Below are 54,231 nucleotides of genomic sequence, written 5' to 3'. Positions count from 1 at the left end.
TCAACATCGTCTATCGCCGGCCGGACGGAAACATCGGCTGGATCGACCCGTCCACGACCAAGGTCGCACAGGGATAAAGAGCCGGCCGCGCGAGGGGGCGAGGACTGGCGACGGCAGGGGCGAACAAGGGATTTTCAAGCATGGATCTGAGCGATCTTATCAACGTTCCGGCGATCATGCCGGCGTTGAAGGCGAACTCCAAGAAGCAGCTGCTGCAATTGCTGTCCGAGAGGGCGGCGGCAATTTCCGGCATTCCGGAGCGGGAGGTGTTCGATACTATCCTACAGCGCGAGCGGCTTGGTTCCACCGGTGTCGGCAACGGCATCGCCATTCCGCACGGCAAGCTGGCCGGGGTCAAGCGTATCGCCGGTGTCTTTGCCCGGCTGGAGACGCCGGTCGATTTCGAGGCGCTGGACGACCAGCCGGTCGATCTGGTGTTCCTGCTTTTGGCTCCGGAAGGCGCCGGCGCCGATCACCTCAAGGCATTGTCACGCATCGCGCGGGTGTTGCGCGATGCCGATACGGTGGCCAAGATCAGGGGCACGCGCGACGCAGTGGCAATCCACGCGCTGCTGTCGGACACGCAGGCCTCGCACGCAGCCTGAAGCTTTTGGATTAATTCCTTGAGGGGCCGCCGCGGGCGGCCCTGTTCATATCCAGTTAGACAGCCGCCCGCCTTTTTCCGGCCTTTTTAATGAATGGAGACGGGAGTCAGGTCATTTTCCAAGGCGCCGGCCAGCGCCCGATCGCGAGCGTCCGAAAGCAGGATCGGCTGGCCACTGGCGGCAAAAAGTGCCCACAGTTCCAGGCCAGGCGCGATTTCGCCGAGACCCGGGAAGCGCTCGCGCAACTCGTCGCTCGACATTTTCCGGAGATAGGCGACCGTGCCTTCGCCGAGATGGGCGAATTCACCGCTGGTCAGGGCAAGATTTTCGTCAGTTCTGGTCATTTCAAGCCTCCTTGCAGCGAGGACGCCGCTCAAGGCCGCCTCGCGTGAGAGCCATCGGTAAAGATCAGTCTTTCACCGATATGTTTATTTTCCGTACCAGCCGCTCGGACTCTGGCCGGTCGAGATCGATCGACAACAGCCCGTTCTTCAGCTCCGCCGCGATCACCCGCATGCCGTCGGCCAGCACGAAACAGCGCTGGAATTGGCGCGCGGCGATGCCGCGGTGAAGGAATTCGCGCTCGGTGTCGTCGTTCTGACGGCCGCGCACGATCAACTGGTTCTCCTCCGTAGTGACATCGAGATCGCTTTCCGCGAAGCCGGCGACAGCGAGCGTGATGCGCAGCCTTTCGGCCTTGCCGTCGACACCGCTGAGGCGCTCGATGTTGTAGGGAGGATAGCCGTCGCCCGACTTTGCCAGACGTTCCAAGGTCTTTTCCATGGCGTCAAAGCCCAAGAGAAGCGGGCTGGAAAAGGGCGTCATTCGGCTCATGTTACACTGTCCTCTCAAGAGCGACATAAACTGGAAAAACCCGGATGGCATTTTTCCCGATGGTGTTGATATGGTCCGCGCCGCGGCCAAGTTCAAGCCGTCAAAAAGACCCGCCCAAAAAGACTCCCCAGACAAGGAATTGAAATGCCCCAATCCCGCAAGATCATCATCGACACGGATCCCGGCCAGGATGACGCCGTCGCCATATTGCTGGCGCTCGGCAGCGCCGAACTGGAGATCGTCGGCATCACCGCCGTTGCCGGCAATGTGCCGCTGACGCTCACCGAAAAGAACGCGCGCAAGATCTGCGAGTTGGCCGGCAGGCCAGACATCAAAGTCTATGCCGGCGCCATCCGGCCGCTGGCGCGTGAACTCGTCACCGCCGAGGAAGTGCATGGCAAGACCGGCCTCAACGGACCGCAACTGCCCGAACCGACGATGCCCTTGCAGGATCAGTACGCGGTCGATTTCATCGTCGAGACGCTGATGCGGGAGGAGAGCGGCACGATCACGCTCTGTCCGCTCGGGCCGCTTACCAACATCGCCCTGGCGCTGATCCGCGAGCCGAGGATCGCGCCGCGCATCAAGGAAATCGTGCTGATGGGCGGTGGTTTCTTCGAGGGCGGCAACGTCACGCCGACGGCCGAATTCAACATCTATGTCGACCCGCATGCCGCCGACGTCGTGTTCAAGTCCGGCATTCCGATCGTCATGATGCCGCTTGACGTCACCCACAAAGCGCTGACCACGGCCATGCGCACGCGGGCCTTTCGCAAGCTTGGTACCAGGGTCGGCACTGCCACGGCGGAGATGCTGGAATTCTTCGAGCGCTTCGACGAGGAGAAATACGGCACCGACGGCGGGCCGCTGCACGACCCTTGCGTCATCGCTTATCTGTTGAAGCCGGAGCTGTTCAAGGGCCGCAACTGTAACGTCAGCGTTGAAGCCGCCTCGGAGCTCACCATGGGCATGACGGTGATTGACTGGTGGGGCGTGACCAAGCGGCCGAAGAACGCCATGGTGATGCGCGACGTCGACCATGACGCGTTTTTCGCACTGCTGCTGGAAAGACTGGGGCGACTTTAGGGACGCCTTTCCTGCTCCCCTTCTTGTGCCTTCTTGTGGGAGAAGGTGGCCGAGCGAAGCGAGGTCGGATGATGGGTGCTCCAGCCTGGCGAATACCCCTCATCCGGCTTGGCACTACGCGCTAATCCACCTTCTCCCACAACGAGCAGGGCTGTCCGGGGAAAGTCATGCATATGTGAAGCACATCTGGTTTGGCGATACGGTGGGCTTTCTGTTGCTTGGATTGACGGGCGGCGGTCGTTGGATGGCTGCGATTTGGCGGCGCTCGAAGAGGCATCGCTTGACGAGATCGGTGAAGCGCAGGATCGGCATTGTGATGGGGTGGCCGCGAGCGGCGATACGCAGCAGCGCATAGGCGATCATGGCGGCGAAGAGCTGCAGGCGGATGGCATTGTCGTTGGTGGCGAGGAACTTGCGGATCTTGAGGTGTTGCTTGATCCGACGGAACAAAAGTTCGATCTGCCAGCGGCCCTTGTAGAGGGCGGCGATCTCGACGGCGGGACGTTCGAGATCGTTGGTCAGCAGCGTGATGGTATCGCCGTCTTGGCGTTTGACGGTCAGGTGACGCAGTGCGATCGGCAGCTTGCAGTTGGTTTTGCTGGCAAGGCTTACTTCGGCATCTTCAAGAACCGAGAAGCCGTCGCCCTGTGTGTCGATGAGGCGGCGCCTGCGCCCGACCTTGAGGCCCATGTTGGATTTGGGTCGCGTGACGAAGAAGGCTTTGGCAGAGGCGACCGCCGTCCCCCAGCCGTAATGGCAATAGCCCTTGTCGAACACATAGGTGGCGCCGGTCTCGATGGTGATCGTGCGGCCGATCTGGGCATCGTTGACGTTGGCATCGGTGATGTCGAGGACACGCGGGCAGTCGCTGTCGGGGTCGTAGACGACATGCATTTTCATGCCACGAATGCGACCGTTCGACTTGGCCCAGGCGCACGCCTTGCCGAGCGGAATGGGAGTGGAATCGATCAGCCGCAGCATGGCCGTGCCCTCACGGCGCGTCTGCCGGTCGAGTTGACCGGCAAGCAGGCCGAAGACATCGGCAAAGACGGCGACGGGACGGCGCCGGCCGGCATCCGACAAGGTCGAGCGCCGCAACACGTCGCTGCCAAGATGATAATGGTGCTGGCTGTTGGCGTTCCAGCCGGCTTCCAGGCTGCGCAGGCTGTCGGCGCCACTGAGCTGCGCGTAAATCAGCACCATAAGGTGGTCCCAACTCTTGAACGACTTGTCGTAGGCATCCCCGTCATGGCTATCCACAACCGCCTGGAAGCCACGCCGATTGATCGGTTCAACCAGCTTTCCAAGGATGCTAGACGTGAAGCGCATGCCCCGTTCCCTTTCTGAGTCTCGACAACCAGAAGGTAGACGGAAAACCGCCGTCTTACGGGGCATGCGCATGCGGCATTTCGATTCATCAGAGGCTTTCCCCGGACAGTCCTGCATAACGAGGGGAAAGGGAAGATGGCCGTCACTTCGCCTTTGAAAAAGCCAACCACAGGCCGCCGCCGACCAGGAAACTGCCGCTGATCCTCGACAACAGCTTGACGCGGCCGGCCGACAGCAAACGACCGGCGCGGCCAGCGGCCAGCGCGTAGGTCGAATCCGACATGGCGGCGAAGATCATGGCGGTGAGGCCCATGACCACGATCTGCAGTGTGTAATTGCCTTCAGGAGCGATGAACTGCGGAAAGAAGGCGCCGAAGAACACCAGCGTCTTTGGGTTGCTGATTGCCACCAGGAAGCCTTGCAGGAAGAAACCGCCGCGTGGTTTCTTCGCCGATCCGTCGGCGTTCAGCTTGCCTTTCGAGCGAAACATCTGCACGCCCATCCAGATCAGGTAGGCCGCGCCGATCAGCCTGACCCATTCGAACCAGTGGCCCATGCCTGCGATCAGCGAGGTCAGCCCAATGCCGACGATGGCGATCATGATCGCCAGCCCTGCCTGCGTGCCGGCGACATTGGCGAGGCCGGCGCGGGAGCCATGGCGGATGCTGTTGGCGATGATCAGCGTGACCGTCGGTCCGGGCACCAGGATGATGACGAGGCAGGCGAGGAGATAGGTGGCGTAGAGTTCTAGTGACATGGGTTCCCCTCGGAAGTGCGCTTGAGCGGCTGGTGACGATCAATGCATGACGGCGAAGCCGGCGCAAGCCGTCGGCGGATGGGAGTCAGGCCTCAGGACGCTCCGGCCTGCCACGGCAGCGTCGCCTCATAGGCCGCTCCGGCCCTCAGAACGGCAAGATCGCCGCGCGGCCGCCCGATCAATTGCATGCCCATCGGCCTGCCCCTGTCATCGAAGCCGACCGGCACGTTCACGGCGGGGCAGCCGCCGAGCGTGGCGAAGGCGGAAACCTGCATCCAGCGGTGGTAGCTGTCCATGGCGCGCCCGGCGACTTCGCTCGGCCAGTGCGTGGCGACCTCAAAGGGAAAGACTTGCGCGGTGGGCAGCGCGATGAGGTCGAAGCGATCGAAGATCGACAGCAGTGTCCGATGCCATGAGGAGCGCCGCACGGTGGCAGCATGAACCTCAGGCGCGGTGAGACGCATCGCCTGTTCCACCTCCCATACGGCTTCAGGCTTCAGCAGCCGGCGTTTGACGGGATCGTCGTAATGCACCTTTAGGGCGCAGCCGCTGCTTGCCTGGCGCAGCGTCATGAAGGCCTGCCACAGTGCCTCGAAGTCGAAATCCGGCACCAGTGCTTCGCTTTGGAAAGATGCATCCGCCAAGCGGCCGAGCGCGGCCTCGCAAAGCGGCAAAATGCCTGCTTCGACCGGCAGATGGCCGCCAAGATCGCCAAACCAGGCGATGCGGCCGCCAGACGCCGGCGTTTGCAGCCCTTCGAGGAACGAGCCGTGCTTGTGATGTGAAAGCGGCGCGCGCGGATGGTAGCCGGCCTGCTCGTCGAGCAGCAGGGCGATGTCGCGCAGGCTGCGGCCTATCGGCCCTTCGACGCCCATCTGCGCATGGAAGACATCGATGTCTGGACCGGCCGGGACAAGCCCCTGTGAGGGGCGGAAGCCATAGACGTTGTTGTAGGCGGCGGGGTTGCGCAGCGAGCCGCCAAAGTCGCTGCCGTCGGCGACAGGAAGCATGTCGAGCGCCAGCGCGACGGCTGCACCACCGCTCGAGCCGCCAGCGGTCAGGGCCGGATCGAAAGCGTTCAGCGTCGGGCCGAACACGGTGTTGTAGGTGTTGGAGCCGAGCCCGAATTCGGGAACGTTGGTCTTGCCGATGATGATGGCGCCGGCCTTGCGGACGCGCTCGACGAAGAAATCATCCTCTTGCGGCACGAAATCGGCAAAGATCGGCGAGCCGAAAGTGGTCCGCAGCCCCTTGGTCAGGGCGAGGTCCTTGATGGCGATCGGCAGGCCGAACAGGGCTCCGGCGTCTCCCGCACGCGCCAGATGGGTGTCTGCCCTGTCGGCCTCGTCCAGGATGTCGGCACGCTCGCGCAATGAGACGATAGCGTTGACCAGTGGGTTCACCGCTTCGATACGGTCGAGAAATGCCGCCACCACTTCGCGCACGGATAGGCGGCGGCGCCTGATCGCGTCGGCAAGCTCGACGGCGGAGGGGCGGCAGATGTCGCCGGCCGGAGGCACGGCATATTTTGTGGCAGGACGCACGGTCATCGCGCTAGCCGGCGGATTTCTGCAAGGCGGCATCGACGTCTTTCGCCAGCGGGATCGCCGGCTGGGCGCCGGGCTTCAGGCAGGCGAGCGACCCGGCAGCGGCGGCGCGGGCGAGCGCCTTGTCGAGCGAAAGGCCCAACGACAGTCCAGCGGCGAAATAGCCGCAAAACGTATCGCCGGCGCCGACCGTGTCGACCGGCGTGATCCTCAGCGCCGGCACCGTCAGGAAATCGTTCGGCGTCGCGGCCAGCACGCCTTCGCCGCCGAGCGTGACGACGATGGCGCGGCCGGTTTTTCCGGCATAGTCGCGCATCCGCGCCGGGCGGCCGCGGCCGTTCAACGACAGCGCCTCGCCGTAGAGGTCGAATTCGGTTTCGTTGGCGACGACATAGTCGGCCTTGCCGAGGAAAGCGGCCGCCTCCGCACGGAATGGTGCAGTGTTGAGCACGGTGACCGCGCCTGCCGCCCGTGCCGCGTCCAGCGCGGCATCGACGGTCGGCAGCGGGATCTCGAGCTGTAGCAGCACGACGTCGTCTTTTCCGAGGAGCGCCTTGGCAAGATCGCCCGGCACAACCGAATCGTTGGCGCCAGGCACCACGGCGATGACGTTCTCGCCGTCGGCGCCGACCAGGATCAGCGCCGTGCCGGTTGAGGCGAAGGTCTCAGTGATGCCTGACAGGTCGACCTTGCCGTCCCGCAGCAGTGCCAGTGCTTCGGCGGCGAAGTTATCCTTGCCAACCGCGCCGACCATGCGCACCTTGGCGCCGGCACGTGCGGCGGCCAACGCCTGGTTGGCGCCCTTACCGCCGGGAGCGGTGGCGAAACCGGAGCCGCGAACCGTCTCGCCCGGTCCGGGCAAGCGGTCGACATTGGCGATGAGGTCGAGGTTGATCGAGCCGACAACGATAATCAAGAAGTGCCTCCTGCTGATTAAGCGGGAGGCTAACCCGTTAGGCCGCTGCTTGCCAGTCCACGGCGTTCATCACATGCTTTGCAGCGGACTCGTCATCACTCGCAGCGCACGATGATCATGCCTTGATGGCTGCCGGAGGAAAGATATCGGGCGGGTTGGTGGCGGTGAGGTCGACCTGCACGGTATGGTTCTATTGCCGATCCTCAGCGACAGGGCCGAGCCCTGAGAAATCGGCGTTTCAGGACCCGACCTGGCCAGCTTCCCAGCCGAGGATGGCGCGCTTGCGCGTCAGGCCCCAGTGATAGCCTGTGAGCGCACCGGATTTGCCGAGAGCCCGGTGGCACGGCACCACGAAGGACATCGGGTTGGCACCGACCGCAGCGCCCACCGCCCGGCTAGCGCTCGGTGCGCCGATGCGGGCGGCGATCGAGGAATAGGTGCAAGCCTTGCCCATCGGGATGCGCAACAGGGCTTCCCAGACGCGCACCTGGAAGTCGGTGCCGATCATCACCACGCGCAGCGGCTGGTCGGGTCGCCAGAGCGTCGGATCGAAGATCCGCGCGGCGTAGGGAGCAGTCGCCGCCATGTCCTCGACATAGGTTGCGTTCGGCCAGCGGCCGGACATGTCGGCGAAGGCTTCACGCTCGCCGCCGGGATCGCTGAAGGCGAGGCCGGCAAGTCCGCGGTCGGTGACCATGATCAAGGCAATGCCGAAAGGCGAGATATGATAGCCGTAGCGGATGGTGAGTCCGGCGCCACGGGTCTTGTAGTCGCCCGGCGACATCGCCTCGTGGGTGACGAAGAGATCGTGCAGCCGGCCCGGACCGGACATACCCAGTTCCAGCGAGGTCTCAAGCAGCGGCAAGCCGGAATCGAGCAGCTTGCGCGCATGGTCGAGGGTGACAGCCTGCAGGAACGCCTTGGGTGACAGGCCGGCCCAGCGGGTGAACAATTTCTGCAGGCCAGTCGGCGTCTCGCCGACGTCCTCGGCCAATGCCTCGAGCGAAGGCTGGTCACGGTAGTCGAGACTAATCTTCTCGATGGCGCGACGGACGATTTCGTAGTCGTCACCTTCAGGCGTGACGTCGTTCTGAAGGACTGCTGTCGTCTTGAGGGGCATTCGAGCGTTCATGGGACTATCTCCTTGACCGCGAATATCGTCCTTCCCGGCCACGATCACCACCCGAAACTTGCCTTCTTGCTGCGCATATCCAGATAGAGTTGGGCTCGGGAAAAGGAGCCGGTCATGGCCGGCGAAGATCATGGTCAAGCAAGAAGGTAGAGCCCCAATTCTATCGGGATTGATCTTGCTCCAGCCTAGCGCCCTTTCGCGGTTGCCAAAGCGCGCGAAAATGCGGTGGCAAAGCTTTCGCGGTCGTCGGGATTGAGGAAACCGCCGATCGAAACGGTTTGTCCCTGTGCCTCGACCGCCATTCTGGTGATGCCGATCTCGGCGTGGCGGGCAACCGAAAAACGCGTCCAGAATGGATTGAAGCGATGCGCAACCGATTTGCCTGATGGAGCGGTCTTGAGGATGTTCAGGCTGGTGCGCGAGACCGACACCTCTTCGCGGGCTCGGGCGGCGCGGTAGTTTACCCGGAAGGCAATGTAGACGCCGGCCACGTCGAGGCCGAAGAAACCGAACACCGGCCAGGCGCCACGCGACAGGAAAAACGCACCGGTCACCACCCAACCGAACAACAACGCGCCCATCAGGATGGCAAAGCCGGTCTTGCCTAGCGAGCGATGCGGTGTCAGTAGCGCCTGGAAGAATGGCTCGTCGGCCTGAAATGAGGCGTTTGTGTCGCTCATGACGGGATATTATAGGAAGGGAATGGCGAGCCCCAAGTCTAAAAAATCTTCCACCCCAAAAAATGAACCGTCGCCCGTCCGGGGTGACGTCTCGAACGCCAAGCCGCGCCCCAGGCCGGTGCGATCCCGTTCGCTCTACAGCCCGGCCGAAGTGCGTGAGATTTTCAGACGCTTTTCCGTTCAGCGGCCCGAGCCGAGGGGTGAACTGGAACACATCAACCCCTTTACGCTGCTGGTGGCGGTGGTGCTTTCGGCACAGGCGACCGATGCCGGCGTCAACAAGGCGACCCGTGCGCTGTTCAAGGTCGCCGACACGCCGCAAAAGATGCTGGCACTCGGCGAGGCCAAGGTCGGCGACTACATCCGCACCATCGGGCTTTGGCGCAACAAGGCCAGGAACGTCATTGCGCTGGCGCAAGCGCTGATCCGCGACCATGGCGGCGAGGTTCCTGACGACCGCGATCAACTGGTCAAGCTGCCGGGTGTCGGGCGCAAGACCGCCAATGTCGTGCTCAATATGGCCTTCGGCCAGCACACGCTAGCGGTCGACACCCATATCTTGCGCATCGGCAACAGGCTCGGCCTGGCGCCCGGCAAGACGCCGGAACAGGTCGAGCAGGGGTTCCTAGAGATCATCCCGGACGAATATATGCGCCATGCGCATCACTGGCTGATCCTGCACGGCCGCTATGTCTGCAAGGCGCGCAAGCCGGACTGTCCGGCCTGCGTCATCGCCGACCTCTGCAAGGCCGAGGAGAAAACGACTGACGTGCCGGCGCCGCTGGTCGAGATCGCGCCGCTCGGGCCAGTGGGGACGGTTTAGTAGCCGTAGCCGCGCGCCATCGCCGCCGCGAAGACCGGGATCAGCAGGAAGATGAGCGCTTCGGTGCGCACATAGCTGCGCACGGAAGCGAGTTCCGCCGCCGGCACCTGGAAGCCGGGGCTGGCGACGGCTTGCCTGTTCCAGGACAAGAAGCGGATGGTCGGGATGATCGATAGCAGGCCGACGACGGCGAAGGCTGCCATCTTTGCCCAGAACACCCAGGTGTAGACGTAAAATTCCCAGCCCTTCAGGCCATAGAGGATGCGGCCAATGCCAACGATGATGATCAGCGCGGCGATGATGCCGTAGTGGCGATCGATGCCGACAAGCCGCTTGAGCGTCGCGGCAGGCAGATCGCCGCGGATCAGGACAAACTCGGCGCCGATGATGCCTGCCAGCGAAAACACCAGCAGGTGATGGATGATGGCAAGCACAAGGTCGGTGGTGTCCATGTCTTTCCTCTTGTTCAAAGGTATTGGCAGGTGCCTGATCCGGATGGGGTCGGCTGCGCTGAATCAGTCGCCGGTGAAAGTAACATCGCTGGCCAAGGTTGGAAGATGATCTGCATGGTACTGGCATCTTGTTTGATGCCGGCGATTTGCTATGCACCGGCAATTCAACCGAGGCAGAGTCCATGGGAAGTCCACAAGCAGTCAACGCTCCGGTCATCGAAACGCCGCGAACCATCCTGCGGCCACATCGGCTGGACGATTTCGACAGCTATGTCGCCATGTGGGCCGATCCCGTCGTCACCCGCTTCATCGGCGGCAAACCGCGCACGCGGGAGGAAAGCTGGATGCGCTTCCTGCGCCATGCCGGCCTGTGGTCGCTGCTGGGCTACGGTTTCTGGGCAATCGAGGAAAAGGCGACCCGCCGCTTCATCGGCGAGGCCGGCTTCCATGACCTGAAGCGTGACATGGTGCCGTCGATCGAAGGCGTACCCGAAGCAGGCTGGGCGCTGGCTTCGCACGCACATGGCCAAGGGCTCGCCAGCGAAGTCGTCGGCCGGGTTCTCGCCTGGGGCGACGATACATTCGGGCGCGCAAGAACCGTCTGCATCATCGATCCGGAAAACACCGGTTCGCTGAACGTCGCGGCAAAGTGCGGTTACAGGGAGTTATTGCGGACAACTTACCACGACAACGCCACGATCCTGCTGGAGCGACAGCCTTGAGGGCGTGTCATCCACCGAATCCGTCGCAATGCAACGCCAACGATGCCCGGATGGCGCCCGTCGCCGGTCAGGCAGAATTGAGGCGTTTCATACTTTCCGTTTCGACACCGGCTTGGCGGGCCGCTTGCTCAAGCATCGAAGCGTCTTCGCCGAAAGCGCGCGTGGCGCGGGCTGCCGCTTCCAGCAAGGGTTGCTTCATGCGCCAGAGAAAGGCCGCGTCGACGCGCGTGCTCGGGCCGGACAGTGTCAATGCACCGAGCAGCATGCGCCCCGGTCCGAACACAGGCGCCGACACGCCTGCCGTCTCGGGGTCGCGGTCGCCGATCGATAGATTGTGGTAGGTTTCGCGGATGGTGTCGTAAGGCTCGCCCTGCTCGCCGGAAAACGCCGCAAGCACCCGTCCGCCCGAACCGGACAGCAACGGCAACACGTCGCCCTCGCGTATGGTGTAGCGGATGGGATGCTTGGACTCGACACGATAGAGACAGGTGCGGACATCGCCCGAGCGGACATAGAAGGCGACGCTTTCCCAACTTCGGTCGGCCAGGTCGCGCATGATCGGCAGCAGGATGTCGGCCGCCACCACAGAACGCTGGTAGAGCGCACCAAGCCGGAAGGTGGCTGGACCGAGGCGGTAGCGGCCATCATCGAGGCGTTCCAGCAATTGCCCGCGCAGCAAAGAGTTCGCCAGCCTCAGGATCGTGCTCTTATAGAAGCCGGTTCGCACCGCGATTTCGGCAAGGCTGAGCGACCGGCCGGCCGAGGCGAAGGCATCGAGGATGGCGATCGCGCGATCGAGTGCGGCAACGCCATCGTTCGATGCAGGCCTGGATCGCGCTTCAGTCATCCGCTCGACGATTTCATTTTGGTTTCCAGTTCGGACAGAGTCTGACAAAGTCAATTGTGCCTTAAGCGCTGCGTTCTGTCTAGCAGAATGGCGTTCCTGTTGACAGAACGCGGTGAAATCGGCATGACTTTTGAGCGGGTCTGAATTCAGGCACGTTTTTGGCAGGCACCGGAGGAGGTGTCGTGATTTGGAGGAATCCCATGCTGAACAGACGCAGATTCTTGATGAACAGCGCGGCGGCCGGCGCCGGTTTCGCGGCGTTGCATCTCACACCCGCCTTTGCGCAGGACGCACCGCAGATCCAGATCTTCGTGCCGGCGGCGCCCGGCGGCGGCTGGGACCAGACGGCGCGCGCCATGGACCAGGTGCTGCGTAGCGAGAAGCTGATCTCCGGTTCGCAGATCACCAATGTCGGTGGCGCCGGCGGCACGGTCGGCCTGCCGCAGTTCGTCAATCAGTGGAACGGCAAGGGCAATGCGCTGATGGTTGCCGGCATGGTCATGGTCGGCGCCATCATTGCCAACAAGTCCGCCAACAACCTCACGCAGGTCACGCCGATTGCCCGCCTCACCGGTGAGTTCGAAGCGCTGGTGGTGCCGGCAGCCTCGCCGTTCAAGACGGCAGCCGATTTCGTCGCCGCTCTCAAGGCCGATCCGACCCAGGTTCCGGTGGCAGGGGGCTCGGCTGGCGGCTCGGACCACATCCTGTTCGGCCTGATCGCCAAGACGGCCGGCGTTCCGGCAACCAACCTCTCTTACGTGCCGTTCGCCGGCGGCGGCGAGGCGCTGTCGGCGCTGCTCGGCAACCAGGTCGCGGCCGGTATTTCCGGCTTCGGCGAGTTCTCCGAACAGGTCAAGGCGGGAGCGCTTCGGCTGCTCGCCATTTCCGCGGACAAGCGCCAGGAGGGCATCGACGCACCGACGCTGAAGGAAGCCGGCATCGATGTCGAGCTGTTCAACTGGCGCGGCGTCTTTGCACCGCCGGGCGTGTCCGATGACGACAAGGCAGCGATGATCAAGCTGGTCGAGACAATGGCCAAGAGCGACGCCTGGGCTAAGGAATGCAAGAACCGCAACTGGACGCCGATCTTGCTCACCGGTGACGACTACGCGAAATTCGTCGCCGAGGACACCGCCCGCATCGCAACGATCCTCAAGGATCTCGGCCTTGCCTGATGCCTCCAAGGGGGCGGCCTGCGCCGCCCTCTCCCCGACATTCGTCAACGGCATGGACATACGATCGATCGCGAGTGAGAGTGCGGTCAAGGCTGGCCGTGGGAAGCCGGTCATCTCGGGAGGACGATCATGAGCACCAGCAACCAGCAGGCGACGCCCTCGCGCCTGGCCGTGCCCGAATTGTCAATCGGCATCGGGCTTCTCGCCTGTGCCGCGGCGGTGGCCTGGCAGACCCTGGCGATCCCGGTGTCGCCGCTCTATTCCAAGGTCGGCCCGACCGTCTTTCCCTACATCACCATGACCGGCATGGTGATCCTTTCCCTCCTCCTCATCGTTGCCGCCCTGCGGGGCGGCTGGCAGCCCGAGGAAGAAAAGGAAACGCCGACCGACTGGAAGGCGATGGGCTTCGTGGTCGTCGGGTTGCTCGCCAACCTGCTGCTGATCCAGCCGCTCGGCTTCACCGCCGCCTCCGTGATCATGTTCGTTCTCATTTGCTACGGCTTCGGCAGCAAGCGCCCGTTGCGTGACGCGCTGCTTGGCCTGATCCTGGCGCTTGCCGCCTATTTCGGCTTTGCCAGGGCACTCGGCGTCAACATCGGCGCCGGCTTCGTCGAAAACCAGCTGAACACGATCATCAACTCGATCATCAGCATGTTGAGGGCCTGACGCCATGGAGACGTTCGGCCATCTCGCACATGGATTTTCGGTCGCCTTTACACCGGTCAATCTCATGTGGTGCCTGGTCGGCACCACGCTGGGAACAGCGATCGGCGTGCTGCCTGGCCTCGGGCCGGCGCTGACCATCGCCCTGCTTTTGCCGATCACCTACCAGGTGGCGCCGGAGGCTTCTTTCATCCTGTTTGCCGGCATCTACTACGGCGCCATGTATGGCGGCTCGACGACATCGATTCTGCTCAACACGCCGGGCGAAAGCGCCACCATCGTCACTGCACTCGAGGGCAACAGGATGGCCCGCTCCGGTCGTGGCGGCGCGGCATTGGCCACCTCGGCGATCGGCTCCTTCGTCGCCGGCACCATCGGCACCATGGGCGTCGCCTTCCTGGCGCCGATCGTGGTCAAGTTCGCGCTGTCTTTCGGCCCGGCCGAGTATTTTTCGCTGATGGTATTGGCCTTCATTACGGTTTCGGCAGTGCTCGGCTCGTCATCGGTTCGCGGCCTGACCAGCCTGTTCGCCGGCTTCGTCATCGGCATGATCGGCGTCGACCTGCAGACCGGGCAGCCGCGCTTCACCTTCGGCACGAGCGAATTGCTCGACGGTGTCGATGTCATCATCGTCGCCGTCGGCCTCTTCGCGGTCGGCGAGACGCTGTACATGGCCTCGCGCCGCTACGCCGGCAAGGACGAGATCGTACCGCTGAAGGGGTCGCTCTACATGACTGCGGCCGAATGGGCGCGCTCGTGGAGGCCATGGCTGCGCGGCGCCCTGATCGGCTTCCCGATAGGCGCCATGCCGGCCGGCGGCGCCGAAATCCCGACCTTCCTGTCCTATGCGATCGAAAAGAAGCTCTCCCGGCACAAGGAAGAGTTCGGCACCGTCGGTGCCATCGAAGGCGTTGCCGGCCCTGAAGCCGCCAACAACGCCTCGGCTGCCGGCGTGCTGGTGCCGATGCTGACGCTCGGTCTGCCGACATCGGCGACCGCGGCGATCATGCTGTCGGCCTTCCAGAGCTACGGCATCAATCCGGGGCCGCTGCTGCTGACGACGCAGGCCGATCTGGTCTGGGGCCTGATCGCCAGCCTGTTCATCGCCAACGTCATCCTCGTCATCCTCAACCTGCCGCTGATCGGGCTGTGGGTACGGCTGCTGAAGATCCCGGCACCGCAGCTCTATGCCGGCATCCTGGTGTTCGCCACGGTCGGCACCTACGGCATCTCGCAATCGCCGATCGATCTTGTCATCCTCTATCTGCTCGGTGCGGCCGGGTTCCTGATGCGGCGCTTCGATTTCCCGACCGCGCCGGTCATCATCGGCATGATCCTCGGGCCGCTCGCCGAGACGCAGTTCCGCCGCGCGATGACCATTTCGAACGGCGACTGGACGGTGTTCTATAGGCATCCGCTGTCGCTGACGCTGTTGACGCTGGCGTTCATCGGCCTGGTCGGGCCGCACATCTGGGCCTATGTCGAGCGCCGGCGCCTGCGCGGACCGGAGCATGTGCCTGGCGATGCCTGACCTGCTTGTGACGTCATGACCGATCTGCTTTCCGGCATCCGCGTCCTCGACCTGACCAATGTTCTGGCCGGTCCTTACTGCGCCTATCAGCTAGCTCTGCTCGGCGCCGATGTGATCAAGGTCGAGGTGCCGCAAGGCGGCGATCTGGCGCGCCAGCTCGGCGCCTCGCCGGAACTCAACAAAGCCGGAATGGGCGCTTCGTTCCTGGCCCAGAACGCCGGCAAACGGTCGGTGGTGCTCGATCTCAAGATGGAGGCCGATCGCGAGCGTTTCCTCGATCTGGTCGCCTCCGCCGACGCGCTGGTCGAGAATTTCCGCCCCGGCGTGATGGACCGGCTGGGCCTCGGCTCCGCCAGGCTGAAAGAGGTCCGTCCCGGCCTTGTCTATTGCGCGATATCGGGCTTCGGCCAGACCGGGCCGATGCGCGACAATCCGGCCTACGACCAGATCATCCAGGGGCTTTCGGGCGTCATGAGCATCACCGGCACGCCGGAGACAGCGCCGCTGCGGGTCGGCTATCCCGTCGCAGATACGCTGGGTGGTCTGGTCGGTGCCTTTGCCATCACTGCTGCGCTGGTGAAGCAGAAGACAAGCGGCGAGGGCGCCTTCCTCGATGTGTCGATGCTCGAATGCACGCTCTCCGCGCTTGGCTGGCCGGTGTCCAACTATCTGACGGCGGGCGTCGAACCGCAGCCGATGGGCAACGAGAACATGACAGCGGCGCCGTCTGGCGCATTTCGCACCGGCGATGGGCTGCTCAACATTGCCGCCAACAAGCAGGAGCAGTTCGTCACGCTCTGCCAATTGATCGGGCGGCAGGACCTGGTGTCGGATCCGCGTTTTGCCGAGCGTGAGACGCGCAAGCATAACCGCACCGCTCTGAAGGTGCTGATCGAGGAGGCCCTGCACAGCGCCCCGGCCGCCATCTGGGAAGAAAGGCTGAACCGTGCCGGCGTGCCGGCGGGCCGGGTGCTGACGATCCCGCAGGTGTTGGAGGAGCAGCAAGTGACCGAGCGCGGCATGACGACCCGCTTCGAGGGTGTGCCTGGCATGGACCAGCCGCTGACCGTCGTGCGCGGCGGCTTCACGGTCGATGGCGCGGCTCCCGTGCCGACCAGGCCACCGCCGGCGCTGGGCGAACATATGGACGAGGTCTTCGCCAACCTGCAGCCGCGCGCCAAGACAAGGGCGCGGGCATGACAGGGGTACAGGCATGAGCGACGCTGGGAAAAAGAGCGGCCGCGAGCGGGGCGAGGAATGGTGGCAGACCGATATCATTGAAATGCGGCCCGGCGTCATCCGGCTGCGCGGCTATGAAATCCAGGATCTTATCGGCCGCGTCAGCTTTCCGGCGATGATCTGGCTGATGCTGCGCGGCGAATTGCCTGGTGAGGAGCAGGCGGCGCTGCTCGGCATAGCGCTCGGTGCGGCCGTCGACCATGGGCCGCAGGCGCCGTCGATCGCCATTGCGCGCATGGCGGCCACCTGCGGCGTCGGCATCAACAGCGCCATGGCCTCGGCCATCAATGTGCTTGGCGACGTGCATGGGGGTGCCGGCGAACAGGCGCTTTCCTTCTATGGCGAGATCGCCGCGGCGCTCGGTGCCGGCACGACGCTCACGGATGCCGTGGCGGCGCGGCTCCATCGGTTCTTTGCTGAGGAAAAGGGCTACGTGCCGGGGCTCGGCCACCGTTTCCATCCGGTCGATCCGCGCGCGCCGCGCCTCATCGAGCTGACCCGCGATTTCGCCGCGCGTGGCGTCGTCAGCGGGCGCTTCGCCGATATCGCCGAGGCGGTCGAGGCCGAAGTCGCGCGGCGGAAGGGCAAAAAGATCCCGCTCAACATCGACGGCGCCACTGCCGTCATCTATGGCGAGCTCGGCTTCCCGCCGCCGCTGACGCGCGGCCTGTTCGTGCTGTCGCGTTCGGTCGGCATATTGGCGCACGCCTGGGAACAGTCGCAGCAGAGCGAGCGCAACAAGGGACCGTTGCCGCGGGAATGGCTGTGGGCCTATACCGGCACGCCAGTGCGACCGGTTCCCGAATCCGACGAGAACCGGTAAGGCGTCGCCTCAGGCCGGGTTGGCGTGCGCAGGTTCGGGAACCTTCAAGCTCTTCAGCAGCGTCGAAAGATCCGGCTCGTCGATGAGCAACGCCGCGTCAGCCGGCGCCAGCCATGCCCGCTGCCGCGTTCTCGCCTCCGGCCAGTTGGCGAGTTCCTCGGCTACCTCCAGCAGGTAGACGACGACATCGACGCGGACAAAGCGGTTCGACAGCCGTTTCCAGTAGGAATAGATGCCGGCCGGCTCCTTCAACGTCTTGCCGAGAACGCCGGCTTCTTCCCGCGCCTCGATCATGGCCGCCTTGCGTCCGCCCTTGCCCTTCATCGGCCAGCCCTTGGGAACGATGAAGCGCCTCGTCGTGCGCGAGGTGACCAGCAATACCTCGATGTCGCCACGCTCGCTCACCCGAAAGGGAATGGCTGCCACCTGGCGGATCCGCTCGCCGTTCTTTGCCTTGCGTACCGCTTTCCTCTTTGTCGCTGCCATGCGGAATCCAGTCGAACTTGCCGAAGGGGTTACTCTTTTGCAAAACCCACCTTCTACGCAATGCGGCATTTCAGGCAGATAAGTCGGCTAAATAAATGGAAAGCGCCGGCTTGTCAGCGGCAAGTGCTTACAAAACTGCTGCCCGACGGCTGTAATTGGCAGCTTGGCTTGACCTGAGGCACCTCGGGTCGAGGCAGCGGCGCGATCTGGCGATCCTGGGCGCGGAACTGCTGTTGCTGCTGCTGAAATTGCTGCCTCTGCAGCCTGTTTTCCAGCATCTGCAACTCGTTTTGCTGGACCAGCAGGTTGCGATCGGCGGGATTCACGACCTGCGCTGAAGCAGACAGGCTTGCACTAGGCAACATTGCCGTTGCCAGCGTTGCCGACACAAGAACTGTCGATAGACGAAGCGCCGACATTCCTTCGCTCCCGTACGAAACACAACCCGCAGGACATATAGGGTGTTTGCCCGGCATTGCCATGGTTCGGGTGAATTGCGGCCGTGTTTCAGTCGACGTCGCGCAGGCGGTATCCGACGCCGGTCTCGGTCGTGATGTAGCGCGGCTGGTCGGGCGTTTTCTCGATCTTTTGCCTGAGCTGCCGGACATAGACCCTGAGATATTGCACGTCGGTCGAATCGCCCCAGACCTGCTTCAGCAGAAAATGGTGGGTGAGAACCTTGCCTGCATGCTGCACCAGGATGCGCAGGATGTCGTATTCTTTGGGAGAGAGCTTTACCTCCTTGCCCTCGACCTGGACGATGCGCTTCACCAGGTCGACGGACAGATCGCCGGAGCGGAACACCGGCTTCTCGCCCTGCTGCTGGAACTTGTGGCGGAGTGCAACCCGGATGCGTGCCACCAGTTCGTTCATGCCGAACGGCTTGGTGACATAGTCGTCGGCGCCGAGTTCAAGTGCCGAGACGATGCCGGCCTCATCGGTGCGGCTGGAAAGGATGACCACGGGAACATCCAGCCCGTCGTCGCGCCATTTGCGCAGGAGGTCGTGGCCGCCCATGCCGGGCAGGCCGAGATCGAGCAGGATAAGGTCCGGTCTTTCCGTCTCCACGAGTTCGATCGCGGCCTTGGCATTCGGCGCCTCGCTGACCGCATAACCCTGGCTGCCGAGCCCGACCCGAAGCAGCTTCCGGATCGGCGGTTCGTCGTCGACGACCAATATCCTGACGTTCGAATTCGTCATGCCAAGTCACCAACATCTTGGTCGTCCGTATCGGTTCCGTCGACATCGGGTTGCTCTGCCGGCACCGGCATCCTGATGGTGAAAACCGCACCCGAGCGATCGGTCCTGTTTGCCGCCGAGATCGTGCCGCCCATCGCCTCGATGAAGCCGCGGCAGATCGAGAGTCCAAGCCCGGTGCCGGCGCGGACCTGATCGCGTTTGCGCACGCGGTAAAAGGTGTCGAAAACGCGTTCCAGATCCACCGGCGGAATGCCCGGTCCCTCATCCATGATCTGCAGGCTGACGGAACCGTTGTCGGCCCAGCCCTGCATGCGGATCGTCGAACCCGACGGCGCGTATTTTGCGGCGTTGTCGAGGAGGTTGAACAGCACTTGCTCGAACAGGACAGGGTCGAGCTTCAACATCGGCAGATCCGAGGGGATGTCTATCTCGGTCTTGTGCTCGCCGATGATTTTCCTGGCCCGATCCAGGGCGGAGCCGACAATGTCGCCGACATAGTGGAACGCGTAGTTCGGCTCCATCGTGCCGGATTCTATCTTGGTCATATCGAGCAGATTGGCAATGAAGCGGTTCAGCCTTTCCGATTCATCGAGCACGGTCGACAGCAGCTCTGCCCGGTCCTGTTCGGGAAGTGCGGCCGTGAAGTCCCTGAGCGTGCCGGCGGCGCCCATGATGGCTGCGAGTGGCGTTTTCAGGTCATGGGAAATGGAGGTGAGCAGCGCCGAGCGCAGGCGGTCTGCCTCGGCCGCGAGCCTGGCGCGGTCGACGTCGGCGACGAGCTGGATGCGTTCGATGGCGACCGCGGCCTGGTCGGCGAGCGCATCGAGAAGACGCTGCTGTTCCGGCGTCAGCAGCGGCCCCTGCTTGTCGTTGTCGAGGCCGACGACACCCACGGCCGTACGCCCTGTCCGCAGAGGAAGATAGAGGCGCTTTGCCCCGGGGAGCGTGTCGGCGCCGCGCCCGGCAGCGCGGTTGTGCTCCCAGGCCCAGAGTGCCGCAGCAATGTCCGCCTCAGCCAACGTGTCGTCGGGCGGATAGCCGGCCTTGACCGCGATGGTGCCGTTCTCAGGCAGAAGCAGCACGACGCGCAGCTTCAGCATCGAGGCGATCTGGAAGGCGGTGGCCCACAGAACGTCGTCGAGCGTGCCGGTTCCGGCGAGCTTCTTCGAGAACAGATACAGGTCCTCGGTGGTGCGGGCGCGCGACCGTGCCGCCACCGCCTGGCGCTGCACCCGCGCTGTCAGATTGCTGGCGATGATCGCCACGCAGAAGAAGAAGGCGAGCGCGACAGCGCTTTCCGGGTCGCTGATGTTGAACGTGTACAGCGGGTCGAGAAAGAAGAAGTTGAAAGCCGTGGCGCTGAGAACGGAAGCGAATATCGCCGGCCACAGCCCCGCCGTTACCGCCGACGCCAGCACCGCCATGAGGAAGACTAGGGTGATGTTGCGCACGTCGAGCACGCGCGACAGCAATTCGCCAAACAGCAATGCCGCGACGACATAGCCGGTGACCATCAGATAAGGCCTGATGTCGAGGCGCGGTGGTTGGGCGGTGGTCACGCCCCGTGACGGCTGCGCCTGTTGGTGATCGTCGCCGGAGACGACATGAATGCTGATCTTGCCGGCGTCGCGTATCAGATCATAGGTAACGGAGCCGTCGAACAATTGCCGCCAGCGCGGCTTGCGTGGCTTGCCAGTGATGATGTGGGTGACGTTGTTTGCCGCCGCGTAGCGAAGGACGTCGGCGGCGACGTCCTGGCCGGGTATGGTGACGGCAACGCCGCCCAATTTTTCAGCCAGGCGAAGTGTTGCTGCAAGCCTGTCGCGATCCTGCTCGGACAGGCCGGTCGAACGCGGTGTCTCGACATAGAGCGCCAGCCAGGATGCGCGAAGCCGCTCGGCCTGGCGGCGGGCATAGCGCACGAGCGAGGCGCTGCGCGGATCCTCGTCGACCCAGACCAGGACACGCTCGCTAGCCGCCCACGGCCCGGGGATGGCGTGGGCCTGCATGTGGGTCAGCAACTGCTCGTCGACGCGCTGGGCGGTGCGGCGGAGCGCCAGTTCCCTGAGCGCAGTCAGATTGCCCGGCGAGAAATAGTTCTCGATCGCGCGCTGGGCCGTATTCGGGAGGTAGACCTTGCCTTCCTCGAGCCGCTTGATCAGATCGTCGGGGGTGAGGTCGATGATCTCGATGTCGTCGGCCTGGTCGATGATGGAATCGGGGACTGTTTCGCGAACCCTGACCCGTGTGATCTGCGCCACGACATCGTTCAGGCTCTCGACATGCTGGATGTTGAGCGTCGTGTAGACGTCGATGCCTTGCGTCAGGATTTCCTGTACGTCGAGGTAGCGCTTGGGATGGCGGCTGCCGGGGGCGTTGGTATGGGCGAGCTCGTCGACGAGGACCAGGGCAGGGCGCCGGGCGAGGATGGCGTCGAGATCCATCTCCTCGAGGATGCGTCCCTTGTAGTCGACCTTGCGGCGCGGGATCAGCTCATAGTATTCCACCAGCGCCTGGGTTTCCTGGCGGCCGTGCGTCTCGACGACGCCGATCACCACGTCCATCCCGTCGGCCAGCCTGGCGCGGCCCGACATAAGCATCTCGTAGGTCTTGCCGACGCCGGGTGCGGCGCCGAGAAATATCCTCAGGCGACCGCGCTCCTCCCGCTCGGCATGCTCGAGCAGCGCGTCGGGAGAGGGCCTGGTTTCGTTGCTTCTGTCGTCCGGCATTGCCATCGGTGTGGATCATGAACGGCGCCGGCTTCGGTGTCGATCCCGGCGCAGTCGCTCATTGCCTGGTCGCTTCGTCCAGCGCAAGGTTGAGGGCCAGCACATTGACGACCGGCTCGCCGATGAAGCCGAGCTGCCGGTCCTCGATATGACTGTCGACAAGCGATTTGATCTTCGCTTCATCGACGCCCCTGGCCTTGGCCACCCTGGCGACCTGGAAATAGGCGGCTTCGGTGCTGACATGCGGGTCGAGGCCGCTGCCTGACGTGGTGACCAGATCCATCGGCACCGGCTGGCTCGGGTTTTCAGCCTTCAATTTGCCGGCGTCGCCCTTGATGCGGTCGATCAGCTTGGCGTTGGTCGGGCCGAGATTCGAGCCGCTGGAAGCGGCGGCATTGTAGCCGTCGCCGGCTGCCGAGGGGCGGCCATGGAAATAGCGATCGCCGGCGAATGCCTGGCCGATCAGTTCGGAACCGACGACCTTGCCATCCTTCTCGATCAGGCTGCCATTGGCCTGGTGCGGAAACAGCGCCTGGGCAATACCGGTCATGCCGATCGGATAGATAAGACCGGTCAGGACGGTGAAGAAAACGATCATGACGATCGCGGGTCTGATTTGTCTGAGCATGACGTGGTTCCTTATGCGAGGCCGAGGGCGGTGATGGCCATGTCGATCGCTTTGATGCCGACGAAGGGGACGATGATGCCGCCGAGGCCGTAGACGAGAAGGTTGCGGCTGAGCAGCGCGCCGGCGCCGATCGCACGATATTTGACGCCTCTCAGCGACAGCGGGATCAGCGCTATGATGATCAGCGCGTTGAAGATGATGGCCGACAGGATGGCGCTCTGCGGCGTCGCCAGATGCATGACGTTGAGCGCCTGCAGCGGACCGGCGGTCTGCCCCGGTGCGATGTAGAAGACGGCGAACATTGCCGGGATGATAGCAAAGTACTTGGCCACGTCGTTGGCGATGGAAAAGGTCGTCAGCGAGCCGCGCGTCATCAGCAGCGCCTTGCCGATCTCGACGATCTCGATCAGCTTGGTCGGATCGCTGTCGAGATCGACCATGTTGCCGGCCTCGCGCGCGGCGACAGTGCCGGTGTTCATGGCGACGCCGACGTCAGCCTGCGCAAGGGCTGGCGCATCGTTGGTGCCGTCGCCGCACATTGCGACCAGCTTGCCTTTGGCCTGTTCGTCGCGGATGAGTTTCAGCTTGTCCTCGGGCGTCGCCTGGGCAAGGAAGTCGTCAACGCCGGCTTCCGCCGCGATTGCCGCCGCCGTCATCGGATTGTCGCCGGTGATCATCACCGTGCGGATGCCCATGCGGCGCAACTCGGCGAAACGCTCGCTGATGCCGCCCTTGACGATGTCCTTGAGGTGGACGACGCCGAGCAGGCGCCCGTCGCGCTCGACCGCCAGCGGCGTGCCGCCGGACTTGGCGATGTCGTCGGCGATCGCCTGGAGGTCGCGGACGGTGTCGCTGCCGGGGCGCGCAGCATGGGCGGCGACAGTCGATTGGTTGACATGGGCGAGAATGGAATCGACGGCGCCCTTGCGGACCGAGGAGCCTTCCAGGTCGACGCCGCTCATGCGGGTCTGCGCGGTGAAGGGCACGAAGGTCGCATGCAGCGTTGCCATGTCGCGGGCGCGGATGGCGTATTTCTCCTTCGCTAGCACGACGATCGAGCGGCCTTCCGGCGTTTCGTCGGCAAGCGAGGCAAGCTGGGCCGCATCGGCCAGCTCCTGCTCGGTGACGCCCTTGACCGGGCGGAATTCCGTCGCCTGGCGGTTGCCGAGCGTGATCGTGCCGGTCTTGTCGAGCAGCAGCGTGTCGACGTCGCCCGCAGCTTCGACCGCGCGGCCCGACATGGCCAGTACGTTGAACCGCACCAGGCGGTCCATGCCGGCGATGCCGATGGCCGAGAGCAGAGCGCCGATCGTCGTCGGGATCAAGGTCACGAACAGGGCGACCAGCACGGTCACCGAGATATAGCCGCCCGAATAGGAAGCAAAACTGGGAATCGTTGCTGTCGCCAGCACAAAGATCAGCGTCATGCCGACCAGCAGGATGTTGAGCGCGATCTCGTTCGGTGTCTTCTGGCGCTCGGCGCCTTCGACCAGCGAGATCATGCGATCAAGAAACGTATGGCCGGAAGCTGCAGTGATGCGCACGCGGATCCAGTCGGACAGAACCTGCGTGCCGCCGGTCACGGCCGAACGGTCGCCGCCGGATTCGCGGATCACAGGCGCGGATTCGCCGGTGATCGCGGCTTCATTGACCGAGGCGACGCCTTCGACCACTTCGCCGTCCGACGGGATGATGTCGCCGGCCTCGACGAGCACGATGTCGCCGACCTTCAGGCTGGTGCCGGGCACCAGCTTGAACCTGGTGCGGTCGTCGCCGGTCAGCAGCTTGGCCTGGGCTTCGGTCCGCGCCCGGCGCAGCGAGTCGGCCTGCGCCTTGCCGCGGCCCTCAGCCACCGCCTCGGCGAAGTTGGCGAAAAGCACGGTGAACCATAGCCAGATGATGATCTGCAGGGTGAAGCCCAGATCGCCGCCACCGGTGACGAGGTCCTTGACGAAGAGGACGGTGGTGAGCGCCGAGACGATGGCGACAACGAACATCACCGGATTCCTGACCAGCGTGCGCGGATTCAATTTCCTGAAGGCTCCGCCAATAGCGGGCAGCAAGATGCGGGCATCCATGATGCTCGCGGATTTGGACTGGCTCATTTGGTGGCTCCAGTGTCGATATTGTTGGATGGCACCGATCGATCGGATGCCGAAAGAAGATGCGGAAGCCCATAGGCCAGCAACCAGATCACGATCATGGCTGCCGCAATGCCGAGGAACGTGGACATGGGCGGGAACGGAGGAGGAGTTGCCTCCCCCTCACGATCGGCGCGACGCCGAACGTTGCGACGCATGATCTTCAACCAGGACATGGCTGTAACCAGGGCATGGCGGTTCAGAATGTCTGCCCGTGGGTGCCAGCCAGATGTTCGACGATCGGCCCGACCGCCAGGGCCGGGAAGAAGGTGAGGCCGCCGACGATCAGGATGACGCCGACCAGCAACCCGACGAACAACGGGCCGTCGGTGGGGAAGGTGCCGGCGGAGAGTGGGACCGTCTTCTTTGCCACCAGCGAGCCGGCGATAGCCAGGGCCGGAATGATGACCAGGAAGCGACCCATCAGCATGCCGATGCCAAGTGTGATGTTGTACCAGGGCGTGTTGCCGGTGAGGCCGCCAAAGGCCGAACCGTTGTTCGCCGCCGCCGAGGTGTAGGCATAAAGAACCTCGGAGAAGCCGTGTGGGCCAGCATTGGCCACGGAGGCGACGGCGGTCGGCAGCACCACCGCTATTGCGGTGAAGATCAGCATCGCCAGCGGCAGGCAGAGGATAGCCAGCATTGCCATCTTTACCTCCTTGGCCTCGATCTTCTTGCCGAGATATTCAGGCGTGCGGCCGACCATAAGTCCGGCGACGAACACCGCCACGACGATGAACATCAGGATGCCGTAGAAGCCAGCGCCAACTCCACCGACAATGACCTCGCCGAGCTGCATGTTGATGATCGGGATCATGCCGCCAAGCGCGGTGAAGCTGTCATGCATGGCATTGACGGCGCCGCAGGACGCGGCAGTGGTGATGACCGCAAACAGCGCCGACAACGCGATGCCGAAGCGGCTCTCCTTGCCTTCCATGTTGCCGCCGTCAATGCCAAGGGCGTGGACCAGCGGGTTGCCGGCGGCTTCCGCCCAGTAGCAGACGGCAACGCCGGCGATGAACAGAGCGCCCATGGCGGCCAGGATCGCCCAGCCCTGGCGCTGGTTGCCGACCATGCGGCCGAAGACATTGGTAAGCGCTGCGCCGAGGGCGAAGATCGTCACCATCTGGATCAGGTTCGAGATCGCATTGGGATTTTCGAAAGGATGCGTGGCATTGGCGTTGAAGAAGCCGCCGCCGTTGGTGCCGAGCATCTTGATGGCGATCTGCGAGGCAACCGGTCCAACTGCAATCGTCTGCTGCGCGCCTTCGAGCGTCGTCGCATTGACGTAGGCGCCAAGCGTCTGCGGCATGCCGAGATAGACGTAGACCAAGGTCAATACGATGCAGAGCGGCAGCAGCAGATAGAGCGTGCAGCGGGTGATATCGACCCAGAAATTGCCGATCGATTTGCCGGAGGCGCGGGCAAAGCCGCGGATCAGCGCAACGGCGATGGCGATGCCGGTCGCCGCGGACAGGAAGTTCTGCACGGTGAGGCCGGCCATCTGCATGAGATAGGACATCGTGCTTTCGCCGCCGTAATTCTGCCAGTTGGTGTTGGTCATGAAGCTGGCGGCGGTGTTGAAGGCGAGCCCGGGTTCGACGGCCGTCATGCCGGCCGGATTGTAGGGCAGGCGGCCCTGCACGCGCTGTAGAGCATAGAGCACCAGGAACCCTGCCAGATTGAAGAACAACAGGGCGGCTGCGTAGCTTGTCCAGTGCTGTTCCTCGCGCTCGCTGGTTCCCGAGATGCCATAAAGCCCGCGTTCAAGCGGGCCAAGAATCGGCGACAGAAATGTGCGATCGCCGTTGAAGATGCGATGCATGTAGCCGCCGAGCGGCTTCACCAGCAAAACGACGATCCCGCAATAGACGAGGATCTGTATCCATCCGTTGAGAGTCATGAGTGTAGCTTTCCGTGCCTTGCACCAGAAAAGATCAGAAGCGCTCTGGGCGAACGAGGGCGTAGGTGAGGTAGGCGAGGAGGAACAAGGTCACACCGCCAGCGAGGATATAGTCGACAAGCATGGTCGGATCCTTCTGCTCAAATTCTGTCGCAGGCTTTGACATAGGCGAAGGACAGGGCAAAAAACAAAACCCCAATCCCGAGAACAATGATGTCCATTGTTATATTCCTTGCTTCCGCTTGTACTTTTCACCCACAATCAGCAGGTTCGAAATTCCATGGAGACGACCCGCCGCACCTTGGTTGGCGGCGGCGTCAGGAGCGCTTTGCTCGGGATGGAATATGCACCCGACCGCCATAAAGGTTCGAGACGGGGCGGAGGGGAAAGAAATAAAAACCCTATAAAGGTTTGCCGGCCGGGGCGGTCGTCGAAACGTTGTGCTGACGCCCGGGATGCCGGCCGTATCTCGGAAAGAATGTCAGCGACTGCCTACGGGGAAGGCCGGCGGTGCTTCCAGGGCATTTCTTGTTCCAGCTGCGTCGAGATGGCGAGCACCATCGCCTCGTCGCCATAGCGGCCGATCAGCTGTACGCCGATCGGCACGCCGCCGCCGGACCAGCCGAGCGGCAGCGAGATCGCCGGCTGTCCGGAGATGTTGAAGGGGAAGGCGAAGACGGCGTCCGTCCATTTCGCATTGTAGCGGTCGATGTCGGGTTCCGACATGTCGTAATAGCCCAGAGGTCGTGGCAGTTGCGCCAGCGTCGGGGTGACGAAGAGATCGTAGGCCACGAGATCGCCGACGATGTCGCGGCCGACCTGCCGCAGTTGCTCGATATCGGAGATATGGCGGATGCCGCTCGTCGATCTGCCCCGCTCGATGATTGCCCAGGTCACCGGCTCAATGTCGTCAGGCGTGACCGGCCGGCCGATTACCGTTTCATGGTAGCCGAAGGTTGCTGCCGTCTGCACGCAGGTCATGTTAGTGTAAGTCTTCCAGACCGCCTCGGCGTCGAGCGGCATGTCGTGTTCCTCGACATCATGGCCGAGACGCTCGAGCACGGCGACGGTCGCCAGCACCGTGGCCTTGACCTCCGGGTTGATCGGCGTGCCGTTTGGCGGCGTCACGGAAAAGCCGACGCGCAGCTTTTTCGGCGTATGCGAGGACAGGTCGAGCCAGCTGCCGCTGGGAATCGGCGGTGTATAGGGATCGCCCGGCAGCGCGCCGGCGACGGCATCGAGATAGGCCGATGTGTCGCGCACCGTGCGGGAACAGCACAGGAAATAGGCGCTGCCGTACCAGTAGTCGCCAAAGGGCGCCAGGCTGACGCGCCCGCGCGACGGCTTCAGGCCGACGATGCCACAGCAGGAGGCCGGGACGCGGATCGAGCCGGCGCCATCGCTGGCCTCGGCGATCGGCACCATGCGCGAGGCGATTGCCGCTGCCGCTCCGCCGCTCGAACCGCCGGGCGTGATGCCTTCCTTCCACGGGTTCTTCGTCGTCCCATAGAGCTTTGGCTCGGTGGTGATCGACCAACCGTTTTCGGGCGCATTAGACTTGCCGACGAGCACCAGCCCCGCCGCCTTCATGCGACGGACGACTTCGGTGTCGAAGTCGGCGACGATGTCCTTCAGAAAGAAACAGGAGTTGGTGTTCGGCGCTCCGGTCCAGGACGAGGCCAGTTCCTTGAGCAGGAACGGCACGCCGGCGAACGGTGCGTTTCTGTCGACCGCTTCGGCCGAGGTGCGCGCCATGTCGTAGAGCCGGTGGATTACCGCGTTCAGGGCCGGGTTGAGCCGTTCGATCATGGTGATGGCCGCCTCGACCAACTCGGCCGGCGTGACCTCGCCGCGCTTCACCAACCCGGCCAGGTCCAGTGCGTCGGACTCGGCGTAGGTTTCGAGGAAGCTGTCGGTGATCTCAGCCATGTCTTACTCCCATGGCCTCGGCTTGTGCAGAGGACCGTTGCGGCAGCCCGCGGACCGTCGTGGCCGCCGCTTCAGTTGCGCGGCACGGTCAGGCCAACTCGATCGTCCGCCGCTCTTCGATGCTCTGCTCGGCGGCAAGCACGATGCGCAGGCTGTTGACGGCAGCATTCATCTGCTCAGTCAGATCGAGATCGTCGCGGATGGCGCGCAGGAAGAATGCCTGCTCGCGATCGCAAAGCTCCTGGTGACCGGGTTCGTCCTCCATGCTGACGATCTCGTCCGGCTTCTTGAAATTCTTGGCGTCGTCGACCTCAGCGTAGTGGATCTTCAGCGCATCGGTCTTGGTGTGGCGATCGATGTCGGCGGAATCAGACACTTCGGCGTCAGCCGCGTTGCTTGCCGTTTGCCCGGCGACAATGGAGACGGCGCCCTTGGGGCCGACGACGTCCTTCACGAAATATGCCGTCTCGCTCATCATCGGTCCCCAGCCGGCCTCATACCAGCCGACCGAACCGTCATCGAAGGTGACGTGCAGATGCCCGTAATTCTGCTTGGCTGCATCCGCCCACAATTTGGCACCGATGCCGTGGACGCGGACCGGCTTGGCGCCGGTCAACTGGCACATCACGTCGACATAGTGCACACCGCAATCGACGATCGGGATCAGCGAGTCGATCAGGTTCTTATGCCAGTGCCAGGCGCTGCCGCTGCTCTGCTGGTTGAGGTTGAGGCGCATGACCAGCGGCTTGCCCAGCGTCCTGCCGACCTCGATGAACTTGATCCACGAGGGGTGGACGCGCAAGATATAGCCGAGCACCAGCTTGCGATTCTTTGCACGCGCTGCGGCGACGACCTTTTCGGCGTCCTCGATGTTGGTGGCGAGCGGCTTTTCCATGAACACATGGCAGCTTGCGGCGATCGCCTTCAGCGCATATTCGGCATGGGTGTTGGGCCAGCTGTTGATGGAAACGGCGTCCGGCCTGGTCTCCTTCAGCGCCTGGTCGAAATCCTCGTAGAGCGGGTAGCCTGATAGTTCCGCCGGGATCTTCTTGTTGCTCTTGATTGAGCGGCTCATGAGGCCGACGATCTCGAACCCGTCGAGCCGGTGATAGGCGCTGGCATGCGATGCGCCCATGTTGCCGAGACCAATCACCAGCACTTTCACCTTGTCGGACAAAGCCACCTCCCTTGTTCTTGCTTGAGTCGCGGGCGGCGATCGGGTCGCCGCCCGTATGGTCGTTTGCCGGCGCCCTACTTGACCGCCGAGTCGAACAGATGCGCCTTGATGTTCTCGACATCGAGCGCGGCAAAGCTCTCCGACAGCTTGTAGCCGTCGGCGTCGGCCTTGACCTTGGCCTTGTCGAAGCTGTTGGCCGGGCCGATCAGTTCGTTGGTGCAGACGTCCTCGGCCTTCACCGGATTGCTGATCTGGCCGATCTTGTGGATTTCGTCGAAGAAGCCCTGCCAGCTCGCCATGTCGTGCGAGCCCCAGCCGCCGCGCCTGTCCATGTCGCCGCGGAAGACGTTGATCTGCTGCAGGATCGAGGTGGTGCCGAGCTCAGGCCCGAGATTCTTGGCCAGCGTCGGGAACTGCTCGAACACCGCTTCGACGGCCGCGCGCGGATTTTGGTACCCAAACTCAAGACCCATCGCCCAGCCGCGCAGATATTTCTCCAGGAACGCCTTGCGCTCGGGATCCTCGAGATCGGCTGCCCGAACGACGAAAGTGTTGGCCGGCAGCTTCGAGTTCTGCACGCCGAGCCAGTATTCGAAGTCCAGGCCCTTGGCGATCCACTCGGCGCGCAGCCCTTCCCACGACAGAGCCGCATCGCCCTGGCCGCCGGCAAGCGCTGTGCCCCAGGTCGGCCAGCCGGCCTCGACATACTTCACCTTCTTGATGTCGACGCCTTGCGACGCCAGCAGCGGATCGGTGATCGACTGCCATGCGGCCGAGCCGAGCAGGATGGTCTTGCCTTCGAGTGACTTCAGATCCTTCGATCCCTCTCCCTTGCGGAAGGCGAAGCTGAACGTATCGCGCGCGCCCATGTGGAACACGGATTTGAGCTTCATGCCGTTCTGGATGGCGAAGGAGAAGACGCCGGGCGAGGGGAAGCCCATGTCGGCCTGGCCGACATCGACGAACTTCACCGTGGCGGTGCCGTCCGACGGGCCAGGCTGCATATCGGTGTTGAGGTCACCGAAATAGCCTGCCTTCTTGGCTCCCCAATACGGATAGTCGTCGAGCACTTCGAGCGTGCCACGCGGCGAAATCCAGGTGAACTTGCTGTAGGGCTCGGCCTTCGCCCTGATGCCCGAGGCGCCGAGCGCCGTGGCCGTCACCAGCCCGGCGCCGCTCACCTGCAGGAAATAACGGCGGCTGATGCCTGCTTTTGGACCGATGTCGATGGAACTTTGTTTGGTCATGGCATTTCCCCTTTTTGTTGCTTGGTAATCTCTGCCTTGTCGCCCGCCTCCCGGGCGCCATCGTTCTCCGGCGCTTAGCGCATGTCGCGTCCGATAAGATTCACGCGGCGCGCTTTAAGTCTTTGCCTCCATGCACGTCGTGTCCCAAAACCGCTGCGCACTTTTGGGTGACATGCATCATGCCTCCCAGCTTGCCCACCTCTTGCCGATCAGGAAGAAGAGCACGTAGATGAGGATGCCGAGCGCCGAGAGGACCAGAACCACCGCGAAGAATTGCGGCATCTGGATCATCGACGAATAGGTGGTCAGCCGGTTGCCGAGGCCGAAGCCGCCGCCGACCATCTCTGCGCCAACCGCGGTCAGCAGTCCAAAGATCGCGCCGATCATCAGGCCGACGAGGATCATCGGCAGCGCCATCGGCGCGCGGATTTTCCAGAAGATCTGCAAGGTGCTGGCGCCATAGGAGCGCGCCAGCGCGATCTTGGCGCTGTCGACGCGGCGAAAGCCGGTCGCGGCGTTGATCATCACCATCGGCCCGGCGGCGAGCGCCACCGCAATGATGCGCGGCGTATAGCCGAAACCGAAACGCAGGATCAAAAGCGGCACCAGCGCCAGCATCGGCGTGGTGACCAGCAGCAGGATGTAAGGCGCGACGATCTTCTCGGCGAACGGAAATTGCGTGATCACGGCGGCCATGACCAAGCCGATGATGGCGCCGATCGCGAAGCCGGCGACCAACTCGACCAGCGTGTAGCCAAGATGCGGCGCGATCAGCGGGAATTCGTCGAACAGCGCGTAGGCGATCGCGCTTGGCGGCGGCATGATGTATGGCGGCACATGAAACAGCCGCAGCGCCAGCTCGATGCCGCCGATGATGACCACAGCAACGGCGGCGATGGCGGCGACCTCGGTGCCCGACTTGATGCCGGGACCACTGGCGAAGGCCGAAAGGTTGGTGAGGCTGACGTCGTGCCCGTCGCCTGCCTTGGTCTTCGAGAATTCCGGGATGGCGTCGCCTCCGCTCACGGCCTGATCCTCACGATTTCAGCTGCATGGTGATCCGGCGTCTTCGGCCGGACGCGGTCGCCGACAATGTCCATCTTGATGGTGTTGGTGAGGTCGAAGACCTCTTTCGTCGCCATGATCTCCAGCGAGCGTGGCCGTGGAAACGGCACGCGATATTCCTTGGCAACGCGCCCGGGCCGAGCGCTCAGTACCGCCACCCTGTCGGAGAGGAAAATCGCCTCCTCGATGCTGTGGGTGATGAAGACGATGGTGGTCTTGGTGTCGAGCCAGATCTCCTCGACGAGCCGGTTCATCTCCTCACGGGTGAAGCTGTCGAGCGAGCCGAACGGCTCGTCCATCAGCAGAACGGACGGCTTGAGCGACAGCGCTCGAACGATCGCGGCACGCTGCTGCATGCCGCCCGAAAGCTCGCGCGGAAACTTGCCGCCGAAGCCGTCGAGCCCGACGCGGTGAAGCAGATGCGCGATCCAGGCGCGATCCGGCTTCTCCCCCTTGATCTCGAACGGAAAACGGATGTTGGCGTCGAGATTGCGCCAAGGCAGCAGGTTTGCCTCCTGGAAGACGATGCCGATATCGGGATGCGGACCGGTGATCTCTCTGCCGTCGAGCAGGATTGCGCCGCTGGTCAGGCGATGCAGGCCGGACATCGACCACAAAAGGGTGGTCTTGCCACAGCCGGAGGGGCCGACGATCGAGACGATTTCATTGGCAGGAACGTCGAGGCTGCAGCGGTCCAGCGCCAGCAGGTCGCCGGAAGCCGTATGGTAGATCTTGGTCGCTGCCTGCACACCAAGCTTCGGGGTCGTTGCATTGCCCGCGTTCATGCGCCCCTCGGGGATATGCGCGATGATCCAGTGGCTCATCCGTCTAGAGAAATCAGTCTGTAACTATCCTACTTTCCTGTCAAGCGACGCGCAGATGCGTTCAAGCGTCAGGTGAGCAATCGCATATGTATCGTATTGTTTTCATACTGTTTTTTTGCATCTTGATAAGCTTGTTACTTTCCTACATAATCCTAAAAACTGACTGTGGTGAGAAGCCTTACGCGAGGACCTCCCCGCAAGCGCATGGAACGGCAGCGCGCAAATATGATAGAGGCTAGGTCGACAAACGGCGGAGGAAGACTGACTTCATGACCGAAGCTGACAGCCCGGCACGGCAGACCTCTGGCGACGAGCCCGACGGGCACGACCATGTCAGGCGCATCCCCGACATCATCTCGCTGGTGAAGGACTCCTACGGTGACCTTAGCCCGGCGGAGCGTCGCGTCGCCGATGTCGTGCTCGACAACGTGAAGTTCGCGGTCGACGCTTCCAATGCCGCGCTCGCCCAACGCGCTGAGGTCAGCGAGCCCACCGTGACCCGCTTCTGCCGCGCCATCGGCTGCGAAGGCGTGCGCGATTTCAAGCTGAAGCTGGCGCAGAGCCTTGTCGTCGGTGCGCTTTACCTGAGCAAGCCGCCACCTACGAGCAACGACAATGGGATGCCGTTCTGGAACGCGGTGTTCGGCGAGGCGCGCCGGGCGCTGCAGGAGGCCGAGCGGCAGCTCGATCCGGCGCAGTTGCAGAAGGCGGCGGAACTCATTGCCAAGGCGCGCCAGGTGACGGTGTTCGGGCTCGGCGGCAGCTCTTCGGCGCTGGCGCAGGAAACCCAGTACCGGCTGTTCCGCTACGGCATTACCATTAGCGCCCAATGCGATCCGTATCTGATGCGGATGACGGCCTCGACATTGAAACCCGGGGACCTGGTGATCGCCATTTCGGCGACGGGACGCACGCGCGAGGTGATCGAGGCCGTGGAACTTGCCAAGCACTACCGCGCCAACGCGATCTGCGTGACCGCGCCCGACACCGACCTTGCGCGGGCTTGCGACGTCAGGCTGACGGTGGCGGTGCCAGAATATCCCGACACGCTGAAGCCGACAGCCTCGCGGTTTGCTTTCCTGGCCGCGATCGACCTGATGGCGGTGGCGGCCGCCTACAAACTCGACGGCTCGGCGCGCGAAACGGTTCGCCGCATCAAATACAACGCCCAGATCCACCGCACCGGCAAGGAGATGGAGCCGCTCGGGGACTGAGAGATTGCGCGGCCACCCTTGTCGTCAATACGATCAGGCCGCGCATGAGAGGATTGCCGAAGAAGAGGAAGACAGATGCTCGACATGGCACCATCGAAGCAGGCGGCCACCTGGCTTGGTTCCCTGTCGCGGGCACTCGAGGCGGGCGACACAGCAGTAGCGACCAACCTGTTCGTCGACGACTGCTACTGGCGTGACCTGCTGACCTTCACCTGGAACATCAAGACCATGGAAGGTCGAGCGGCGATCCACGACATGCTCGAGGCGACGCTGGCGGCGACCAGGCCGACCGCATGGGCCTTGTCGGGCGAGGCGAGCTCCGACGAAGGCCTCGTCGAAGCCTGGTTCACCTTCGAGACGTCATCGGCGCGAGGCGAGGGTGTCGTGCGCCTGCGGGACGGCAGATGCCGAACACTGTTCACGGCGATGAGCGAACTCAAGTGCTTTGAGGAGCAGAAGGGCCCCGCGCGGCCTCTGGGTGTCCGCCACAAGGCGGACCCGGAGCGCGAGACCTGGCTGGAGGCCAGGCGACGCGAGGCGCGCGACCTCGGCACCAGCCAGCAGCCCTACTGCCTGGTCATCGGCGGTGGCCAGGGCGGCATCATGCTGGGCGCGCGGTTGAGGCAACTGGGCGTGCCGGCCATCATCATCGAGAAGAATGCGCAAGCCGGTGATTCCTGGCGCAAACGCTATCGCACGCTCGTGCTGCACGATCCGGTCTGGTACGACCATCTGCCCTACATCCCGTTCCCCGAAAACTGGCCGGTGTTCACGCCCAAGGACAAGATGGGCGACTGGCTGGAGATGTACACGCGCGTCATGGAGCTCAATTACTGGACCTCCACGAGATGCGTCAGCGCTGCCTATGACGAGATGGAGAAAGTCTGGACGGTCGAGGTCGATCGCGCCGGCGAGCGCATCACGCTGAAGCCGAAGCACATCGTCTTCGCCACCGGCGTCTATGGTCCGCCGAGGCAGATCGACCTACCGGGCGCCGATGCGTTCCAGGGTGAGCTGCTTCATTCCAGCCAGTATTCCAGCGGCGAGAAGTTTCGCGGCAAGGCCTGCGCGGTCATCGGCGCGGCAAGCTCGGGCCACGATGTCGGCGTCGACCTCTGGGAGAGCGGCGCCAAGGTCACTATGATCCAGCGATCGCCGACGACGGTCGTCAAGTCGGACACGCTGATGGAGGTGGGGTTCGAGATTTTTTCGGAGAGGGCGCTGGCGCGCGGCATCACCACCGAGAAGGCCGATATGATCGTCGCATCGACGCCGTTCGCGCTGCTGCCTGAAAGCCAGAGGGCGCTCTACGACATCATCAAGGCCCGCGACGCAGCGTTCTACGAGCGGCTGCGCAGCGCGGGCTTCGCCATCGATTTCGGCGACGACGAGACCGGGCTTCTGATGAAGGCCTACCGCACCGGCTCCGGCTACTACATCGACGTCGGTGCGTCGGACCTGATCATCGACGGTGAGATCGGCATCCGCAGCGGCGTGGAGATCAAGTCGCTGACGCCGACGGGCATACTCTTCGACGACGGCACGGAACTGGCGGCGGACGTGATCATCTCCTGCACCGGCTATCAATCCATGAACGAGACCGTGGCGGCAATCGTCTCGCGCGAGGTCGCGGACAAAGTCGGCCCGTGCTGGGGGCTGGGCTCGGGCACAAGAAACGATCCGGGACCATGGCAAGGCGAATTGCGCAACATGTGGAAGCCGACCGCGCAGGAAGCGCTGTGGTTCCACGGCGGCAACCTGGCGCTGTCGCGATTCTATTCGAAATTCGTGGCGCTGCAGCTCAAGGCGCGAATGGAAGGTATTGCAACGCCGGTCTATGGCACGCCGGGGCAGTAGATTCGGGAACGGACCAGAGCAGGGACCGCGGCTCGGCCGCATGACGTCATCGACGCGCCAAGTCCGGTCTCTTGCTATAGTCAGCGAAACCGATGCAATTGCCAAAGGGATCGACGATCTCGCAAGTGATGCCGGTGGCGGTTTCAATGGGCGATGAAGTCAGTCCTTTGGTGAGAAGCTTCTGACGGACCTCGTCGGCATTTCGCACTTCGACCCAAAGCCTGCCGGCTGGCGAGCCTTCGTCGGTCCGGATCACAAGACCGGGCCCCTCGGGACCGATATCAAAAAGCGCCATCTGCTTTTCATCGACGCGGAACTTCAGGACGAAGCCGCAGCTCTCGTAGAATGGGATGGCGGTTTCGAGATCGCCAACATGGAACATGACATTATCGATCCCCAGCAATTCGATCATTCTCGCTCCACTTCACTGTTTCAATGGTGTGGAATTGTACCTCCGGATATCGCGTTCGATATTGATCCACATCATCCGACTGGCAGCTTGAGTCCAGTCGCCAGGGACCGCTAGCAGCCCTCGCCGGCACACCCTCACTCGTGATTGTGCCCGAAGTGCTTACCCGCGACGTCGACATGCGTGTGGCGGGCATGGCCTTCGAAACGCTCGATAGCGCGGTCATCCACTGCCTCGTTTGGCCACCAGGCACCGCCGATGACGATGCCGTCCGCAACCAGCCTCTGCTCGGCGACCAACGACGCGCCAACCGCATCGACGAAGGTGAAGCGGCCCGAACGCTGCCGCAGCACGGAGACGTCGCCGACGGCGCCAACCCTGAGCGTGCCGAGATCGGGCCTTGCAATCGCCTCGGCCGGCCGCTGCGTTGCGGCGCGCAGAACCTCGATGAGCGGCATGCCGAGGGCGAGCAGTTTCGACATGCAGACCAGAATGTCGAAGGCGGGACCGTCGACGCAGTAGAGGTGCACGTCGCTGCTGATGACATCGGGCGCCAGCCCGTCCTCGAGCATCGCCCTGGCCACCTCGAAGTCGAACGAGCCCATGCCGTGGCCGATGTCGAAGATGACGCCGCGCTCGCGCGCCAGCCGCATGTCCGGCCGCACCGCGCCCGATGCGAAAATCGGCGCGTTGGGAAACGGCCGGAAGCAGTGGGTGAGAATGTCGCCCCTGCGCAAGCGCGGCAGCACTTCCGAGCGGCCGGGCGGTGGCTCGTCGATATGCGCCATCAGCGGCAGGCCGGCCTTGTCGGCCGCCTCCAGCGCGAGATCGACGGGCGCAATGCCGCTGGTGCCGCTGGCAAAGCGCCCGGAGCGGACCTTGACGCCGACGATCACGTCGGCGTGCTCGCGCACCGATGCGACGACCTCGCGCGGATCGCAAAGCCTGAGATCGCTGCATTCGCCGACCATGACGGTCTGCGAGAAGCCGAAGATGCCGGCGAAGGAGATGTTGACGTAAGCCAAGATGCGGACCTTCGAGCGCTCGATGACGTGGCGGCGAAAGCCGAGGAAGTTGCCGGCGCCGGCACTTCCTGCATCGACGAAGGTGGTGGTGCCGCTCCTTGCGGCGAGACGGTCGGCGTCGACGCCGAGCGAGGTGCCGCCCCAATAGACATGGCTGTGCAGGTCGATGAGACCGGGTGCGACGATGCAACCCGCGGCATCGATGACGCGCGCGGCGTGCCCGGCAGGGATGTCTGTATCAACCGCTGCGACGCGGCCATCGGCAATAGCGACATCGCGGGGCGCGTCGAGGCCGGATGCCGGATCGATGAGGCGGCCGCTTTTAACCAGGAGATCAAATTGCATCGGCGCTTGCCTCCGTTTGCGTCTTCCTGTCAGACCGGTCTGTAGGCGACGGCTTCCACCTCGATCTTGATGTCGATCATCAGGCGCGACTCCACGGTGGTGCGAGCCGGCGGATCTTTCGGGAAATGCCTGGCATAGACGGTGTTGAAGGTGCCGAAATCGCGCGCATCCTCGAGCCAGACCGTCGTCTTGACCACGTCGTCCATGGTGCAGCCGGCTAGCGCCAGCGCGGCCGTCACGTTCGAAAGCACTTGCTCGGCCTGCTCGGCGATGCCGCCCTTGACCACCAGACCATCGCTGCCAACCGGCACCTGGCCGGAGACATAGACGAAATCGCCGGCGCGGACGGCCGGGGACAGCGGGACATGGGATGTTCCAAAACACTGCTTGGGCAAGGGAATGGCTCCTGTTCAGACTTGGTGGCGTCGCATCCGCGATGCTGTAACGCCGATCGATATCATCCTCATAGAGGTCTTGTTGGAAAGCAACATTTTTTCGAAATGCATGTTGCTTTATTACAAGAGGGTCAGCATCTTGCGCATCGCCGGCTGATAGCGATCGTGAAGGACGGAGCTTACCGCCAGGGGTGGGCGCACTTCCAGACAGGAGAGAATGAGAATGACTTTCGACAAAAATCCGTTTCCGGCCGGCGACGCCGATCGTCACGCGCTTTGGGAGATGCTGGTGCGGCGCGACATCGACGCTTTCCTGGCCCAGGACTGGTCGATGGTCGAGGACGATTTCGTTGCCTCAAGCTTCTTCGGCATGCACGCTCATTTTCTCAGCGACGCGGACGCCTGGCGGCTGCAGTTCCCGACGCTCAAATCCTATCGCGACGAGTGGCTGCGCCAGGCAAAAGAGACCGCGGCGACAAAATTCGCCGAGCCGTTGCGCGAGGCGCTGTTCCGGATCACCAACATGCGCGACATCGATGTCGACGGCGAGCGCGCCGTGCTGCACAAGAAGTTCAACGGCTCGATCGCTAGGCCCGGCGGCAGCGCCGAAAAGCTGAAATGGCAGACCCTCTATTTCTGCGCAAAAGCAGGCGGCCGCTGGAAGATAGCGGGCTTCGTCGGCTATATGCCGCATCCCTTGGGCAACTAGGCCCTCTTGCGAACATGCGCTTCAGGTTGCCCAAAAACCGCGGCGTAGCTTTGGGCGACATGAACTAGCTTTCGGCGTCGGCCTTTACGACCCTGATGCTCTCGGCTATTTCGTGCAACACCTTGCGGTCTGTGCCATGGCGCTTGATAAGTGCCCGCGCCTGTACCAGTGTTATGCCTGCTTCCTCGGCGAGATGCGCGATCTCGTGGTCCTCGCCACGGGCCACTTGCGAGCGGTCGCGGTTGTCGGTTCTGGTCTTGTCGTCGGCCATGACAGCGCTCCTCGTTTCAACCGAGGGCATAACGACCGGGATTTCATGGAGTTCCCCAAAACATCCCTGCGCTGGGTGAGCCGAAAGGGCGCAATGAGGCATTCGTTCCGGCGGGGCTAGCGGGACCGATGGTCGAACACGACCCCCATGGTCCTACCAATTGCCGTCATGACGATAAGCTCGACCAGATGGTCGTCGCTGTCCTCGCAGGCTGGACCTATCCGGTGGATGGCGTCCAGCGTGGCCCTGGTCGATATGGTGTCGCCGGCACGGAATTTTGAAAGCGCAGACGAAACAAGTTCTTGGGCCGTCAAGTCAACGACAGGTGCCTTCGCTACGACGTTCATTGCCTCCTCCTGCCATGAACCCCTCCCTTGAGAATGATACGCCAAACGGCAATTTCCGCCAGCGAAATGGTGGTCCGACCAGTGTCCCGGCGCTGCCTTTCCGTGATGAACCTTGCGTGATGAGATGGGCCGATGCAGACCACATCATCGACGCGAAGCCGGCGCCTTCGATCTCCCTTGCTTCTTCGCCACGGGCTTGATCCTTATACGCATCGTTCCGCCCTCGGGATGGTCGATCTCGAACGCGTTGGTCTTGCGCACCAGGTCACTCAGCTTGCGGAAGCCGAAGGTTCTGGGATCGAAGTCCGATGCCAGGTTGGCGAGCTGATTGCCGACCGTGCCTAGCGGCACCCAGCCGTCCTCGGTTTCCATCTGGGAAATGATCCTGGTGATGATCGGCGTCGCGGCTCTGGGTGGCTGCAACGATTTCGTCGGTGCTGCTGCATCCTGAGTGCCGGCTGGCGCAGCCGGAAGCAGGTTCTCGGTGTATACGAACCGGCGGCATGCCTGCCGAAAACTCTCCGGTGTCTTCTGCTCTCCGAACCCGTAGACGTCGATGCCCTCTTCCCTGATGCGAGCGGCAAGACGGGTGAAGTCGCTGTCGGACGACACCAGACAGAAGCCATCGAAACGACCGCTGTGCAAGAGGTCCATCGCGTCGATGACGAGGGTAATATCAGATGCGTTCTTGCCTGTGGTGTAGGCGAATTGCTGCTGCGGGATGATTGCGTGTTTCGACAGCACATCGGCCCACGCCTTTGAACGGGCGCTGGAGAAATCGCCATAGATGCGACGAACGCTTGCCTCGCCGATCTTTGCAATTTCCTCGAACAAGCCGTCGGCAATCTTGGCCGAAGCATTGTCTGCGTCGATCAGGACGGCAAGCCGTGGAGAACGTGGTTCGGTCGGCAAGGTAGGGCCCCTATCTCTTTTTCTGGGTGTCGTAGCAAATGACATAGGGTGCAGCGGCAACATTCGAAACCTTGACCGCCAATGATATGACCGTCGAGAATTTGTGCCCTGATGTCGCCGGCAGACCTCAGCGGTCCTCGATAATGCGCAGATAGGCGGCGGTGACGAACAGCACGACGAGCCCGAACAGGATGCGGCGCGCGCCCTTGGGCATCTGCAGGATGGTCAGCAGCGTTGTCAGCACGGTGAGCGGTCGGCCATGAGCGCTCGACGGGCTGCGATCAGGTTGATAAGCCCGTCTCCGCAGGGAGACCTTGAGTCGAGACATGACCGTTGCGATCGAGATGGGACACACGACCGCAGGCGCCCCGGCGGCACTGGATCTTGAGGAGCTGCTGGCGACCCGTCTGCTGGTGCAGGGCAATTCGGGCTCCGGCAAATCCCATCTGCTGCGCAGGCTGCTGGAGCAGAGTGCCCCTTGGGTGCAGCAGACCATCATCGACCCCGAAGGCGACTTCGTGGCACTGTGCGACCGTTTCGGCCACTTGGTGATCGATGCCGAGGAGCATACCGAGCGAGGCCTGCAGAGCGCCGGCGAGCGGGCGCGCATCCATCGCGTCTCCACGGTGCTCAATCTCGAGGGGCTCGACGCCGAGAACCAGATGCGGCGCGCCGCAGCCTTCCTCGGCGGGCTTTTCGAGGTCGCCCGCGACCACTGGTACCCAATGCTGGTGGTGGTGGACGAGGCGCAGCTGTTCGCTCCGGCAGTCGCCGGGGAGGTTTCGGACGAGGCGCGCAAGCTCTCTCTCGGCGCCATGACGAACCTGATGTGCCGTGGCCGCAAACGCGGGCTTGCCGGGATCATTGCGACCCAGCGGCTGGCGAAGCTCGCCAAAAACGTCGCCGCCGAGGCCTCCAATTTCCTCATGGGCCGAACCTTCCTCGACATCGACATGGCGCGCGCCGCCGACCTTCTGGGCATGGAGCGGCGGCAGGCTGAGGCTTTCCGGGACCTGGAGCGCGGGCAATTCATGGCGCTGGGCCCGGCGCTCTCGCGCCGTCCCCTGGGGCTACGCATCGGTCCGACGGAAACCCAGGCACGCAACGGCACACCGCGGCTGATGCCGCTGCCGGAAGCAGCACTGGAGGACGCACGCGCCATTATCCTGGCAGCCCCGCCGCCCGAGACCGTCCGGCCCCAGCGCCGGTCGTCGCCGGACCTGCTCGATCAACTCATGGCGGCGAAATCGGCGGCGCTGGAAATCCGTCCTGAAGTGGTGGAGCCGCCGATCAGCGCCGAAGACCTGACGGAGCGGCGTCAGCGGGTGGACCGGGTTCTGCGCGCCGTGCTGGCGCAACCCGACGCCGGATTCCGAGTCATCGGCGTGCTTTATCAGGAATTCGTGGTCCGCTGCCGTATAGAGGGCCTCGCCTCAGTCGTGCCGGACCTGCAGGAGTTCCGCCGCATGCTGACGCGCGCCCGCGCCGGCCTGGGCTCCGATATGGCAGGGGATGACGCGTGGCAGGATGTCTCGGTCCGCGCCTCCATCCTGCCCGAGGATATGCAGGGTGTGTTCATGATGATCGCCCGCGCGGCGAAGGAAGGCTGGCCCTGCCCGAGCGATGCGGCGATCGCCCGCGCCTACGGCTCACACTCGCTGCGCCGTGCACGGCGCCTGCTGACCTATATCGAGGAGCAGGGCCTCATCGTTTGCCAGCTTGACGGGCTTGGGCGGCGGATCGTAACGCTCGTCGAACTGGCCTGGGCGACGGCACCGGGCGACCCCAATGCCGAGGAGGCGGAGCAGGGCAGTTTGGCTGTGTGATGGGGCGGGCAGCGGCACCGAGAAAATGCCGCCAGTCAAGCCTTGGCTATAGTTGAACGGCAGGTGCAGCGGACAAGCTCGTTTGCGCCATTTCGCGAACTTTGGCTGTTGACCGAAAACGGACCTCCAATGGTCTAGGATGCTGTCGCATCGTCTGCAACAGCTCTAGTCGTGTTTTGCTGAGGACGTACCAGAAAATAGAATGCGACGATGTGCGTGATCATCAGTAGCGGTACGTAGATGATCGGGATCGCGTAGGTTGCGCCCAACTCCTCTGCATGCGCAGGAAGGCCGACCTGGATGGCGTGGTAATAGTCGACGATGAGGTCGGCCGTCCCTACCAGATTGAAGGCGACGACGAACGGCCAGAAGAGCAGGCGGATCCTCACCGTGAGCAGCGCCAGCATGGCCAGCACCCCTGTTGCGAAGTCGCCGTACGCGGCGAACACTGCGAAGCCGGCGGCCAGATTGGGGCCTACGACGCCCGGAAGGATGAAGACGAGCCCGAAGAAGCGGAAGCTGTGCAGAGTAGCGATAGCGCGCTGCGCTGCAACCCGGTCCATCGACCTGAGCCACGGCAGACCGTATGCGCCGAAGCAAAGCAGCCACGCGACATAGCCGAGAACAAGATGGGTTTGGAACACCATTTCCGTAGACATTTGGCCTCCTATCAGCAATTGGTTCACACGGTTTCGAACACCGCGCTCAGGACGCCGAGTCGGCCCTCCATGAGATTCCGTCCTAGGTTGGCGGAGAGTCGCGTGAAATCCGGTCCCATCACCACGCCGAGATTTGGCGAAGGCGGCGCTCCCTGGTCGCGCACGCCATCAAGTCCATCGGTCATTGCAAGATGTCTCCGACTTCAGCCGATTACCCCCTAAGCCCGCTACCGCAATTCGACTATCCGGTGTAATCACAACAACCTATGAAGCAGAACTACACAGTCCGGCATGGTGCACTGGAGGGCGTCGAGGCGTTCCTGGCTGTCGCCAGGCGCCGCAACTTCCGTCGTGCCGCCGCGGATCTCGGCGTGACGCCGTCCGCCGTGAGTCAAGCGGTGCGCGCCCTGGAATCCCGCATGGGCGCGGCGCTGTTCGCCCGCACGACGCGGAGCGTCGGTTTAACCGAGGCTGGTCAGCGGTTCCTCGACCGCGCCGGCCCTGCCTTCGAGGAGCTCGTCGCGGCCGGCGAGGCCGCCCGCAATATTGGCCAACGACCTACAGGGCTGCTACGCCTGTCTGTACCCCGCGCCGTCGTGCCGTTGATCTTGGAGCCGGTGATCGCGTCATTCTGCCAAGCCTATCCTGAGATCGAACTGGAGATCGCCGCGAGCGAACAGATGGTCGATCTCGCGACCGGCGGGTTCGATGCCGGTATCCGCCTCGGCCAGCTCATCGCCGCCGACATGGTTGCGGTGCGGCTGACTCCGCCGTTCTCGTTCGTGGTCGTCGGCAGCCCCGACTATCTCGAGCGCCACGGCCGCCCCGAGCGTGTGGACGACTTGCGCCACCATGCCTGCTTGCGCATGCGCCGCTCGAACGGCGCCATCGCGCCCTGGTCCTTCGTCGACGGCAACGGCGCGATCGAAGCGATCGTCTCAGGCCCGCTGATCGCGCACGACTATTCGACGTTGCTCGGGGCTGCGATGCAGGGCGTGGGGCTGGCGCAGACGCCCCGACCACTCGCCGAAGTTCCGATAGCCGAAGGAAAACTCAAGTCGGTGCTGGACGGCGTCGCCGCCACGACGCCGGGCGTCTTCCTCTATCATCCTGGCAAGCGCCAAATCCTGCCGAAGCTGCGCGCCTTCATCGATCACCTCAAATCTGCAGCCTGAGACAATGAATAGATGTCGGAACCCCAACTCTTCGTTGCAGAATGCGACTTCCGGTAACCGGTCCGCACAGCAACCCGCTGGCCAAACGCGGCACAATTCGCGGGCAGATTGATGTTCATGCGGCGTTCACGGCCTGGGTCGTTCTAAGCGACAGCAAAGCTCTCCCTGGCCGCCAACTGCCATCTGGGCGCGTGGGAGCGGATATTCCAAACGTTAGATACGAGGTCAAAACCACCCGTTGGCGTCGGTCTTCCTACCTGTCCTCGATAAGAAGGCGCCTGCGACAGGAGATCGTCGGTATATTCGGCCTGATGGCAGCGGTGGAAGGCGCCGACGCCGATATGGGCCATGCCTGGGGCAAGTGCCGCCCGGTCATAGGATGGTGCACGCACGGAGGCCGGAAGCCGGCTAAGCAACGCCGGGCCAAGCGTTTCGGGCGATGCGGAAGCAGGGGTCACCGGTTCGCCCCTACGACCCATTGCTCCTGGTCGATGAGGGCACCGGTCATCGGCCCAGAAGCGTCGGAGAGCAGGAAGACGGCGAGATTTGCCACTTCGTCCGCCGCCAGCAAGCGGCCGAAAGGCTGCGAGGCATTTGCCGCGTCGATCCAGCCCGGACCATGTCCGAGCGTCTCGGCCTGCATGATGCGTTCGGCCGGCGTGTCGGTCCAGCCGACGTTGATGCCGTTGACGCGGATGCGGTCGAAGCGATGTGCGTTCGCCGCGTTGCGGGTAAGCGTAGCGAGCGCGCCCTTGGTGGCGGAATAGACGGCGAGTTCTGGCGAACCGCAATGCGCATTGATCGACAGGATGTTGACGATGGCGCCGCCCTGACCTTGCTTGCGCATTTCCGCGATGGCCGCCTGCATGAGGAAGAACGGCGCGCGTGCGTTGACGGCGAAAAGGGCCGCCCAATCGTCGAGGCTTGCGTCGAGGAACGAGGCGCGGTTGGTCAGGCCGGCGGCGTTGACCAGCGCATCGATGCGACCGAAACGGCTGACGCATTCCTCGACCAGCCGTGCCGGCGCCATGGCATCCGCCAGATCGGCGGCGATGAATGTGGCCGGCGTGCCCATCTCGGAAAGTAATGCCGCGACAGCGTTGCCGCGCACTGGCTCGCGGCCGGTGATCAGCAGGCCGCCGGCGCCGGAACGCGCAAGCGTCTCGGCGATAGCGCGACCGATGCCTTGCGTCGCACCGGTGACCAGCACCACCTTGTTGTCTAGCCGAAGCTCCATTCCTCTTCCCGGAACAAAGTTTCTATTTTCTAGAATATGGAATGCCAATTCTCGGGCTTATTGAGGTCGCGAATTTCTTTCATGCGGGACTCTCGCGAAGGCATGGTCCAGCTTGGCGCCAATGCGACTAGCTTTTTGCGAATGGATGACATGCGCTTCGGCCGTGAGGCGGTAAGGCCCGTTATTCCTGCCGAGCGCATGTGATGCCCAATGGAGGTGCGCACGCTCGTCATCGGATAGATGTGCGAATTTCGCCAGCCGTGGGCGATTGCGAACGTCTCCACAATTTTCGCATGTTCTCCTGTGCTGGAGTTTGCGGACCAATCAGGATTGCGGTGGACAAATGTTCCCCTGCTCTGCGGACGGCATTCATCGAATAAGCGAGCTGTGGGGAAGGCGCTCATAAAGGTTTTTCCGGCTGATTCGTGCCACATATAGTAGAGAACAAACAGCAAACATACAATACAAGTTGTTGTGCCACTGAGCTGGGCCGGAACCGCATAAAGGATAGGGTCTCCTCCTGAGCTTACATCTTGGCCAAGTACTACGCCGCAACTGCAGGAAGCACCCAGGGCGGCAGCACGGCGAGCGTCGCGCCGGCCATTCACCAGCCCGTGGTCGAGCCTCAATCGCAGGTTCCGCCAGCGTTTTGGCGTGAGGCCTCGGAGATGCTGAGGAAAAATGAACCGCAAAGCGTATCTGGCGCCTGATAGCCGCGCTTGCTGACCGGCGTTGTCGGGTTCGCGGCTAGCGATCGCGCCGGCCAGGTGCTCAAGGATGACGATCGCCGGCGGTTGAGATGGAGTGCTTGGGCGGCACGTCGTTTTCATCCGGATTGGGCACCGGGTCTTCGTCCGGAAGCCTGTCCGGCTCCGGCTCACGCATGGGCTTCGGTTCAGGAATTGGCGGTGGCGTAGGCACCGGATTTGGCGTTGGGTCGGGATTGGGAAGAATGGCCATGGTGTGATCTCCTTCCGCTCGGCTGCCTTGCCGTGTCGACATCGGCCGATGTTGACGCGACCCGTTTTCGACCTGGGTTTCGCTCTATGGCTGATGCGGGCAGAACGACCGCGCTCGCCTAAGGTTCCGACGTGATCTTGTCCGAACCTGACAGCAACCGGCCCGATGCTCGACATAGACATAAGAGCCGGCGCCATCAGCAAAGCGTGATGGAATGATCCGTTGCGCAGTGCATACGGGCCTTGTCGACGCTCATGGAGCGCCATAGTTTTCTTCATAGGGCTGGGCGAATTCACCTGCTGAATAGGAGGCGGCCGTGAAGCATCAGACACTTGACCAACTACATGTCGTTGCCGACGTTCATGCCGAGGCGACAGATCTCATATCATCCCGGAGCCATCGTCTCGAACGCTGGGCAAAGCTTCTAGAACAGAATCCCGACAGGCGTCTCGAGGCGCTTACGGGCACAGAATACAAACCTGCCGACATACGCGAGAAAATGCGCAGCGCCGGCTCACCGATCACAGTTGCCTTCGAGGATCCGATCTTTCGCGCACAGGGCTTGAAAGATGACACCTACGGTGAGGCCAAACGCTTCTTCGAACTGAGCGATTGGCAGTTGCACGAAATCGTCTGCCATTGCCATGTCGGCGCCATGCTGCCGGCGCGATGGGCAGCAACGCGCGTGCGTGCGGCAATATCCGGAAAGTCAGGGTTCTTCGCCTGGCTGAGGGAGACTTTCCTGCATTGACGCCAAGGCTGGGAGGCGGTGGAATGGTTCCACCGCCTCAAGCCATCATTGGTGACGGATATGCCTCTCGGCAGCTATCTCGCCTTCGGTGAAGCTCGACACCATCGGCATCAGCTGCCAGAGTGCGGACAGACCCACGATCACATACGCGACACGGGCTGCAATAGTGCCTGCGCCACCGAAGATTCCGGCGGCAACATCATAGCCCGCGAGCCCGACGGACAGCCAGTTCAGCCCGCCGAGGATGATCAGGATCAGAGTAATGATGTTCATGGCACGCATTTGAGCCTCCATTTGAGCTATCAACTCAGAGGGCGAACGCTGGTTGCATATCCGGGTTCCGTTACGTCCGCAAATTGTGAACGCACCGACCAGTATACCTCAGATAAGTCCGGATTCAACCAGCAGGTGCGGTGTAGCGGCGATGCACGAATTCCGCGATGGCGGCTCGGCTTTCGCCCGCGTCAAGGCTGGCGTCCTCCTCGATACCGGCGGCCTCGTTGGCGAGTTCATTGTCCTTGATCTGATTGCGGAACCAGGCGGAATAGTCGCCCGCGCGCAAATGATGCTCCCAGGTACGGTCGTCTATCCCCTCGGCGATATGAAGGGAACATCATCAGATTCTGAGCTTTCAGGTTGAGCGCGCCGTCAGCGCCGCGGAAATAGAAACTGTTGTCGCCGAGATCACCCTCGGCATATTTGCGGATGTGACGCTTGCGTTTGTTCCCCGGTGACCGAAGGCAGGTGACCGAAGACAGGGGATCACGGGTCAGCCGATGATCCTGAATCCGTCCGGCTTCTGGCCGGGGTCGATGTCCTGGGATGTCACGCTTGCGACCGATGCCCCGATCGGCCCTTTCCACAACCGGGTCATCATCGTCGAAACCGCACTCCCGGCGCCGACGATCAGCGCCGTTACAGATCCGTCATCTTCGTTGCGGACCCATCCGGCAAGGCCGAGCTTTTCGGCCTCGGTCTGTGTCCATATGCGAAAGGAGACGCCTTGCACCCTTCCGGTGATGTTCACCCGTATCGCCTTGCGCGCATCCTCCATGATCACCCTCCATCAGGCGGTTCTCCCGCATCTTAAACTCGCCAGCGACGGGAAGGCTCCGCCCTCGGACTTCTTGTCCTTCCGGCAAAACGATGCGTTGCGCAATGTCGGCAGGCGGCAACGGGAACCATGCGGTGGTGTCTTTGTTAAGGACGGACAACTGCAGGTTTGCGGGGCCTCGGAGCCACGGTTTCATGACCAACGATCCTACATCGGAAGGCGCCATCCCGGCATCCGTTCCGACGATCAATCCAAAAGCAGCGCCGACGCTCCAGTATGCTGAAGCGGAGGTCTTCTACACCGAGGCGATCCGCGAACTCGCCGCGACGGACATCCCCTTTCTTGTTGCCGGCACCTACGCCTTGGCCGCTTATACGGGCGTCACACGGCAGACGAAGGATCTCGACGTTTTCTGCAAGGCCGGCGACTACGCCCGCATCCTCGCGCATTTCAAGCAGGCCGGCTATACGGTCGAGGTCGAGGACGACCGATGGCTTGGGAAGGTCTTCAAGGGCACGCACTTCTTTGATGTCATATTCGCTTCAGCCAACGGCACCATGCCTGTCACCGACGGGTGGCTGGAGCATGCCCGGCAAATCGAGCTCCTGGGCAGCCAAGTAAGGATCATCGGTCCGACAGAGCTAATCTGGTCCAAATGCTTCATCCAGGACCGAGGCCGCCACGACGGCGCCGACATCGCTCACACCATCCTCAAGGTGCAAGATCAGATCGACTGGCACCGGCTGCTTTCCTACCTGGAAGTGCACTGGGAGATGCTGCTGATGCATATCCTGAATTTCCGATGGATCTATCCGAGCGAGCGCGATCGTGTTCCCGCCTGGCTGCTCGACGAACTTCTCGACAGGCTCGCAAAGCAAAGGGAGCTGCCTGCTCCCCGGATGAAAATCTGCCGCGGACGGCTGCTTTCGCAGACCGACTACGAGATCGACGTCAAGGAATGGGGCTTTGCCGGCGTCGGCGGAGCGGGAGAGTTTCGCGATGGTTGAGGAGGGCAAAGCAGGCACGGCAAGGACCGGGAGCGACGGTGCCGTCAGGATTGCGGCTGTCGGCGACCTGCATGTGAGGGAAGACGCCCAAGGCGCCTGTCGCGATCTCTTCGCCGAGGTCTCGCGCGAAGCGGACATCTTCGTGCTCGCCGGGGATCTCACCAATCTCGGCAAGCCCCATGAAGCCGAAATCCTTGCCGAGGATTTGCGTGCCTGCGCGATCCCGGTTGTCGCCGTGCTCGGCAACCACGATTATGAATCCGGTGCGGTCGACGACGTTATCGCCATACTTCGGCAGGCCGGCATCCATCTCCTCGACGGCCAAACGGCGGAAATCAGGGATATCGGCTTTGTCGGAGTGAAGGGATTCATAGGCGGTTTTGGACCACGCATGCTCGGCTCCTTCGGCGAGCCGGCGATCAAGGCCATGGTCGCCGAAAGCATCAGCGAGTCGATGCGGCTCGAGAACGCGATGCGGCAGGTCCGCACCGCACGTACGCTCGTCGTCCTACACTACGCTCCGATAGTCGAGACGGTCGCTGGCGAGCCGTTGGAGATTTTTCCATTTCTGGGCTCGTCGCGCCTGGCCGAGACGATCGATCGTTTCCAGGTCAGCGCGGTCGTGCATGGCCATGCGCATCGCGGTGTCTATGAAGGCCGCACGCCGGGCGGCGCCCCGGTGTACAACGTCGCCATGCACGTGACGAAGCCGACCGGCCGACCCTACGCCCTGCTTGAAATCTGACTCGCTCTCGGTCAGCGTCAGCGGTCGATCTCGCCGAACACGATATCAAGCGAGCCGATGATCGCGGCGACATCGGCGATCATGTGCCCCCGGGACATAAAATCCATCGCCTGCAAGTGGGCAAAGGACGGCGCGCGTATCTTGCATCGATAGGGAGTATTGCTGCCGTTCGAAACCAGATAGACGCCGAATTCCCCCTTTGGCGCCTCGACGGCGGCGTAGACCTCTCCGGCGGGGACACGAACACCCTCGGTATAGAGTTTGAAATGGTGGATGGTCGCTTCCATCGAGCGCTTCATCGTCGCGCGCGACGGCGGCGTGATCTTCTGGTTCGGAATTGCCACCGGCCCCTGGCCTTCCGGCGACCGCAATTTCTCCAGGCATTGCCTCATGATGCGCACCGACTGGCGCATTTCCTCCATGCGCACGAGATAGCGGTCATAGCAGTCGCCGTTCTTGCCGATCGGAATGTCGAAATCCATCTCGGGGTAACATTCGTACGGCTGTGCCTTGCGCAAATCCCATGGCGCCCCCGATCCGCGCACCATGGGGCCGGAGAAGCCCCAGGCCCACGCGTCATCGAGGCCGATCACGCCGACATCGACATTGCGCTGCTTGAAGATGCGGTTCTCGGTGAGCAGGTCCTCGAGGTTATCACAGACCTTGAGGAACGGGTCGCAGAAATCCCAGATGTCGTCCAGAAGCTTCGGCGGCAGGTCCTGATGCACGCCGCCAACCCTGAAATAATTCGCATGCATGCGGGCGCCGGAGGCGCGCTCGTAGAAAACCATGAGCTTCTCGCGCTCCGCAAAACCCCAAAGCGGCGGTGTCAGTGCGCCAATATCCATGGCCTGTGTCGTGACATTGAGGAGATGCGACAGGAGTCGGCCGATTTCGCAAAAGAGGACACGGATGAGCTGTCCGCGCCTGGGAACCGATATTTTGAGCAGCCTCTCTGCGGCGAGGCAGAACGCGTGCTCCTGGTTCATCGGTGCCACGTAGTCGAGCCGGTCGAAATAGGGCAAAGCCTGCAGATAATTCTTGTACTCGATGAGTTTTTCCGTGCCGCGGTGGAGTAGACCGATATGGGGATCGGCGCGGTCGACGATCTCGCCGTCCAGTTCGAGCACCAGCCGCAGGACGCCGTGAGCAGAAGGGTGCTGCGGTCCGAAGTTGAGGGTAAAGTTGCGAACGGCGGTTTCGACCATGTTAGCCCTCCGCGCTACGGCGGTTTCGCTTTCTTCATGGCCGAGCCGGGTGGTCGGCCACGCCTCGAACCGCCGATCACGTCGTTGTCTGGATGATCAGCGTCAGGATGCCATCGCCATCGATGTTGGCTGCGACAACCTGCGAGGAGTTGAGCCCGTTCGCCCTCAGCGCCGATAGCGCTTGTGGCGACGCATCGATCGAACTTTGCAGGCGAAGCAGATCTTCGGCGCTGGTCTGGGTGATCACGGCCTCCGCTTGTGCCTTGACCTCGGCGGGCAGGTCCTCGACGGCGACGATCGCCACGCTTGTGAAATTCTGACCGGTGAAACCTTGATCAGGCTGGGCTTGATCAGGCTGGGTCTGGTCCGGCAGAGGTTCCTGTGCCGGGGGCACCATTTGAGGAAGCTGCGGGCCGGTGGTTTGCGCGTGGATCGGCGGCGCCAGCGCCAGTCCCGAAAGGGCGGCAATTGTCATCAGCATGCGCATGATCTTTCCTTTCCGTTTTGCTCAAGGAGGATCATCTCGTGCCCACACAACCACTATGCCGAACTATGGTTCCCGGCCATCACGGATGTGGCCATTCGCGAAGCTGCAGCACGATGGCGCAAAGTTCTTCAGCGAGAGCCCGGCTGGTCGAAAGATGGAACGTTTCCGACAGGCATTCATTCTTCCTTGATCCGGCGGGGAGCGCGCAAATCAGGGAGAAGATCATGAGAGTTGGTGATTGCATGACGCAGAATGTCCGGATCGCAAGCCCGGATCACACCTTACTGGACGCGGCACGGACCATGGCCGAACTCGATGCCGGTGTTCTGCCCGTCGCTGAGAACAATCAGCTGGTCGGAATGATCACTGACCGTGACATCGCCGTTCGCGGCGTCGCGGAGGGCAGAGGTCCGGACACCAAGATCCGGGATGTGATGAGCGCGGAGGTGAAATACTGCTTCGACGACCAGGAAGTAAACGATGTGCTTCAGAACATGGGCGACCTCAAGCTGCGGCGAATGCCGGTCATGAACCGCGACCGGCGGCTGGTCGGCATCGTGTCGCTGGGCGATCTCGCCGCGAATGGCGAGGCGGCCTGGGCAGGCGAAGCGCTGGGCGGCATTTCACGGCCAGGCGGTGAGCATTCGCAAACGGCGCACTGACGGGCCTTCTTCGCCCGCTCGCGCAATCATCACATGCGGGCGGACATTCCGCCATCAACGGTTAGGACATGCCCGTTAACGAAGGAAGCCGCGTCGCTGGCAAGGAATAGTGCGGCGCCCGCGATTTCCTCCGGCAACCCCCAACGCTGCAGTGGAACCCGCTGGCGGGCGAAGGCAAGCACGTCGGGATTTTCAGCCAACGCGGCATTGGTCTCGGTTGCGAACATTCCCGGAGCAATGGCATTGCTCGTCACCCCGTGCACGCCATACTCGACGGCCATGCTGCGCATCAGGCCGGTCAATCCCTGCTTGGCGACGGGATAGACGGCATCGCCGGGAAGCGCCATCTCGCCGACGATCGAGGTGACGGCGATCAACCGGCCATGACCTCGCGCCTTCATGATTTCCGCCGCATCACGCGAGAGCGAGATCGCCGACAGCAGATCCGTCCGGATCAGGTTCAGGATCTCGTCATCGCCGAACGCGGCAAGCGGCCTCCTGTCGCGGGCGCCGACATTGTTGACGAGGATATCGAGCCGGCCGCGAGTGCCGCGGATATCCGCGACCACGGCGCGGCCCGCATTGATGTCCGCTACGTCGAAGGCGGCCGCCTGCGCACTCCCGCCGCCCTTGCCGATTGCGGCGACGGCAGCGTCGAGTGTTGCGGCGGTGCGTCCGGTCACAACCACATGGGCTCCGGCCTCGGCAAAGGCGCGTGCAATCTCGAAGCCGAGCCCACGCCCGCCTCCGGTGATCAGCGCCACACGTCCTTGCAAGGAAAATCTGTCGAGTATGCCCATGCCAAGCGGCCCTCTATTTAGCATGGCAGCGATGATGCCGATCCCATGCGGGAGTTCGCCGGGCGGACGCGATCAGAGCCGCTCAGCCCGGACCTTCAGGATGTGGTACAACATCTTTCGAATGCGCCGCCACACTGTCAACCGCCTGAGCATGCCTTCGCCTCCTGCTCGTCGCCAATGTGTTCCGTTCAGATAAATTGTGCCGCCAGCGCAACGCCGACCAGCGACGTGCCGAACCCTGCCGTGCGGATGGCTGTCGGCCAGCGCCGAAACGTCAAGGCGGCGAGAGCGCCGGTGGCGTGCAGAACTGACGTGCTGGCCACGAAACCGATCGCGTAGGCGAAGCCGCTGGCCATCTCGGGAATCTCAAGCCCGTGGGCGTTGCCGTGGAAGAGGGCGAAGAGGGCCGTCAGCGAGGCGGTGACGGCAAGAGGCAAAGGTCTGGCGAGGGCCATCATGGCGCCAAAGGCCATCAGTGACAGAGCAATGCCGGACTCCAGCGACGGCAAGCCGATACCGGTGATGCCGAGCAGGGCCCCGGCGATCATCGCCAAGACGAAGCACGACGGCACGACGATGATGAATCTGCCGCCAGTTCGGGCGGCGACAATGCCGACAGCCATCATCGCAAGCAGATGGTCGATACCGGCCAGCGGATGTTGGAGGCCGCTCATAAGGCCGTGAACATGGAAACCATCGTCATGGGCGAAGGCCAATGACGGTTTGAGGACCACTGTGACTGCAAGCGCAGCTGCCGGGGCAAGCCTGGTGAAGGCTGCCGGGGCAAGCCTGGTGAAGGCTGCCGGGGCAAATGTGGCGAAGAGTGAAAGCGTTTTGTTCATCATTCTGGACCTGTCTGAGAGGAGTGCGATCTGTTTAGATTCGGTGCTCATTGTCCGGATCCTGGCATCGTGATCTGCGTGGCCCCGGATCTGTCGGCCAGAAGTCGCGCTTCGCCAAAGTCGAGAGGCCTTTGCCCGGTGCCATCATGGTAGACGAAGGCAAGCCGGCGCCGGCGCGAGGTCAGTTTCGCGGGCAGCGGGTGATAGGTCACGCCGGCGCCGCCGATCAGCGGCATGACAGAGCCGACGTCGACCATGTCCTGCGTCTCGACGCGCAGAAGATGCAGCCGCAAGCCGTCGGTGGTTTCGCCGACGAACGGAATTCCTGCGAGGCGCAGGAAGCTGGAGGGGTCGGGCGCTCGCGAAAACCCTTCGAGAAAGGCGGTTTCGACGAGATCGAGATCCGTCGTGCGCGGGTCGGTGGGTTTGTGGCTGTGATCGTGCGGCAGATGCGGTGTCTGCCATTGCAACGGCTTGCCCGCCGGCCCGTTATGGCCGACAGGATGGGGATGGTGACCATTCGGCCCGTGATGGTGGTCGTCGCTGTGGTCATCGCTGTGGTCATGGCCGTAGTGATGATGGTCATCGTGCATGGTCAAAAACTCGTCGGCTTGTCGATGATGGATTTGTGCTTGCCGAGAGTGCCGTGAGCGACCATCGAGCCCAGTGCCTCGACGACAACCCGCACCCCGAACAGCGCAGTGATGTCCGACGTGTCGTAGGGCGGCGACACTTCGACCACTTCCAGCCCGCAGATGCCGGGCGCCGAGACGAGCCCGAGCAGCTTCAGCGCCTCGCGCGGCAGGAAGCCGCCGGGCTCGGGCCAGCCGGTACCGGGTACGAA

Annotated in this window: 62 protein-coding genes and 3 pseudogenes (2 of these 65 running past the window's edge); 19 read left to right on the top strand and 46 right to left on the bottom strand. The window is 63.0% G+C overall.

Translation table 11 applies throughout. The features are described 5' to 3' along the window. Together raiA and ptsN are read left to right on the top strand one after the other, a co-directional pair. Positions 1-77, top strand: the 3' portion of a protein-coding gene (gene raiA, locus EN859_RS26335) for a ribosome-associated translation inhibitor RaiA (RefSeq protein WP_127855520.1). The gene continues 502 nt to the left of window position 1, outside the view; the window shows 77 of its 579 coding nt (coding positions 503-579); the start codon falls outside the window, past its left edge; it ends in the stop codon at positions 75-77. 63 nt (positions 78-140) lie between these two features. Next, on the top strand, positions 141-605 hold the full coding sequence (ptsN, locus tag EN859_RS26330; protein WP_006200387.1) for a PTS IIA-like nitrogen regulatory protein PtsN: 465 nt from the start codon (positions 141-143) through the stop codon (positions 603-605). Positions 606-691: 86 nt separating this feature from the next. Here ptsN and EN859_RS26325 read toward each other — a convergent pair whose 3' ends face one another. Beyond that, a complete protein-coding gene (locus tag EN859_RS26325) occupies positions 692-949 on the bottom strand; it encodes a DUF1150 family protein (RefSeq protein ID WP_127855521.1) in 258 nt (85 codons plus the stop codon). A gap of 64 nt (positions 950-1,013) precedes the next feature. Continuing rightward, positions 1,014-1,439 carry an Hsp20 family protein gene (locus tag EN859_RS26320; protein WP_127855522.1) on the bottom strand — a complete coding sequence of 142 codons (426 nt, stop codon included), beginning with the start codon at positions 1,437-1,439 and terminating at the stop codon, positions 1,014-1,016. A 144-nt stretch (positions 1,440-1,583) separates the two neighbouring features. On the opposite strand from EN859_RS26320, the gene EN859_RS26315 reads away from it, so the two are divergent. Further along, positions 1,584-2,525 (top strand): nucleoside hydrolase, encoded by a 942-nt coding sequence (locus EN859_RS26315; RefSeq protein WP_127855523.1) that lies wholly within the window; start codon positions 1,584-1,586, stop codon positions 2,523-2,525. Positions 2,526-2,690: 165 nt separating this feature from the next. Here EN859_RS26315 and EN859_RS26310 read toward each other — a convergent pair whose 3' ends face one another. The 6 genes from EN859_RS26310 to EN859_RS26285 all read right to left on the bottom strand — a co-directional run bounded on the left by EN859_RS26310 (position 2,691) and on the right by EN859_RS26285 (position 8,886). Continuing rightward, a complete protein-coding gene (locus EN859_RS26310; protein WP_127855524.1) occupies positions 2,691-3,854 on the bottom strand; it encodes an IS4 family transposase in 1,164 nt (387 codons plus the stop codon). A gap of 142 nt (positions 3,855-3,996) precedes the next feature. Further along, a complete protein-coding gene (locus EN859_RS26305) occupies positions 3,997-4,611 on the bottom strand; it encodes a LysE family translocator (protein WP_127855525.1) in 615 nt (204 codons plus the stop codon). Positions 4,612-4,703: 92 nt separating this feature from the next. Further along, positions 4,704-6,161, bottom strand: a complete 1,458-nt coding sequence (locus EN859_RS26300) for an amidase (RefSeq protein WP_127855526.1) — start codon at positions 6,159-6,161, stop codon at positions 4,704-4,706. 4 nt (positions 6,162-6,165) lie between these two features. Then, the gene (locus tag EN859_RS26295; RefSeq protein ID WP_127855527.1) at positions 6,166-7,074 is read right to left on the bottom strand and encodes a ribokinase; all 909 of its coding nucleotides are present in this window, start codon (positions 7,072-7,074) and stop codon (positions 6,166-6,168) included. 238 nt (positions 7,075-7,312) lie between these two features. Then, positions 7,313-8,206: a methylated-DNA--[protein]-cysteine S-methyltransferase gene (locus EN859_RS26290; RefSeq protein ID WP_127855528.1), complete on the bottom strand. Its 894-nt coding sequence runs from the start codon at positions 8,204-8,206 to the stop codon at positions 7,313-7,315. 185 nt (positions 8,207-8,391) lie between these two features. Beyond that, positions 8,392-8,886, bottom strand: coding sequence for a DUF2244 domain-containing protein (locus tag EN859_RS26285; RefSeq protein ID WP_127855529.1), 495 nt, complete (start codon positions 8,884-8,886; stop codon positions 8,392-8,394). A gap of 22 nt (positions 8,887-8,908) precedes the next feature. Here EN859_RS26285 and nth point away from each other — a divergent pair, with 22 nt between their 5' ends. Beyond that, positions 8,909-9,709 (top strand): endonuclease III, encoded by an 801-nt coding sequence (gene nth / locus EN859_RS26280; RefSeq protein ID WP_127855530.1) that lies wholly within the window; start codon positions 8,909-8,911, stop codon positions 9,707-9,709. Here the strand turns inward: nth and EN859_RS26275 are convergent. Continuing rightward, positions 9,706-10,161 (bottom strand): DUF2214 family protein, encoded by a 456-nt coding sequence (locus EN859_RS26275; RefSeq protein WP_127855531.1) that lies wholly within the window; start codon positions 10,159-10,161, stop codon positions 9,706-9,708. The two genes, nth and EN859_RS26275, sit on opposite strands and share 4 nt — an antisense overlap. A gap of 182 nt (positions 10,162-10,343) precedes the next feature. Here EN859_RS26275 and EN859_RS26270 point away from each other — a divergent pair, with 182 nt between their 5' ends. Next, positions 10,344-10,883: a GNAT family N-acetyltransferase gene (locus EN859_RS26270; RefSeq protein ID WP_127855532.1), complete on the top strand. Its 540-nt coding sequence runs from the start codon at positions 10,344-10,346 to the stop codon at positions 10,881-10,883. 67 nt (positions 10,884-10,950) lie between these two features. On the opposite strand, the gene EN859_RS26265 is transcribed toward EN859_RS26270, so the two are convergent. Next, positions 10,951-11,730, bottom strand: coding sequence for an IclR family transcriptional regulator (locus EN859_RS26265; protein ID WP_127855533.1), 780 nt, complete (start codon positions 11,728-11,730; stop codon positions 10,951-10,953). Between the two features lie 200 nt (positions 11,731-11,930). Between EN859_RS26265 and EN859_RS26260 the strand changes: the two genes are divergently transcribed. The 5 genes from EN859_RS26260 (at position 11,931) to EN859_RS26240 (ending at position 17,161) form a co-directional block, all read left to right on the top strand. Next, positions 11,931-12,905, top strand: a complete 975-nt coding sequence (locus tag EN859_RS26260; protein WP_127855534.1) for a tripartite tricarboxylate transporter substrate-binding protein — start codon at positions 11,931-11,933, stop codon at positions 12,903-12,905. Positions 12,906-13,034: 129 nt separating this feature from the next. Continuing rightward, a complete protein-coding gene (locus tag EN859_RS26255; protein WP_127855535.1) occupies positions 13,035-13,571 on the top strand; it encodes a tripartite tricarboxylate transporter TctB family protein in 537 nt (178 codons plus the stop codon). A gap of 4 nt (positions 13,572-13,575) precedes the next feature. Then, positions 13,576-15,099 carry a tripartite tricarboxylate transporter permease gene (locus tag EN859_RS26250; protein WP_127855536.1) on the top strand — a complete coding sequence of 508 codons (1,524 nt, stop codon included), beginning with the start codon at positions 13,576-13,578 and terminating at the stop codon, positions 15,097-15,099. Between the two features lie 15 nt (positions 15,100-15,114). Then, positions 15,115-16,299: a CoA transferase gene (locus EN859_RS26245; protein WP_127855537.1), complete on the top strand. Its 1,185-nt coding sequence runs from the start codon at positions 15,115-15,117 to the stop codon at positions 16,297-16,299. 13 nt (positions 16,300-16,312) lie between these two features. Further along, positions 16,313-17,161, top strand: coding sequence for a citryl-CoA lyase (locus EN859_RS26240; RefSeq protein ID WP_127855538.1), 849 nt, complete (start codon positions 16,313-16,315; stop codon positions 17,159-17,161). 9 nt (positions 17,162-17,170) lie between these two features. On the opposite strand, the gene EN859_RS26235 is transcribed toward EN859_RS26240, so the two are convergent. The 14 genes from EN859_RS26235 to EN859_RS26170 form a co-directional block, all read right to left on the bottom strand. Beyond that, positions 17,171-17,647, bottom strand: a complete 477-nt coding sequence (locus tag EN859_RS26235) for an NUDIX hydrolase (RefSeq protein WP_127855539.1) — start codon at positions 17,645-17,647, stop codon at positions 17,171-17,173. Between the two features lie 113 nt (positions 17,648-17,760). Beyond that, entirely contained in the window at positions 17,761-18,066 is a 306-nt protein-coding gene (locus EN859_RS26230; RefSeq protein WP_127855540.1) for a hypothetical protein, read from the bottom strand. A gap of 88 nt (positions 18,067-18,154) precedes the next feature. Beyond that, complete coding sequence (locus EN859_RS26225; protein ID WP_127855541.1) at positions 18,155-18,847, bottom strand: response regulator transcription factor; 693 nt, start codon at positions 18,845-18,847, stop codon at positions 18,155-18,157. Beyond that, positions 18,844-21,576 (bottom strand): sensor histidine kinase KdpD, encoded by a 2,733-nt coding sequence (locus EN859_RS26220; protein ID WP_127855623.1) that lies wholly within the window; start codon positions 21,574-21,576, stop codon positions 18,844-18,846. Before EN859_RS26220 ends, EN859_RS26225 begins: the two co-directional genes overlap by 4 nt. 58 nt (positions 21,577-21,634) lie before the next feature. Next, complete coding sequence (kdpC, locus tag EN859_RS26215) at positions 21,635-22,204, bottom strand: potassium-transporting ATPase subunit KdpC (RefSeq protein ID WP_127855542.1); 570 nt, start codon at positions 22,202-22,204, stop codon at positions 21,635-21,637. An 11-nt stretch (positions 22,205-22,215) separates the two neighbouring features. Then, complete coding sequence (gene kdpB / locus EN859_RS26210) at positions 22,216-24,309, bottom strand: potassium-transporting ATPase subunit KdpB (protein ID WP_127855543.1); 2,094 nt, start codon at positions 24,307-24,309, stop codon at positions 22,216-22,218. Next, positions 24,306-24,521, bottom strand: coding sequence for a hypothetical protein (locus EN859_RS26205; RefSeq protein ID WP_127855544.1), 216 nt, complete (start codon positions 24,519-24,521; stop codon positions 24,306-24,308). Before EN859_RS26205 ends, kdpB begins: the two co-directional genes overlap by 4 nt. A 23-nt stretch (positions 24,522-24,544) precedes the next feature. After that, positions 24,545-26,248, bottom strand: a complete 1,704-nt coding sequence (kdpA, locus tag EN859_RS26200) for a potassium-transporting ATPase subunit KdpA (RefSeq protein ID WP_127855545.1) — start codon at positions 26,246-26,248, stop codon at positions 24,545-24,547. Positions 26,249-26,282: 34 nt separating this feature from the next. Beyond that, on the bottom strand, positions 26,283-26,372 hold the full coding sequence (gene kdpF, locus EN859_RS26195; protein WP_127855546.1) for a K(+)-transporting ATPase subunit F: 90 nt from the start codon (positions 26,370-26,372) through the stop codon (positions 26,283-26,285). Between the two features lie 368 nt (positions 26,373-26,740). Further along, positions 26,741-28,177, bottom strand: a complete 1,437-nt coding sequence (locus EN859_RS26190) for an amidase (protein ID WP_127855547.1) — start codon at positions 28,175-28,177, stop codon at positions 26,741-26,743. A gap of 88 nt (positions 28,178-28,265) precedes the next feature. Further along, positions 28,266-29,354: a Gfo/Idh/MocA family oxidoreductase gene (locus EN859_RS26185; protein ID WP_127855548.1), complete on the bottom strand. Its 1,089-nt coding sequence runs from the start codon at positions 29,352-29,354 to the stop codon at positions 28,266-28,268. Between the two features lie 74 nt (positions 29,355-29,428). Continuing rightward, positions 29,429-30,601: an ABC transporter substrate-binding protein gene (locus tag EN859_RS26180; protein WP_127855549.1), complete on the bottom strand. Its 1,173-nt coding sequence runs from the start codon at positions 30,599-30,601 to the stop codon at positions 29,429-29,431. Positions 30,602-30,778: 177 nt separating this feature from the next. Next, the gene (locus EN859_RS26175; protein ID WP_127855550.1) at positions 30,779-31,627 is read right to left on the bottom strand and encodes an ABC transporter permease; all 849 of its coding nucleotides are present in this window, start codon (positions 31,625-31,627) and stop codon (positions 30,779-30,781) included. After that, on the bottom strand, positions 31,624-32,451 hold the full coding sequence (locus EN859_RS26170; RefSeq protein ID WP_127855624.1) for an ABC transporter ATP-binding protein: 828 nt from the start codon (positions 32,449-32,451) through the stop codon (positions 31,624-31,626). Before EN859_RS26170 ends, EN859_RS26175 begins: the two co-directional genes overlap by 4 nt. A 308-nt stretch (positions 32,452-32,759) precedes the next feature. Here EN859_RS26170 and EN859_RS26165 point away from each other — a divergent pair, with 308 nt between their 5' ends. Both EN859_RS26165 and EN859_RS26160 read left to right on the top strand, forming a co-directional pair. Beyond that, on the top strand, positions 32,760-33,704 hold the full coding sequence (locus tag EN859_RS26165) for a MurR/RpiR family transcriptional regulator (RefSeq protein ID WP_127855551.1): 945 nt from the start codon (positions 32,760-32,762) through the stop codon (positions 33,702-33,704). A gap of 75 nt (positions 33,705-33,779) precedes the next feature. Then, the gene (locus EN859_RS26160) at positions 33,780-35,561 is read left to right on the top strand and encodes an NAD(P)/FAD-dependent oxidoreductase (RefSeq protein ID WP_127855552.1); all 1,782 of its coding nucleotides are present in this window, start codon (positions 33,780-33,782) and stop codon (positions 35,559-35,561) included. 46 nt (positions 35,562-35,607) lie between these two features. Here EN859_RS26160 and EN859_RS26155 read toward each other — a convergent pair whose 3' ends face one another. The 3 genes from EN859_RS26155 to EN859_RS26145 all read right to left on the bottom strand — a co-directional run bounded on the left by EN859_RS26155 (position 35,608) and on the right by EN859_RS26145 (position 37,735). After that, complete coding sequence (locus EN859_RS26155) at positions 35,608-35,973, bottom strand: VOC family protein (RefSeq protein ID WP_127855553.1); 366 nt, start codon at positions 35,971-35,973, stop codon at positions 35,608-35,610. 134 nt (positions 35,974-36,107) lie between these two features. Then, positions 36,108-37,340 (bottom strand): amidohydrolase/deacetylase family metallohydrolase, encoded by a 1,233-nt coding sequence (locus EN859_RS26150; RefSeq protein ID WP_127855554.1) that lies wholly within the window; start codon positions 37,338-37,340, stop codon positions 36,108-36,110. A 29-nt stretch (positions 37,341-37,369) separates the two neighbouring features. After that, complete coding sequence (locus EN859_RS26145) at positions 37,370-37,735, bottom strand: RidA family protein (RefSeq protein ID WP_127855555.1); 366 nt, start codon at positions 37,733-37,735, stop codon at positions 37,370-37,372. A 223-nt stretch (positions 37,736-37,958) separates the two neighbouring features. Here EN859_RS26145 and EN859_RS26140 point away from each other — a divergent pair, with 223 nt between their 5' ends. Then, complete coding sequence (locus EN859_RS26140; protein WP_127855556.1) at positions 37,959-38,444, top strand: hypothetical protein; 486 nt, start codon at positions 37,959-37,961, stop codon at positions 38,442-38,444. A gap of 64 nt (positions 38,445-38,508) precedes the next feature. Here EN859_RS26140 and EN859_RS26135 read toward each other — a convergent pair whose 3' ends face one another. The 4 genes and pseudogenes from EN859_RS26135 to EN859_RS26120 form a co-directional block, all read right to left on the bottom strand. Then, positions 38,509-38,715, bottom strand: coding sequence for a DUF3606 domain-containing protein (locus tag EN859_RS26135; protein ID WP_127855557.1), 207 nt, complete (start codon positions 38,713-38,715; stop codon positions 38,509-38,511). A gap of 116 nt (positions 38,716-38,831) precedes the next feature. Next, positions 38,832-39,062 (bottom strand): hypothetical protein, encoded by a 231-nt coding sequence (locus tag EN859_RS26130; protein ID WP_127855558.1) that lies wholly within the window; start codon positions 39,060-39,062, stop codon positions 38,832-38,834. Between the two features lie 144 nt (positions 39,063-39,206). Beyond that, positions 39,207-39,974 carry an NYN domain-containing protein gene (locus EN859_RS26125; protein WP_127855559.1) on the bottom strand — a complete coding sequence of 256 codons (768 nt, stop codon included), beginning with the start codon at positions 39,972-39,974 and terminating at the stop codon, positions 39,207-39,209. A 127-nt stretch (positions 39,975-40,101) separates the two neighbouring features. Further along, a pseudogene (locus EN859_RS26120) lies at positions 40,102-40,224 on the bottom strand (ABC transporter permease); the annotation flags it as partial. Positions 40,225-40,300: 76 nt separating this feature from the next. Between EN859_RS26120 and EN859_RS26115 the strand changes: the two are divergent. Then, positions 40,301-41,800, top strand: coding sequence for an ATP-binding protein (locus tag EN859_RS26115; protein WP_127855560.1), 1,500 nt, complete (start codon positions 40,301-40,303; stop codon positions 41,798-41,800). Positions 41,801-41,934: 134 nt separating this feature from the next. On the opposite strand, the gene EN859_RS26110 is transcribed toward EN859_RS26115, so the two are convergent. Together EN859_RS26110 and EN859_RS26105 are read right to left on the bottom strand one after the other, a co-directional pair. Continuing rightward, positions 41,935-42,459: a hypothetical protein gene (locus tag EN859_RS26110; protein WP_127855561.1), complete on the bottom strand. Its 525-nt coding sequence runs from the start codon at positions 42,457-42,459 to the stop codon at positions 41,935-41,937. A gap of 23 nt (positions 42,460-42,482) precedes the next feature. Continuing rightward, entirely contained in the window at positions 42,483-42,644 is a 162-nt protein-coding gene (locus tag EN859_RS26105) for a hypothetical protein (protein ID WP_245525707.1), read from the bottom strand. 81 nt (positions 42,645-42,725) lie between these two features. Between EN859_RS26105 and EN859_RS26100 the strand changes: the two genes are divergently transcribed. After that, entirely contained in the window at positions 42,726-43,634 is a 909-nt protein-coding gene (locus EN859_RS26100; protein ID WP_127855562.1) for a LysR family transcriptional regulator, read from the top strand. A 278-nt stretch (positions 43,635-43,912) separates the two neighbouring features. On the opposite strand, the pseudogene EN859_RS26095 reads toward EN859_RS26100, so the two are convergent. The 4 genes and pseudogenes from EN859_RS26095 to EN859_RS26080 form a co-directional block, all read right to left on the bottom strand. Next, positions 43,913-44,113, bottom strand: a pseudogene (locus tag EN859_RS26095) (hypothetical protein); the annotation flags it as partial. Continuing rightward, on the bottom strand, positions 44,089-44,871 hold the full coding sequence (locus tag EN859_RS26090; protein ID WP_127855563.1) for an SDR family oxidoreductase: 783 nt from the start codon (positions 44,869-44,871) through the stop codon (positions 44,089-44,091). The pseudogene EN859_RS26095 and the gene EN859_RS26090, both read right to left, overlap by 25 nt. 29 nt (positions 44,872-44,900) lie before the next feature. Continuing rightward, a complete protein-coding gene (locus tag EN859_RS26085) occupies positions 44,901-45,500 on the bottom strand; it encodes a hypothetical protein (RefSeq protein ID WP_127855564.1) in 600 nt (199 codons plus the stop codon). A gap of 142 nt (positions 45,501-45,642) precedes the next feature. Continuing rightward, a complete protein-coding gene (locus EN859_RS26080) occupies positions 45,643-45,831 on the bottom strand; it encodes a hypothetical protein (protein ID WP_127855565.1) in 189 nt (62 codons plus the stop codon). 316 nt (positions 45,832-46,147) lie between these two features. Here EN859_RS26080 and EN859_RS26075 point away from each other — a divergent pair, with 316 nt between their 5' ends. Beyond that, complete coding sequence (locus tag EN859_RS26075; RefSeq protein ID WP_127855566.1) at positions 46,148-46,582, top strand: hypothetical protein; 435 nt, start codon at positions 46,148-46,150, stop codon at positions 46,580-46,582. Between the two features lie 45 nt (positions 46,583-46,627). Here EN859_RS26075 and EN859_RS26070 read toward each other — a convergent pair whose 3' ends face one another. The 3 genes and pseudogenes from EN859_RS26070 to EN859_RS26060 all read right to left on the bottom strand — a co-directional run bounded on the left by EN859_RS26070 (position 46,628) and on the right by EN859_RS26060 (position 47,636). After that, positions 46,628-46,864: a DUF378 domain-containing protein gene (locus EN859_RS26070; RefSeq protein ID WP_127855567.1), complete on the bottom strand. Its 237-nt coding sequence runs from the start codon at positions 46,862-46,864 to the stop codon at positions 46,628-46,630. 115 nt (positions 46,865-46,979) lie between these two features. Next, positions 46,980-47,301 (bottom strand): annotated as a pseudogene (locus tag EN859_RS26065) (phosphoglycolate phosphatase); the annotation flags it as partial. A 50-nt stretch (positions 47,302-47,351) separates the two neighbouring features. Further along, positions 47,352-47,636, bottom strand: coding sequence for an acylphosphatase (locus EN859_RS26060; RefSeq protein WP_127855568.1), 285 nt, complete (start codon positions 47,634-47,636; stop codon positions 47,352-47,354). Positions 47,637-47,830: 194 nt separating this feature from the next. On the opposite strand from EN859_RS26060, the gene EN859_RS26055 reads away from it, so the two are divergent. Both EN859_RS26055 and EN859_RS26050 read left to right on the top strand, forming a co-directional pair. Beyond that, on the top strand, positions 47,831-48,643 hold the full coding sequence (locus EN859_RS26055; protein WP_127855569.1) for a hypothetical protein: 813 nt from the start codon (positions 47,831-47,833) through the stop codon (positions 48,641-48,643). Next, positions 48,636-49,388 carry a metallophosphoesterase gene (locus EN859_RS26050; protein ID WP_127855570.1) on the top strand — a complete coding sequence of 251 codons (753 nt, stop codon included), beginning with the start codon at positions 48,636-48,638 and terminating at the stop codon, positions 49,386-49,388. The genes EN859_RS26055 and EN859_RS26050 overlap by 8 nt, the downstream gene beginning before the upstream one ends. 17 nt (positions 49,389-49,405) lie before the next feature. Here the strand turns inward: EN859_RS26050 and EN859_RS26045 are convergent, their stop codons facing one another. Both EN859_RS26045 and EN859_RS26040 read right to left on the bottom strand, forming a co-directional pair. Beyond that, positions 49,406-50,596 carry an NADH-quinone oxidoreductase subunit D gene (locus EN859_RS26045; protein WP_127855571.1) on the bottom strand — a complete coding sequence of 397 codons (1,191 nt, stop codon included), beginning with the start codon at positions 50,594-50,596 and terminating at the stop codon, positions 49,406-49,408. A 76-nt stretch (positions 50,597-50,672) separates the two neighbouring features. Further along, positions 50,673-51,083, bottom strand: coding sequence for a hypothetical protein (locus EN859_RS26040; protein ID WP_127855572.1), 411 nt, complete (start codon positions 51,081-51,083; stop codon positions 50,673-50,675). 224 nt (positions 51,084-51,307) lie between these two features. Between EN859_RS26040 and EN859_RS26035 the strand changes: the two genes are divergently transcribed. Then, complete coding sequence (locus EN859_RS26035; protein ID WP_127855573.1) at positions 51,308-51,745, top strand: CBS domain-containing protein; 438 nt, start codon at positions 51,308-51,310, stop codon at positions 51,743-51,745. Between the two features lie 29 nt (positions 51,746-51,774). Here EN859_RS26035 and EN859_RS26030 read toward each other — a convergent pair whose 3' ends face one another. The 4 genes from EN859_RS26030 to EN859_RS26015 all read right to left on the bottom strand — a co-directional run. Then, on the bottom strand, positions 51,775-52,545 hold the full coding sequence (locus EN859_RS26030) for an SDR family oxidoreductase (protein WP_127855574.1): 771 nt from the start codon (positions 52,543-52,545) through the stop codon (positions 51,775-51,777). Between the two features lie 188 nt (positions 52,546-52,733). After that, positions 52,734-53,390: a HupE/UreJ family protein gene (locus EN859_RS26025; protein ID WP_210237724.1), complete on the bottom strand. Its 657-nt coding sequence runs from the start codon at positions 53,388-53,390 to the stop codon at positions 52,734-52,736. Positions 53,391-53,434: 44 nt separating this feature from the next. Then, positions 53,435-53,980 carry a hypothetical protein gene (locus tag EN859_RS26020; protein WP_127855575.1) on the bottom strand — a complete coding sequence of 182 codons (546 nt, stop codon included), beginning with the start codon at positions 53,978-53,980 and terminating at the stop codon, positions 53,435-53,437. Positions 53,981-53,982: 2 nt separating this feature from the next. Next, positions 53,983-54,231, bottom strand: the 3' portion of a protein-coding gene (locus tag EN859_RS26015) for an agmatinase family protein (protein WP_127855576.1). It continues 960 nt past the right edge of the window; 249 of the gene's 1,209 nt are visible here — the last part of the coding sequence; its start codon lies beyond the right edge, outside the window; the stop codon is at positions 53,983-53,985.

Source organism: Mesorhizobium sp. M00.F.Ca.ET.216.01.1.1 (genome assembly GCF_004010325.2).
GTDB lineage: Bacteria > Pseudomonadota > Alphaproteobacteria > Rhizobiales > Rhizobiaceae > Mesorhizobium.
This window is presented reverse-complemented; position numbering and strand designations above follow the sequence as displayed.

Bases quoted from the DNA above. Each gene is read 5' to 3' on its own strand.
- EN859_RS26055 (WP_127855569.1), top strand. From the start codon at position 47,831: ATGACCAACGATCCTACATCGGAAGGCGCCATCCCGGCATCCGTTCCG.
- ptsN (WP_006200387.1), top strand. From the start codon at position 141: ATGGATCTGAGCGATCTTATCAACGTTCCGGCGATCATGCCGGCGTTG.
- EN859_RS26190 (WP_127855547.1), bottom strand. From the start codon at position 28,177: ATGGCTGAGATCACCGACAGCTTCCTCGAAACCTACGCCGAGTCCGAC.
- EN859_RS26110 (WP_127855561.1), bottom strand. From the start codon at position 42,459: ATGTCTACGGAAATGGTGTTCCAAACCCATCTTGTTCTCGGCTATGTC.
- EN859_RS26265 (WP_127855533.1), bottom strand. From the start codon at position 11,730: ATGACTGAAGCGCGATCCAGGCCTGCATCGAACGATGGCGTTGCCGCA.
- EN859_RS26130 (WP_127855558.1), bottom strand. From the start codon at position 39,062: ATGAACGTCGTAGCGAAGGCACCTGTCGTTGACTTGACGGCCCAAGAA.
- EN859_RS26180 (WP_127855549.1), bottom strand. From the start codon at position 30,601: ATGACCAAACAAAGTTCCATCGACATCGGTCCAAAAGCAGGCATCAGC.
- EN859_RS26310 (WP_127855524.1), bottom strand. From the start codon at position 3,854: ATGCGCTTCACGTCTAGCATCCTTGGAAAGCTGGTTGAACCGATCAAT.
- EN859_RS26230 (WP_127855540.1), bottom strand. From the start codon at position 18,066: ATGTCGGCGCTTCGTCTATCGACAGTTCTTGTGTCGGCAACGCTGGCA.
- EN859_RS26155 (WP_127855553.1), bottom strand. From the start codon at position 35,973: ATGATCGAATTGCTGGGGATCGATAATGTCATGTTCCATGTTGGCGAT.
- EN859_RS26290 (WP_127855528.1), bottom strand. From the start codon at position 8,206: ATGAACGCTCGAATGCCCCTCAAGACGACAGCAGTCCTTCAGAACGAC.
- EN859_RS26320 (WP_127855522.1), bottom strand. From the start codon at position 1,439: ATGAGCCGAATGACGCCCTTTTCCAGCCCGCTTCTCTTGGGCTTTGAC.
- EN859_RS26030 (WP_127855574.1), bottom strand. From the start codon at position 52,545: ATGGGCATACTCGACAGATTTTCCTTGCAAGGACGTGTGGCGCTGATC.
- kdpB (WP_127855543.1), bottom strand. From the start codon at position 24,309: ATGAGCCAGTCCAAATCCGCGAGCATCATGGATGCCCGCATCTTGCTG.
- EN859_RS26285 (WP_127855529.1), bottom strand. From the start codon at position 8,886: ATGAGCGACACAAACGCCTCATTTCAGGCCGACGAGCCATTCTTCCAG.
- nth (WP_127855530.1), top strand. From the start codon at position 8,909: ATGGCGAGCCCCAAGTCTAAAAAATCTTCCACCCCAAAAAATGAACCG.
- EN859_RS26090 (WP_127855563.1), bottom strand. From the start codon at position 44,871: ATGGAGCTTCGGCTAGACAACAAGGTGGTGCTGGTCACCGGTGCGACG.
- kdpF (WP_127855546.1), bottom strand. From the start codon at position 26,372: ATGCTTGTCGACTATATCCTCGCTGGCGGTGTGACCTTGTTCCTCCTC.
- EN859_RS26300 (WP_127855526.1), bottom strand. From the start codon at position 6,161: ATGACCGTGCGTCCTGCCACAAAATATGCCGTGCCTCCGGCCGGCGAC.
- EN859_RS26080 (WP_127855565.1), bottom strand. From the start codon at position 45,831: ATGGCCATTCTTCCCAATCCCGACCCAACGCCAAATCCGGTGCCTACG.
- EN859_RS26220 (WP_127855623.1), bottom strand. From the start codon at position 21,576: ATGCCGGACGACAGAAGCAACGAAACCAGGCCCTCTCCCGACGCGCTG.
- EN859_RS26050 (WP_127855570.1), top strand. From the start codon at position 48,636: ATGGTTGAGGAGGGCAAAGCAGGCACGGCAAGGACCGGGAGCGACGGT.
- EN859_RS26040 (WP_127855572.1), bottom strand. From the start codon at position 51,083: ATGCGCATGCTGATGACAATTGCCGCCCTTTCGGGACTGGCGCTGGCG.
- kdpA (WP_127855545.1), bottom strand. From the start codon at position 26,248: ATGACTCTCAACGGATGGATACAGATCCTCGTCTATTGCGGGATCGTC.
- EN859_RS26160 (WP_127855552.1), top strand. From the start codon at position 33,780: ATGCTCGACATGGCACCATCGAAGCAGGCGGCCACCTGGCTTGGTTCC.
- EN859_RS26045 (WP_127855571.1), bottom strand. From the start codon at position 50,596: ATGGTCGAAACCGCCGTTCGCAACTTTACCCTCAACTTCGGACCGCAG.
- EN859_RS26150 (WP_127855554.1), bottom strand. From the start codon at position 37,340: ATGCAATTTGATCTCCTGGTTAAAAGCGGCCGCCTCATCGATCCGGCA.
- EN859_RS26305 (WP_127855525.1), bottom strand. From the start codon at position 4,611: ATGTCACTAGAACTCTACGCCACCTATCTCCTCGCCTGCCTCGTCATC.
- EN859_RS26225 (WP_127855541.1), bottom strand. From the start codon at position 18,847: ATGACGAATTCGAACGTCAGGATATTGGTCGTCGACGACGAACCGCCG.
- EN859_RS26135 (WP_127855557.1), bottom strand. From the start codon at position 38,715: ATGGCCGACGACAAGACCAGAACCGACAACCGCGACCGCTCGCAAGTG.
- EN859_RS26235 (WP_127855539.1), bottom strand. From the start codon at position 17,647: ATGGCAGCGACAAAGAGGAAAGCGGTACGCAAGGCAAAGAACGGCGAG.
- EN859_RS26060 (WP_127855568.1), bottom strand. From the start codon at position 47,636: ATGGAGGATGCGCGCAAGGCGATACGGGTGAACATCACCGGAAGGGTG.
- EN859_RS26170 (WP_127855624.1), bottom strand. From the start codon at position 32,451: ATGAACGCGGGCAATGCAACGACCCCGAAGCTTGGTGTGCAGGCAGCG.
- EN859_RS26140 (WP_127855556.1), top strand. From the start codon at position 37,959: ATGACTTTCGACAAAAATCCGTTTCCGGCCGGCGACGCCGATCGTCAC.
- EN859_RS26165 (WP_127855551.1), top strand. From the start codon at position 32,760: ATGACCGAAGCTGACAGCCCGGCACGGCAGACCTCTGGCGACGAGCCC.
- EN859_RS26100 (WP_127855562.1), top strand. From the start codon at position 42,726: ATGAAGCAGAACTACACAGTCCGGCATGGTGCACTGGAGGGCGTCGAG.
- EN859_RS26255 (WP_127855535.1), top strand. From the start codon at position 13,035: ATGAGCACCAGCAACCAGCAGGCGACGCCCTCGCGCCTGGCCGTGCCC.
- EN859_RS26315 (WP_127855523.1), top strand. From the start codon at position 1,584: ATGCCCCAATCCCGCAAGATCATCATCGACACGGATCCCGGCCAGGAT.
- EN859_RS26070 (WP_127855567.1), bottom strand. From the start codon at position 46,864: ATGCGTGCCATGAACATCATTACTCTGATCCTGATCATCCTCGGCGGG.
- EN859_RS26105 (WP_245525707.1), bottom strand. From the start codon at position 42,644: ATGACCGATGGACTTGATGGCGTGCGCGACCAGGGAGCGCCGCCTTCG.
- EN859_RS26025 (WP_210237724.1), bottom strand. From the start codon at position 53,390: ATGATGAACAAAACGCTTTCACTCTTCGCCACATTTGCCCCGGCAGCC.
- EN859_RS26260 (WP_127855534.1), top strand. From the start codon at position 11,931: ATGCTGAACAGACGCAGATTCTTGATGAACAGCGCGGCGGCCGGCGCC.
- EN859_RS26115 (WP_127855560.1), top strand. From the start codon at position 40,301: ATGACCGTTGCGATCGAGATGGGACACACGACCGCAGGCGCCCCGGCG.
- EN859_RS26325 (WP_127855521.1), bottom strand. From the start codon at position 949: ATGACCAGAACTGACGAAAATCTTGCCCTGACCAGCGGTGAATTCGCC.
- kdpC (WP_127855542.1), bottom strand. From the start codon at position 22,204: ATGCTCAGACAAATCAGACCCGCGATCGTCATGATCGTTTTCTTCACC.
- EN859_RS26250 (WP_127855536.1), top strand. From the start codon at position 13,576: ATGGAGACGTTCGGCCATCTCGCACATGGATTTTCGGTCGCCTTTACA.
- EN859_RS26270 (WP_127855532.1), top strand. From the start codon at position 10,344: ATGGGAAGTCCACAAGCAGTCAACGCTCCGGTCATCGAAACGCCGCGA.
- EN859_RS26205 (WP_127855544.1), bottom strand. From the start codon at position 24,521: ATGTCCTGGTTGAAGATCATGCGTCGCAACGTTCGGCGTCGCGCCGAT.
- EN859_RS26035 (WP_127855573.1), top strand. From the start codon at position 51,308: ATGAGAGTTGGTGATTGCATGACGCAGAATGTCCGGATCGCAAGCCCG.
- EN859_RS26245 (WP_127855537.1), top strand. From the start codon at position 15,115: ATGACCGATCTGCTTTCCGGCATCCGCGTCCTCGACCTGACCAATGTT.
- EN859_RS26275 (WP_127855531.1), bottom strand. From the start codon at position 10,161: ATGGACACCACCGACCTTGTGCTTGCCATCATCCATCACCTGCTGGTG.
- EN859_RS26020 (WP_127855575.1), bottom strand. From the start codon at position 53,980: ATGCACGATGACCATCATCACTACGGCCATGACCACAGCGATGACCAC.
- EN859_RS26240 (WP_127855538.1), top strand. From the start codon at position 16,313: ATGAGCGACGCTGGGAAAAAGAGCGGCCGCGAGCGGGGCGAGGAATGG.